Source organism: Plantactinospora sp. KLBMP9567 (assembly GCF_033446045.1).
In the GTDB taxonomy this organism is placed as follows: Bacteria; Actinomycetota; Actinomycetes; order Mycobacteriales; family Micromonosporaceae; genus Plantactinospora.
Window position 1 is genome coordinate 344,008 of the sequence record NZ_JAWQRR010000016.1, and the last position, 43,041, is coordinate 387,048.

Genomic DNA, 43,041 nt, shown 5'->3' on the forward strand with positions numbered 1-43,041 from the left:
AGGGTGGCGGACCCGGCGTCGTCGGGTACGTGCAGCAGCCCGTCCCGCTCGGCGGCCGTCCAGCCGGAGAACCAGCCGGCGTCGACCCAGAGCCTCGCCAGCCACTCGCGCAGCGCGGTGAACCAGGGTGCGCCGACGCCGTGCGCGAAGCCGCCGACCACCACCACGCAGCAGAGCCCGAGCTGGGCACAGACCTGCAACAGCGCCACCGCGAGGTGCCGGGTCGCCGCGTGCAGCAGCTCGGTGACGAACGCGTCGCCGGTGCGGGCGGCGTCGGCGAGCGCCCGCTCGTCGATCCGGCCCGGATCGCCGCCGACCAGCCGGTGCAGCACCGAACCGGCGAAGTCGGCCGGGTCCCGCCGGGCCCGCCGGACCGCCGCCCGCACCACCGCCGGCCCTGAGCTGTACGCGCAGAGGTCGGCCACCGCGCCGCAGTCGCACCACGGCAGGTCCAGCCCGGCCAGTTGCTCCCGGGCGGCCCGGTCCCCGCCGGCGGCGGCCCGGCCGAGCCGGGTGGCGCCGGCCGGCCCACCGGGTACCGCGTTGAGCCGGCTCGGCTCCACCGGCACGTGCCCGATCTCCCCGCCCAGCCCGGCCGGGTCGGCGAGCACCTTGGCGGTGCCGGGAAGTCGGTCGTCGAAGACCTTGACCGCCACGCCGGTGCTGACGGTAAGCAGGGCGAACCGGCCGAGCCGCCGGTAGTGCCAGGCCGCTGCCGCCACGTCGTTGAGTACGGTCACCCGGGCCCACGGCAGCCGTGCCCGCAGCGCCGCCCGTACGTCGTAGCCGGCCGACTGCGCCTGCCAGAGCACGCTGGCGTCCCGGACCACCCCCTCGGCGGTGACCACCGCACCGAAGGCGACTCCGACCTGCCGCCGGCCGGCGGGCTCGGCGGCCCGGTGCAGCCGGTCGGCCTCCTCGGCGATCCGGTCCAGCAGCTCGTCGCGGACGGCGGCCAGCGGAACGCCCGGCCGGCCGCGCCGGTTCGGGGTGGCGAACCGGACCACCTCGCCGACCAGCCGTCCCGCCTCGGCCAGCGCCAACCGGGTCCAGGTGCCGCCGACGTCGACCACCACGCCCCGCTCCGCCGTCGCGGCAGCATCCGGCCACCCATCCTGCTCCGTCCCCGCCGTCCCACCCGGCCACCGCCGCTGCACCGTCCCCACCGTGCCACCCGGCCGCCGCCGCTGCTCCGTCCCCACCGTCCCGCCCGGCCACCCGTCCTGCTCCGGCACGTGCGCCTGCCCGTCCTGCTCCGTGCGTCCGGTCACGAGCCGCTCCACGCCCGGGCCGGCGCCGCCGGCTCGCCGGCTCCGGTGGTCGGGGTCGGCGTACCGGCCCGGGTTCGCAGCGCCGACCAGGCCCGGTGCAGGTCCGCCGCGCCGATCTCGTCGATCGAGTCGACGAACCCGCCGACCCCGATCCCGACCGGTACGGCCAGGTGCAGTTCACCGCCCTTGTGCGGCAGTACGTGGGTGCGCAGCGCCCGCCACAGCTCGGCGGCGTCGCAGCAGTCGTCGTACGTCGGCAGCCCGATCCGGCGCAGCAGCGTCTCGGCGCGGTCGGCGACGCGGTACGGCAGCCGCCCGGCGGTCACGCCCAGCCGGCAGGAGAGGGCCATCCCGACCGCCACCGCCTCGCCGTGCCGGAGCCGGTAGCCGGACCGCTCCTCCAGCACGTGCCCGAACTCGTGGCCGAAGTCAGCCAGCCGGCGCAGCCGCCGCTCCCAGGGGTTCTCCTCCAGCTCGACCAGCATCGCGGCGACCGCACGCCGGAGCACCTCGTCGAGTACCGGGGCGGCGCGGGGGTCGCGCAGCACGGCGTGGTGCTCCTCGACCAGGGTGAAGAGGCGGGCGTCCCGGACCAGTGCGATCTTGACGATCTCGGCCAGCCCGCACCGGAACTCGGCCTCCGGCAGGGTCGCCAGGAACCCGGCGTCGCAGAGGCAGGCCAGCGGCGGGTGGTACGCCCCGAGCAGGTTCTTCCGGCCGTCCAGGTCGACGCCGACCTTCAGCCCGACCCCCGCGTCGACCAGCCCGACCAGGGTGGTCGGGACGCGCAGGTACGGCGTACCGCCGGGATGGCAGGCCGCGACGTAGCCGACCAGGTCGAGCACGGTCCCGCCGCCGACCGCCAGGATCCGGTCGGCGGGGCCCAGGCCGAGCCGGCGGACCTGCCGCAGCAGCCGGCCGGCGGCGTCGTAGGTCTTGCCCCGGGGCGAGCTGCGCACCGGCAGCACCGTGCAGCCGGCGAGCCGACCCTGCCGGTACCGCCGGGCGAGCGCGTCCCGGACAGCGGCGGTGACGGTCGGCGAGTAGTCGTCCACCACCGCCAGCACCCGGGCACCGGCCGGCAGGTAGCCGGAGAGCACCGGGTTGTCCGGGGCGAGGACCCCGGCGGTGAAGGCGACCCGGTAGCCCAGCTCCCGGATCCGGTGCGCCCGGATCGGTGCCGGCGCCGGCGGCCACCCCGTTCCCGACTCCGACACCGGCACCTCCGACGTCCGCGCGCCCGACACCGGCACCCCCGACGTCCGCGCGCCCGACACCGAAGGCGCCACCGGCACGCCCGACACCGAAGGCTGCACCGGCACTGCGGATGCCGAGGGCACCGGCGGTGCGCCGGATACCGGTGGGGGTGGTGGCCAGATCCGGCCGTCGGCGGGGCCGTGCCGGTGCAGCAGCCGGGCCACCGCGGCCAGCGCCGCCTGCCGGATCAGGGCCGGCTCCGCGACCCGGTCGAGCTGGTCGGCGAGTACGTCGTCGTGGCCGGCGAGGTGGCGGATCGCCGACTCCTCGTCCGGGCGTACCGGGGTGGGATCGGCGAGCAGGGTGTCCATGTCGACCAGCAGTACGGGATCCCGCGTCTCGGCGGCGAGCCCCGGTTCGCCGGCTACCACCCGGGCGCTCCAGTGCAGCGAGGCCAGCAGCGACGTCAACTCGTCGTGCATCCGGACCAGGTGGGCGTACCGGCGGTACATCGCGGCGGCCAGTGCGGTGGTGGCGGTTGCCGGCGGCCCGGCGAGGGAGACGAAGGCGTCCCGCCGGCCGAGCCCGGTCGCGACGGCGGCCCGCACCACCCCGGGTACCGGATCGGGGTTGCCCGGCGCGGCGAGGTCGCCGGCGTCGACCGTCCGGTGCCGGTCGAGCGCACCGCGTTCCCGCCAGTAGCCGAGGTAGGCGTCGAGCCGGCGGCCCTGCTCCGGCCGGTCACAGACGGCGAGGATCCGGCGCGCGCCGCCGAGTGCCCGCAGCAGCGTGGCGTCGCCGGGTCGCCACAGGTTCCGCCGCATCCGCAGCTCGAAGGTGTCGATCAGCTCGGCCCGGAGCGTGTCCTTGCGCCCGGACGGGGACGCCGCCGGCCTGGGCAGGTCGCGGGGCCGGGCCAGGGCCGGAGCCCCGGTGGTCGACGACATCGCCTCACACCGGCGCCTGCCGGGCGCAGGCCCGGCGCAGCAGCTCGACCAACGGCTGGCGCGGCCGGCACCGGTCGAACCGGAACGAGGCCATCATCTCGTCGATCGCCGACTCGCCCATGCCCCGGAACAGCTCGCCGAACTCCGGCAGCAGCGCCTCGGCGAAGAGGATCTGCGGCACCAGCCGGCCGATCAGGAACTCGCTGCCGAACGGAAACGGCAGGTAGTCCGGGAACTCCCGGGCGAAGAGTTCCTTGAGCGGGCGCATCACCTGCTGGATCTGGTCGTGCCGGCCGCCCCACAGGTCGACGCCGAGCCGGGCCTTCTTCTCCAGTACCGGCCGGATCCGGCGCATCCACGGACTGTCCGGATCCACTGTCAGCGGCGCCGCCACCCCGATGTCCTTGTACGGCCAGAACGCCCAGTTGGCCCGGTGCCGGGTGTAGATCTCGAACTGGTCGGCGAGCAGGTCGAGCCGCATCCGGTCCCGTTCGGACTCACCGGTGAAGACCGCGTTGAACTCGCCGACGTAGACCGGGGTGCCGGTGCGCAGCATGTACTCGCTGCGTTTGAGGTACGTCCGCTCCAGCACGCCCGCGTCGAAGTACTGGTCGCGGGACTGGTCCGGCAGCAGGATGCCGTGCTCGTACCCGATGCCGTCCGGGGACTCCCAGACGTGGGTCAGGTGCGCCACCCCGGGGTAGCGACCGTCCGGGACGTAGCCGGGCGGCGCGTAGTCGTGGTGCGAGTAGACGACGTTGGGTAGCGGTTCGCCGTACACGTCGAAGTCGTTGGAGTAGCGGTTGCCCTCCAGGATCACGATGTGCTCCGGGTCGACCTCGCGGATCGCCTCGACCAGCCGGCGGGAGTACGGCCCGATCACCTCCCCGCTCGGGTCGGCCGGCTCGTTGACCGGGTTGTACGCGGCCACCCACGGCTCGTCCCGGTAACGGCCGGCGATCTCCCGCCAGAGGTGTACGACCCGGTCCTGGAAGTGCGGGTGCTGCCAGAACTGGGCCACGTGGGTGGGGTTGTCGCTGTGCCAGTCCTGGTTCTGCCAGCCGGGCAGCGCGTGCAGGTCGATGATGGTGCGTACGCCGCACGCGGCGAGCAGTTCGATGGCCCGGTCCAAGTGGTGGAAGCCGGACTCCACGATCTCGAACGGTCGCCGGTCGTCCTCCAGGTGCCGGTAGTTGACCGGGATCCGGACCACGTTGCAGCCGAGCTCGGCGATGAAGCGGGCGTCGTCGGCGGTGAAGAAGTGCTCCAGGAACCGGTCGAAGAAGAACGCCGCCCGCTCCGGGCCGAGCACGTCCCGCACGGCGGTCCGCATGCCCTGCTCGTACGCCGGGAAACCGGTCATCCAGTTCTCGAAGTTGAGCCAACCGGCGAGGCCAATCCCCCGCCAGATAACCGGCTGTCCGTCGCCGTCAACTATTTGATCGCCATTGGTCCGGAGAAATCCTCCGGGGCATGCCAAAGCAAACCGGGACACGGACATGCCACCCCCTGCCTTTCCCGTCGTCGGGTGCATTGCCCGTTCGGATCGATATTGACTCAATACGATGGAACCACAATCGTCAAGAGGTCGAGCATGATCAAATGGACGCGCTCCCACGGCGTACCTGTCGAGCCCGGAGCGTTGCGACGTGAGCCAGAGGAGTCAGCGGGGTCAACCGCTCCAGGGTGTTGCCGGGCGCGATCCGGGACGATATTTTGCGCGGGGATGTTAGCGATCCCACCTACCGGTCCCCGCCGCACACCCCTGGGGGGAAAATGGTTTGGCCGCAAGCGTTGAGGTCAGTCCTATCTGCCGTACGGCGGCTGATGAGGCACCGTCGTCGGCGCAACCGTCGTGACCCGTTTCTCTACAAGTGAGGTACGACGCGAATCGGGAATCACCCGCCCCGGCACGGACGGAGGCGGGCGGCCGGCATCGATCGGGCCCGGGGACATAGCATCGGCCGGATGGCGAGCCCTCCCGACCCGCCGGGGCGTGATCCACGGCTGCGCCGGCCCCGGATCGCCACCCTGGTCGCGCTGGTCAGCACGCTGCTGACCGCCCTGATGATGCCGGGGATCGGACTGGCCCGCGAGCCGGATCCGGTGTGGACGGTGCTCGGCTCGGTCGGCATCGTCGCCGTCGCCACCGCCCAGATCGTGGCGCTGTACGTCCTGCTCACGCCCTGGCTGACCACGTCGGCCCGGCGCCGGGCACTGGCCGGGTACGCCGGAACGGCCGTCGCCTCCGTACCGCTGGTCGGCCCGGTCGCGGGCGGGCACTGGCCGACCTGGGCCTGGCTGGGCGCCTCGATCGTCGGCACCGCTCCGCTGCTGCTCGGCCGCCGGACCGCGACCCTGGTGGTGGCCGCGACCGTCGCCGTGTCGGTCGTGGTAGCCCGGTCGACCGGCGGCGAGGTGGCGGACCACCTGCTGATCACCGGCGGCATCGGGCTCTCCGTCGCGGGGATCGGCTGGTTCCAGGTGTGGTTCTGGGACCTGCTGGTGCAGGCGCAGCAGGGCCGCAGCGCCCAGGCCCGGCTGGCCGCCACCCAGGAGCGGCTCCGGTTCGCCCGGGACGTGCACGACCTGCTCGGCCACCACCTCTCGGTGATCGCGCTGAAGGCCGAACTCGCGGCCCGGCTCGCCTCGGTCGACCCGGAACGGGCCGGGCGGGAGGCGGCCGAGGTGCAGCGGCTGGCCGTCTCGGCCCTGGCCGAGGTACGCGAGGCGGTGCACGGCTACCGCGCGGTCGACCTGCGCGAACAACTGGCGGCAACCGCCGAGGTACTCCGCTCCTCCGGCGTACGCTGCACGGTCGAGCAGCCGACCGGTGAGGTACCGGCGGAGGTCGCGGCCCAACTGGCTCCGGTGTTGCGCGAGGCGAGCACCAACCTGCTGCGGCACAGCCGGGCCACCTGGTGCAGGATCGAGGTCGGATGGTACGCCGACCGGTTCCGGCTGACCGTCGCCAACGACGGGGCGGGGCCGGCCGCGCCCGACCGGCACAGCTCGGGGCTGCGCGGCCTCGCCGACCGGCTGGCCGACGCCGACGGGACGCTCCGGACCGAGCACCGCGACGGCGTCTTCACGGTCGAGGCCGTCGTGCCGGCCCCGGACACACCCGACGCGGCGGAGCGGGGGCGGGCATGATCCGGGTACTGCTCGCCGACGACGAGGAGCTGATCCGGGTGGCGATCGCCGCCCTGCTCGACCTGGAACCCGACGTAGAGGTGGTGGCGCAGGCCGGCGACGGCCGGTCGGCGGTGCAGGCGGCGCTGGCGCACCGGCCGGACGTCGCGGTGGTCGACCTGGAGATGCCGGCACTGGACGGGCTGGGCGTCGCCGCCGAACTGGCCAGGGCGCTGCCGTCCTGCGCGGTGGTCATCCTGACCGGTCGTGGCCGGCCCGCGCACCTGCGCCGGGCACTCACCACCGGCGCCCGGGGCTTCCTGGCCAAGGGCGCCCCGGGCAGCGCACTGGCCGACGTCGTCCGGCGGGTGCACGGCGGCGCACGGTACGTCGACCCGACGCTGGCGGCCGAGGCGCTGATCGCGCCCGAGTGCCCGCTGACCCCGCGCGAGTTGGAGGTACTCCGGCTGGCCGGTACCGACGCGACCGTCTCGGCCATCGCCCGGCGTACCTCCCTGTCGCAGGGCACGGTACGCAACCACCTGGCTGCCGCCGTCGGCAAGCTCGGGGCCGCCAGCCGGACGGAGGCGTACCGGATCGCCGCCGACAGCGGCTGGCTCTGACCGGCCGCGACCGGTGGAACCGTCGTCGGGAGGAAACCGGCGGACGCGGTCACCGCCTCGTACGAGGCGGGCGTACTCCAGGTCCGGGTCGCCGGCGCCTACGCCGACGGCGTCGGCGGGGCCCGCCGGATCGCCGTCACCTCCGGCAGCTCGGCCACCCCGACCCTGGGTTCGGGCGAGGGGCAGCCGACCGCCTGACCCACCGCCACCGACACCGCACCCGCGGACCCGGCCGGATCCCCGGCCGGGCCCGCGCTGTCGGCTCCGGCGAGGAAGCGACCGAACGGGCGACCATGGCGGGGTACGGCTCCCGTACCGTGTTGGCTGTGCGTGGCGCGGGCGCGAGACTCGGCATCGACTTCGGCACCTACAACACGGTCGCGGTGCTGGCCCTGCCGGACCGGGAACCCCGGCCGCTGCTCTTCGACGGGTCGCCGCTGCTGCGCTCGGCGGTCTGCGCCGACACCGGCGAGCGGCTGCTGGTCGGCCAGGACGCGCTGCACACCGCGCTCTCGCTGCCACAGTCCTACGAGCCCTATCCGAAGCGCTGCGTCGACGAGGGCACGGTGCTGCTCGGAGGCCGGGAGATGTCGGTCGAGGAGCTGTTCGCCGCGCCACTGCGCCGGGTGGCCAGCGAGGTACGCCTGATCACCACCGAGCCGGTCACCGAGGCGGTGCTGACCTATCCGGCCGCCTGGGGTACGCACCGTCGCGGCACCCTGCTGGCCGCGGCCAACAAGGTGTTGCCGACCGTACGCCTGGTCGCCGAGCCGGTCGCCGCAGCGAACTTCTTCGTCGAGGTGGCCGGCCGGGACCTGCCGGTCGGGCGGTGCGCGGTGGTCTACGACTTCGGCGCCGGAACCTTCGACGTGACCGTGGTACGCCGCAACCCCGACGGGTTCGAGGTGCTGGCGACCGAGGGGCTCGCCGACTGCGGCGGGCTCGACATCGACGCCGCCATCGTGGCGCGGATCGGTACCGCGATCGGCAGCCGGGACGAACGCCTGTGGGCCCGGCTGACCAGCCCGGACACCACCTCCGACCGGCGGGCCAGCCAGCAGCTCTGGGCGAACGCGCGGTCCGGCAAGGAGATGCTGACCCGGACCACCGCGACGCTGATCCACGTACCACTCTTCGATGTGGACATGCCGCTCGGCCGGGAGGAGCTGGAGGAGCTGGCCGCCCCGGTCGTCGCGCGTACCGTCACGACCACCCGCACCCTGCTCGGCCGGCTGGACGACGGAGAGTCTGCGGTGGCGGCGGTCTTCCTCTCCGGCGGGTCCAGCCGGATGCCGGCGGTCGCCACCGCGCTGCACCGGGCGCTGGACATCGCCCCGAGCGTCGTGGAGCAGCCGGAACTGGTGGTCGCCGAGGGGAGCCTGCGGATCCCGGTCGGCTCCGGCGGTCCCGCCACGGTCGGGGCGACGGCGGAGCTGCCGACCGCCGGGCCCGCGACCGCCGCAGCGGGCGCCGGTACGCCGGGTAGGCGGTTCGGCCGGTGGGCGGCGCTGTCCCGGTCCCGGCGGGTGCAGGTCGCGGGTGCGGCCGTGGCGGTCGCCGCCGTCCTGGTCACGGCCACCGTCGCGGCCGCCGTCGCCGGGGGCGGCGACCCGGTTCGGGGTACGGAGGACTCGGCCGGTGCCGCCCCGGCCAGCGCCTCGGCGACACCCGGCGCCAGCGGGTCGCCGCGCCCGTCCGTCACGCCGACGGTGACCGCCGCCGGGGTGGACGCCTGCATGGTCGGCACCTGGCGCAGTCTCGGCGGCCAGTCGGACAAGAAGATCGACAATCAGAGCATCCAGTTCAGCGGCGGGGCCGGGACCGTACAGACCTACACGGCGGACGGCAAGGTGACGCTGAACTTCAACAAGACCACGGACAAGACCGCGACCTACCGTGGAGTCAAATGGCGGGAGCGGACCCGGGGCACCGCCTCGGCCAACGTCTACCACCGCAACGGCGTCGAGTACGTCAGCGGCGTACGGGCCAAGGGGACCATCGTGCTCTACCGTGGCAGCAGCCGTAACGCCAGTGTGCCGCTGTCGCTGCTGCTGGAGCCGACCGAATACATCTGCACCGGTGACACGATGCGGTTCTTCGGCAACGGCCCCAGCGAGTGGGTCCGGGTCCGCTGACCGCGCCGCCTCGGCAGGCAGGCCGTCGCGCGGATCAGCAGAGGGTCGGCGGCTCGGCCGGGATCGGCTCCGGCAGCGCGTCGAGTTCGGGTGCCCGGGCCCGCCTGGTCATGGAGCGCCACGAGTAGCGGCCGGCGGTGGCGGTGGGTCAGCCGAACTCCTCGACGTACTCCTCCAGTGGTCCCAGCTCGGGGCGGTCCCGCAGCTCCAGGATTCCGCCGAGCCGGTCGAGTTCGAGGACCGTCACGGTGTTCTCTCCCACCTGCAACAGCGGTGCCGGACAGTAGAGCGTCACCTGCGGCCCGATCTCCCAGTAGCGGCCGAGCAGAAAGCCGTTGACCCAGACCAGGCCACGGCCTGATCCGGGCAGGGCGAGGAAGGTGTCCGCAGGTGTGTCGACGTGTACCACCGCCACGGCGAAGCCGGCGCGCGTGGTCGCCGGGCCGGCGGCGACGGCGCGGGCCAACTCCGCGGCGGACCACTCCTGCAGCGCTATCGGCGTGCTGTCCCAGCCCTGCACGATCCGCCGGTCGACGAGGACGGGACCGAGCAGGCCCTTGTGCCGGCCGATGCCCGGACCGTAGTTCACCCGGCCGAGGTTCTCGACCAGGACCTCCAGGCGTACGACGTCACCGGTACCCCGTACCGGCAGTGCCGGGGCGGCGGGTTCGGCGACTCCGAGAACCGTGCCGTCGCCGAAGACCAGGGCCCGGTCGCGTACGTCGGTGAGTACGAGCCCGTGTTCGCCCGCCGGGATACGGGGGTACGCCGTGTGCAGGACCATCCCCGCGTCGAGCCCGAGTTGCTCGAACGAGGCCGGACGAGGGCCGGACGAGGTGGCTGCCGGTACGGCGCGGAGGCCGGCGAGCAGGTCGGCGCGGTGGACGAGCGGTACGCGTGCCGGCGGTAGGGTCGGCATCCGTACGGGCATCCGTACGGGTCCTCGCGCGCCGAGTGCCGCACGCACGGCGAAGAACTTGGCGGTGAGCGTGCCGTCCTCGGCGACCGGCGCGTCCGAGTCGTAGCTGGTCACGGTGGGCTGCAACCGGCCCTGGTCCTCGTTGGCACCGGCCCAGAGCCCGAAGTTGGTCCCACCGTGGGCCATGTAGATACTCACGCCGCCGCCGTCGGCGATGATCCCGTCAAGTGTGGACACGACGCTCTCGACCCCGCGGACGTGGTGTCGCTCGCCCCAGTGGTCGAACCAGCCGTTCCAGAACTCGGCGACGACGAACGGCTCGTCCGGTCGCCGTACCGCGAGGAGTTGCCGGGCTGCGGCGGGCTTCGAGCCCAGGGTGACGGCCGTCAGGGTTCCGGGCAGGGTGCCGCCGTCCAGCATGAGCTCGGTGGGGCCGTCGGCGGTGAACAACAGCTCCCGGATGCCCCGGGTGGTCAGGGCATCGCGGTTCCAGCGCAGGTAGGCGTGGTCGTCGCCGTAGCTGCCGAACTCGTTCTCCACCTGCACCGCCACGACGGGTCCGCCCTCGGCGGTCTGTAGGGCGGCGATGCGCGGGACCAATTCGTCGAACCAGCGGCCGACGGCGGAGGTGAATGCCGGATCGGAACTGCGGATCGCGATGTCGCGGCCGGTGAGCCAGCTCGGCAGGCCGCCGTTCGACCACTCCGCGCAGATGTAGGGGCCGGGCCGGACGACGACGTCGAGGCCCTCCTCGCCCACCGTGCGGATGAACCGTTCGATGTCCCGCCAGCCGTCGAAGCGCGCCGCCTCGTCGGCCCGGGGTTGATGGAAGTTCCACGCGACGTAGGTGTCGACCGTGTTGAGCCCGAGGTCGGCGAGCCGTCGGATCCGGTCCCGCCAGAGTTCGGGGTGGACGCGGAAATAGTGCAGCGCCCCGGACAGGATGCGGTGGGGGACGCCGCGCCGGTACAGGCGGCGTCCGCGCCAGTCGAGTGCGGCGGTCGCGGCGTCGGCCGCCGCCGCGTCGGTCGTGGTCGTCGCCGCCGCGTCGGTCGTGGTCGTCGTCGGGGCCGGAGGGATATCCGGCGCGGGCAGATGGATCACGGCGCGAGCCTATGTTATCGATGCCATATGCAACAAAGACGGATATGATCCAGCGGACGTTTCGCGGTCCGGCCGCGGGAGAGGAGCACCATGACCGAGGGCACCGCGCGGACCACGAGGCAGCCGAGCATGGCCGACGTGGCCCGGACCGCCGGGGTGTCGGCGCAGACGGTTTCCCGCGCGCTCCGCGACTCGCCGAACGTCAACCCCGAGACCAGGCGGCGAGTGCTCGCCGCCGTGGAGCGGCTCGGCTACCGGTTCAACAACGCCGCCCGGGAACTCTCCTCCGGGCGCAGCCACACCATCGGGCTCGTGCTGTTGCAGTCCGGCGGCTACTACTCGCGTTCGGCCGTGACCGCCGGCGTCGAGGCGGCCGCGGGTGAGACCGGGTACGCGGTGAGTATCGCGACCATCGCCAGGCTCGACACCGGCCTGATGGAGCGTTCGCTGTCCAAGCTCGCCGACCAGGGCGTGGACGGCATCGTCATCGCGGTGCCGCTCATCTCCGTGACGCAGAAGATGGAGGACATCACCCGGGACATCCCCACCGTCACGCTCGACGGCTCCCGCACGGCGAGCGCCCGGGTACTCGGGATCGACCAGCGGGAGGCGGGCCGCATCGCCACCCAGCACCTGCTCGACCTCGGACACCGCCAGGTCTGGCACGTTTCCGGCCCGGACGAGTGGATCGAGGCACGCCGGCGGCGACAGGGCTGGCAGGAGTGCCTGGCCGCGGCCGGGATCGAGGCGCCGCCTCCGCTGGAGGGGGACTGGTCGCCCGACTCCGGATACCAGCAGGGGCAGATCCTCGCGATGATCCCGGACGTGACCGCGGTCTTCGCCGCCAGCGACGAGATGGCCTTCGGGGTGATCCGCGCCCTGCGCGAGCGCGGCCGGTCGGTGCCCGGCGACGTCTCCATCGTGAGCGTCGACGACATCGCCCTGGCGGCCTACTGTTCCCCGCCACTGACCACCGTGCGACAGGACTTCTACCGTTCCGGGGTGGCGGCCGTCGCCCTGCTACTGAAGGGCGACGAGGCCGGCGACGACCAGTCCGTCGTCCCTCCGTCACTGTCGGTACGCGCCTCGACCGCGCCGCCGCGCTCCTGCTGAGCTGCCTCTTGCGCTGGCATGTTATCGGTGCCACCGTAACAAGGTCCGGATCGGCCGAATGCTTCAGAACGCCACCCAGCGGCGTGGCGTCAGCGCGGCCCGACCCCCGATCCGGACGGCCGGAACTCGTTCCTCCGCTCGCACCCAGGTGGGCAGACGTCCACGGGAAGGACCCGATAAACATGAGGAGATCAATCGTCCTGGCGGGCGCCGCGGTCACGGTGCTCGGACTGCTCGCCGGCTGCTCGGCAGACGGCGACGGCCCGGACTCCGGCACGGCGACGCTCAGCGTCGCCGCCCTCGAAGGCGGCTACGGCCGGGACATGTACACCGAGGTCATCGAGGCGTACAAGACCGCGCACCCGGACGTCGACGTGCAACTACAGATCTCGAAGAGCATCGAGGACGAGATCTCCCCGAACATGAAGGCGGGGCGGTTCCCGGACGTCGTGGTGCTCGGCCAGGGCCGTAAGGCCGCCCTCACCGAGACCCTCATCAAGGACAAGGCCATCGAGGACCTCACGCCGATCCTGAAGACGAAGGTCCCCGGCGAGGACAGGACCGTCGGGGACAAGCTCACCGAGGGCATTATCGGCAACCTCAACACCAACCCCTACGGTACGGACCAGACATACCTGCTGCCGATGTACTACGCGCCGACCGGGCTCTTCTACAACAAGGGCCTGTTCACGCAGCGGGGCTGGCAGGTCCCGACGACCTGGGACGCGATGTTCGCGCTCGGCGACACGGCCAGGGCGCAGGGGATCCCGCTGTTCACCTACCCGACCGCCGGGTACCTCGACTCGTTCTTCTTCGCGCTGCTCGCCGACGTCGGCGGGGAGCAGTTCTACACCGACGTCATGACGTACAAGCAGGGCGTCTGGCAGACCCCGCAGGCCCGGCAGGTTCTCGACATCACCACCCGGCTGCTGAGCTATGCCGCGCCGACCACCGTCGGGTACGCCAACGAGCAGGACTTCACCAAGAACCAGCAGTCGATCCTCGACAACAAGGCCCTGTTCATGCCGAACGGCACCTGGATCGTCGGTGAGATGAAGGACGCCCCGCGCGCCGACGGCTTCCAGTGGGGTCTGACGCCGCTGCCGGCGGTCACCCCGGGCGGCAAGCGTTACATCACGACGTCGGTCGAGTCGGTCTGGATCCCCAGCGCAGCCAAACACAAGGACGCGGCGAAGGACTTCATCGCCTACCTCTACTCCGACGAGGCGGCGAAGATCTTCGCCAAGTCGAACGCGATCCAGCCGATCGAGGGCATCGCGAGCAGCCTGTCCGGGGAGAACGCCGAGTTCTACAAGGTCTACGAGGACCCGGCGGTCGCCGCACTCGTCGGCGGGTTCGCCAGCACCGCGCCGGTCCCGGGTGTCGACATCAAGGGCACGCTCTTCGACACGGCCAACAGCATCATCAGCGGAGACAAGACCGAGGACCAGTGGCAGGCCGCGCTGAACGAGGCCAGCGAGAAGCTGCGCCAGGCGGGCGGCTGACGTGCCCGGCGGCGGCGGAGTTCCGACCGAGCCGCCGCCGGCGCCGCTCCGAACCGGCAGAGGCGCCGCTGTTCATCCCCGACCTCCCCGAGCGATCCAAGGACCGGCACGGTGACGACCATCTCCACCCCACCTTCAGGCTCGACGGACCGCACATCCGTACCAGCGCCGTCCGTCGGACGCGCCCGACGCGGTGTCCGGAGCCCGGCCCGCCGACGCGGCGACGTCGGTTTCGTACTCGCCTGCCTGCTGCCGGCGCTGGTGCTCTTCGCGGTGTTCATGGTCGTGCCGACCGTGAACGTGTTCCGGATGTCCCTCTACACCTGGAGCGGGTTCTCCCCGGACATGCGCTTCGTGGGGCTCGACAACTTCGGCCGGCTCCTCGACGACGAGCAGTTCGTGCGCGCGTTCCAGAACACGGTCGCGCTGCTGGTCGTCGTGACCATCGTGACGATGGGCATGGGCCTGTTCCTCGCCGCGATCATGACCCGGCAGCGGCTGCGCGGGCGGAACCTCTACCGGTTCGTCCTCTACATCCCGAACGTGCTCTCGGTGGTCGTGATCGCGGCGATCTTCTCCGCCGTCTACGACCAGGAGAACGGTCTACTCAACGGCACGCTCCGGCTGCTGGCGCTCGACGGCCTGCAGCAGGTCTGGCTCGGCAACCAGGGGATCGTGCTCTGGTCCGTCGCGATCGCGATGGTCTGGCAGTCACTCGGCTACTACATGGTCCTCTACATGTCGAGCATGGCGGGCATCCCGGAGGAGCTCTACGAGGCGTCCGGGCTCGACGGCGCCTCCGCCGGCCGGCAGTTCTTCGCCGTCACGCTGCCGCTCATCTGGCAGAACCTCCGCACGACGCTGACGTTCTTCGTCATGAGCGCCGTCAACCTCAGCTTCGTCCTCGTGCACGCGATGACCGGCGGCGGGCCCGACGGCTCCTCCGAGGTGCTGCTGAGTTACATGTACCAGCAGGCGTACACGAACTCGTCGTACGGGTACGGCATGGCCATCGGGGTCGTCATCTTCGCCTTCTCGTTCCTCGTGTCGCTCCTGGTGAGCCGCGCGACCCGACGCGAGCCCCTCCAGTTCTGAGGACAGCCACCATGACCACAGTCAACGTGCCCCGGACCCGCGACAGGCGGCCCGGTAGCGGCCGGGTCCTGACCTACGTCCTCGTCATCGCGATCGCCCTCGCCATCGCGGTGCCGATCGCCTGGGTGCTGTTCGCCTCGTTCAAACGCAAGAGCGAGTTCTACGGCAGCCCCTGGGCGTTGCCGTCGGGCCTGCACGTCCAGAACTACGTGGACGCGTTCGTCACCGCGCGGATGGGGCAGTACTTCCTCACCTCGGTCCTCGTCACACTGCTCGGACTGGCGTTCGTCCTCGCGGTCTCCGTCCCGGCGGCCTACGTCATCGCCCGGTACGAGTTCCGTGGCCGTGGCGTCGTGGAGGTCGCGCTGCTGGCCGGGTTGTTCGTCAACGTCAACTACATCGTCGTGCCGATCTTCCTCATGCTCGTCGGCTGGGACCGCGCGCTGGCCGACGCACTCCCCGGCGGCTTCTTCATCGACAACCCCGGGGTCCTCTCGCTCGTCTACGCGGCCACGTCGATCCCGTTCACCATCTACCTGCTCGCCGCGTACTTCCGGTCGATCCCGACCGACTACGAGGAGGCCGCCGCCCTGGACGGGGCGTCCCGCTTCCGGATCATGACCAGGGTGATGCTGCCGATGGCCCGCCCGGCGGTCACCACCGTGGTCCTGTTCAACTTCCTGGCCTACTGGAACGACTTCATCATCGCGCTCACGCTGCTCCCCGGCGACGGCAAGACGCTCCAGGTCGGCCTGCTCAACCTGATGACCGCGCAGAAGGCGGCGGCCGACTACGGGCGCCTCTACGCCGGCATGGTCCTGGTCATCGTCCCCGTACTCGTCGTCTACGCGCTGATCCAGCGTCGGCTCATCGAGGGAATGGCATCCGGCGGCGTGAAGGGCTGACCGGCCCCGTGTGGCAACCTCCCGGGAAGGAAACGTGATGAAGGAATCGACGCGCGGCACGCTGCTCGTCGTCGCCCGGACGCTCGTCGTGGTCGTCTGCGTCGCGGTCGTCGTCACCGCACGGCCGACGGTCGGCTGGGGCAGTCTCGCGATCATGCTCCTGGCGTTGGCCGGGCTGCTGGCCGTGCTCGGCTCGTACAACCGGCGGTTCCGGTGACCGCGGCCCCGCCGTCCGGGCCGGAGTTGGCCGCGATCCGGCCGAGCGAGCGCCAGCTCGGGTGGCAGGCGATGGAGTTCTACGGGTTCATCCACTTCGGCATGAACACGATGACGAACCGGGAGTGGGGCGAGGGGCACGACGACCCGGCCGCCTTCGACCCGGCCGGGCTCGACGCCGACCAGTGGGTCACGGCGCTCAAGAGCGCCGGGATGACCGGCGTGATCCTCACCTGCAAGCACCACGACGGCTTCTGCCTGTGGCCGAGCGACGTCACGACGTACACGGTCGCCTCGTCACCCTGGCGCGACGGCCGGGGCGACGTGGTCGCGGAGGTCGCCGACGCGGCCCGCCGGCACGGCCTGCGGTTCGGGATCTACCTGTCGCCCTGGGACCGCACCGAGGCGTCCTACGGCTCCGGCACCGCGTACGACGACTTCTACGTCGCCCAGCTCACCGAGCTGCTCACCCGGTACGGGCCGGTGTTCTCGGTGTGGCTGGACGGCGCGAACGGCGAGGGCCCGAACGGCAAGCGCCAGGTGTACGACTGGGAGCGGTACTACGCGGTGGTCCGGGAACTGCAGCCGGACGCGGTCATCACCGTGTGCGGCCCCGACGTCCGCTGGTGCGGTAACGAGGCCGGAGACACCCGACCCGACGAGTGGAGCGTCGTACCGCGGGCGCTGCGGGACGCCGAACGGATCGCGGACCGCTCGCAGCAGGCGGACGACGGCACCTTCGCCCAGCTCGTCCGCAGCGACGACCGCGACCTCGGCAGCCGCGCCGCCCTGGCGGGGCACTCCGACGATCTGGTCTGGTACCCGGCCGAGGTGAACACCTCGATCCGTCCCGGCTGGTTCCACCACCCGGCCGAGGACGCGGCGGTCCGCTCCGTGGACGAGCTGTTCACCATCTACCTGCGCGCCGTCGGCGGCAACTCCTGCTTCCTGCTCAACGTCCCGCCGGCCCGGGACGGGCGGATCCGGGACACCGACGTGGCGGTGCTGGCGCGGCTCGGGCGGCGCATCGAGAACTTCCGGGCGCGGCGCGTCGAGACGACCGCGACGGTGTCGTCCGGGACCCCGGGCGACGTCGCGACGGCGTGGCCCGGCCGGGGGCGTACGCCGTGGCGACCGGACGATCGGGATCCCCTGCCCCGGGTGACACTCGCGTTCGGCGGGCTCCGCCCGGTCGAGGCGGTCGTGGTGGGCGAGGACATCACGCAGGGGCAGCGCATCGAGCATGTCGTCGTCCGGGGCCGCCGGCATGGCCGGTGGACCACACTCGCCGAGGCGAACGCGGTGGGCTACCAGCGCATCCTGACGTTCCCGCCGGCCGAGGTCGACACCGTCGTGGTCGAGATACCCCAAACCCGGGACACACCCGTCGTCGCCCACGCCGCCGTGATCGGGGCGGACTCGTGAAGGGCACCGCGAGCAGGCCGTCGCGCCGGGCCGTCGTCCTGTTCGTCGGCATCTGGGGCGTCGTCGCCGCGCTGGTGGTCACCGGTGTGGCGCTCGCCCACCGCACCGACGGGGTCGCCGCGATCGACGGGCACACCGTGACCCGCGACGAGCTGCTCTTCCACATGCGGCGGCTCGCGCCGACGGTGCAGAACGAGCTACGCAACGAGTACCACCTGCGGGGCGCGATCGACTGGACCGCGAAGGCCGGCGACAGAACGGCGCTCCAGCAGCTCGCGACCCGGGCACTCGACGAGATCTGGCGAGACAAGACCACGCTCATCCTGGCGAAGGAGCAGGGCCTGGTCGACTCCGTCGACCATGCGGACTTCCTCGCCGAGCTGGCCGACGAGAACGAACGGCGTGCCAAGGCCGTCACCGCCGGCGAGACGGTCTACGGCGTCGCGGAGTTCTCGGCCGAGGAGTACTACTCGCACCGGCTCACCGAACTCAGGACGAGCCTGACGAAACGACTCAGCGCGGCTCCGGGCGACCCGCTCCGGGTCACCGACGCCGACGTGCGGCGCGCGTTCGACGCCGACCGGGACGCCTGGAGCGCCAACGCGACCACGTACACGTACTCGAAGCTCGTCGTGCCGGTACCCGACGGCGCCGCGCCGGACTACGCGGCCGGCCTCCAGCGGCGGGTGGACGCCGCGGACCGGCTGGCGGAAGTCGCGAGGCGGGAGCCCGGTGCCAGGCTGACGACCGCCACCTTCGGCGGTGCCGCCCCGACCGGACCGAACGCCCACGACCAGGACCTCGTGGCGGTGCTCGGCAAGCTCGCACCGGGCCAGATCTCCGCCCCGGTTCCGGCGCCGGGCCAGGTCACCTACTACGAGCTCGACGGCAGGACCGTCGACGAGGCCGGGGCGTTCGCCGAGTACTCCCGGCGGATCCGGCAGTCCCTCGTCGAGCAGAAGTTCGACCAGTTCCTCCAGCGGCAGGTCGACGACAGCGACATCGAGGTCGACACCGCGGCGATCGGCTCCATCAACCCAGAGGATGTGAAGCAATGAAACCTGACGGTACCGCACCACCCCCGGCCGACGCGGTGGCGTCGACCTGCCAGCGGCCCGCCGCGCGGACGCTCCGTCGCGGCCTCACCGTCCTGCTCGCGGCGCTGCTCACCGGATCGCTCGTTCCTGCCGGGCCCGCCGCCGCGGCCCCGGACCGCACCCCCGCCACACCGAACTGGCCGGGAAACACGCCGAACCGGACCGGCGGCACGGACTACTTCGTCGACGCCACCCACGGTCGCGACGACGCAGCCGGAACGTCGCCGAAGACCGCCTGGCGCAGCCTGGCCAAGGCGAACGCGACGACGTTCCGGCCCGGCGACCGCATCCTGCTCAAGGCCGGCGAGCAGTGGCATGACGAGCAACTGTGGCCGAAGGGCTCGGGCAGCGCGGGCCGGCCGATCACGATCTCGGCGTACGGCGACCGACGTGCCGGCCGGCCGTACATCGCGACGAACGGCAACGTGCCGAGCCCGTTCCGGGCCGACGGCACGAAGAACCCGGCGACGGTCGGACTGACCGGTGCCATCGTGCTGCGCAACCAGCAGTACTTCGAAATCAACAACGTCGAGCTGTCCAACGACGACGACTTCGCGACCGACATCACCACCGGGTCGTACGTCCGCGACGGCATCATGGTCTCGATCAACGCCGACCTCCTGCCAACCGGCGCGGACAGCATCATGGACCACTTCCGCATTTCCGACGTGTACGTCCACCACCTCGACGGCCCGAGCACCTGGCAGAGGATCCACTACGGCGGCGTCAACTTCCAGGTCTTCGGCGACCGCGGTTACCGGGAGTACGGCACCGGCGGCTACTACTTCAAGGGCGTACGGATCGAGGACAACACCTTTTCCAACGTCGAACTGCACGCCGTACAGTTCGCGTTCAACTGGTTCAACGCCGACGGTGCCGACGCCGGCCAGTACGACGAGAGCGGGAAGTTCCACGAGGGCTGGGAGCAGCTCTGGGTGCGTACCCGCGACCTGTACAGTCGGGACGTCTACATCGGACACAACTACGCCGAGAGCGTCGGCCAGGGCGCGATCCAGCTCGCCAACACCAAGGCCATGACGGTCGAGTACAACGAGGTCAACGGATACCTCCAGCGCTACGACGCGGTTTCCTGCGGGCTCTACCTGTGGGCCGGCGCCGACTCGGTCATGCAGTTCAACGAGGTCTACGGCGGCCCGAACAACGAGTTCGACGGCACCCCCTGGGACCTGGAGTACACGAACTTCAACGTCACTTACCAGTTCAACTACTCGCATGACAACGCGGCGGGCTGGATGGCGTACATGGGCAACAGTTCCAACTCGGTCGCCCGCTACAACCTGAGCGTCAACGACAATGGCGTACTCGTGAAGAACATGCTGTCGACGAACTACTCGCCGACCTACTTCACGAACAACACCTTCGTGTACGACGGCGCGGACCTCGACTACGTCCACGACGAGACGTTCCTGAGCACCGTCTACTTCCTGAACAACATCTTCTACAACACCTCGACGACGGAGTCGACGCCGTGGTACCGCCGGACCGGCGCGCTACGCCACGCGGTCTTCTCGAACAACGCCTACTACGAGGCGAGCGGCACCCACTCCGGCCAGGAGCCGGCCGACCCGGCCGGGCCACGGGTCGATCCGAGGTTCGTGGGTGACCCGGCGGAGTACGTCACCGGGGTGGGCGTGGGTCGGATCCGGGCGGCCGCGGCACACTTCGCGCTCCGCAAGGACTCGCCGCTCATCGACGCCGGTCGGTACAACCCGCACCTGGGTACCGAGGACTTCCTCGGCACGCACATCTACTACGGCGACGCGCCGGAGATCGGAATCGCGGAGAACCGGATCGGTAGGAAGGTCACCAACCCGGTCGACGACAACCCGATCGAGGACGAGCCGGGCGACGACCGGACCAACCTCGCCCTCGACAGGCCGGCCACCGCGAGCTCCACCCACCCCGGCGCGAACGGCACGCTGGGTGCGGTGAACCTGACCGACGGGGACCCGGCAACCCGCTGGGCGGCAGCCGACGATGCCACGTACCCGATCACGCTCGACATCGACTTCGGCGCGGACACCACCTTTGACGAGGTGTACCTGGACGAGTACACCGACTCCGGCACCAATCCGAGGGTCCAGACGTTCGAACTCCAACGCTGGGACGTCGGGACCGGCGGCTGGGTGACATTCGCCAGCCGTACCGACGGTATCGGGCACGACCTGGCCGTGACCGGCTTCGGCAGCGTCACGACCTCCCGGCTCCGGGTGGCGCTCACCGGGCAGATCGCGACGGAGCAGTACACCCCGACGCTGACCGAGATCGCCGCGTACCACACCGGCGGATAGGCCAGGCCCGGACGGGGACGACAGCGTACGGACTCGTTCACAGGTCTCCGCGCCGTCGACCGGCAGGGTCACGCCCGCCGGCCGGCTCGCCGCTGCCGTCGGGCAGCGGGATGGGGTCGCGCATCAGCGCCCACTGCCCGTGCCTGAGCAGCCGTCCGGCGGTGAGGCCGGCGGGGAACCGGTTGACCCCTGCGGCTCCCGCGCCGCGTCGCGCGGATCAGAAGAGGGTCAGCGGCTCGGCCGGGATCGGCTCCGGCAGCGCATCGAGTCCGGGTACCCGGGCCCGGACCTCGTCGTGGAAGCGGCGGGCGAGCATCGGCGCGTCGGCGTTGTCCGGAGTGTGCACGAAGACCGTCGGCGAGCGGCCCTCGCGCAGCCAGCCGACGGTGACGTCGACCCAGTGCCGCCAGCCCTCGACGGTCCGGGCGGGATCGTCGCGACCGAGGTACCGGACGATCGGCCGGTCGGTCAGCGCGACCGTCCGGAGCGGCATCCGGGGCTTCTTGGTCCAGGCGTCCCGTTCCGCGTCACTGCTCGGCGGAGCCTGGAAGAACGCGGTGGTGTCAAACGGAATCCACTCGGCGGCCGCGTCGGCGAGTACCCCTTCCAGCAGCCGCGTCGCGCGCGGGTCGGCGAAGAACGCGGGGTCGCGGACCTCGACGGCATACCGGTGGGAGGCGGGCAGCCGGCGCAGGAAGCGGGCGAGCACGGCGACGTCGTCGGGGGCGAACGACCCCGGCAACTGGATCCAGAGGGTGTGCGCCCGGGGGCCGAGCGGCTCGATCGCGTCCAGGAAGATCCGGAGCGGCTCGTCGACGTCGGTGAGCCGGTGTTCGTGCGTGATGAGCTTGGGTATCTTGATCACGAAGCGGAAGCCCGGGTCGGTCTGCTGCGCCCAGGACGCCACGGTCTCCCGGGTCGGAGTCGCGTAGAAGGTGGTGTTCCCCTCCACCGCGTCGCACCAGCTCGCGTAGGAGCGCAGCCGCTCGGAGGCCGGCAGCGGATGCGCCAGGAACCGCCCCTGCCAGGACTTGTGCGTCCACATCGCGCACCCCACGGACAGCCGCATCCCGGACCCCTCCCGCCGAACCATCCCGGATCCCTACCGCATCCCGGATCCGTCCACCGGCCGGATCCGTCCCGCCGGACCGTCCCGAATCCGTCCCGCCGGTCGGATCCCTCCCGCCGGAGGGTGTGCGTCCGGACCGGCCTTTTCCGGAATCCCGGCCCCCGGGATCACGTCAGATCGTCCGTCGCTCAGCGGCAACGGTATACGGGTGCCGTCGACCTACCGGCGCGCGGTCCGGGCCGTGGCGACACTCGGCCGGATCCGCTTCGCTCGCGAGCAGACCGGAGACTGCGGCTTGACCTCGCCCCAGAGACTTCAGGGCGTGCAGCGGAAGTACCTACGGGCCGGCGAGTTCGGCGCGGCCGGGCGGTTGTCGCCGAAGGCCCTGCGCCGCTACGCCGAACAGGATCTGCTCCGGCCAGCGAGCGTCGACCCGGCCACCGGCTACCGCTACTACAGCCCGGACCAGTTGCCTCGGGCCCGGCTGATCGCCCGGTTGTGCCGGCCCGGGCTGCCACTGGCCCGGATCGGCCAGCTCGCCGGCCTCACTCCGGAGGCTCGGGCGATCGAGCTGCGCGGGCGGTTGCGCACCCAGCGCACGCTGCTCGACGAACGGACGGCAACGGTGGAGGCGATGCAGTGGTACGGCGAGGACGACGTACTCGTCGACGCCGTCGCGCTGCGGAACGTACCGGCGACGAAGGTCCTCTGCCGGAGCCGCCACGTCGACATCACCGCGCTGGACGATCTGATCCGGACGGCCGGGCACGGCATCCGCGCGCACCTGCGGGCCTCGGGATCGGGCAACGGCGGCGCGACCCTGGTCTCCTTCCAGGACCTCGTCACCCCGGACAGCGAAGGGCTCGTCGAGGTGGCGGTCCAGTACGACGGAAGCATCGAACCGGTCGACGACCTGCACATCCGCGTGGTGCCCGCGCACACCGAGGCGTACCTGCCGGTGCCGGCGGGCTGCGAGGACTTTCCGCTGATCCTGCGGGTGTACGACGCGGTGGAGGCGTGGACCGACGCGCGTCGGCAGCCGCACTCCGCGGACTGGCCCCGAGCTACGACCGGCTGCACGCCGCCCTCGTCCAGCGGCGACAGGGCACGCCGTAGCAATTTGGTCTCGGCCGATCGCACCGGCTCCGGCTCGTGCAGCCTGATCAGCAGTTCGCGCCGGTACGTACCGGGCTGGTCGACATCATCGGCACCGCCTGTCACGGATCGAAGGACGAGCCTGACCTGCGGCGCTGACCCGGTGTGACCTCGTCCCAGCTCGCGCTGATCGTTTGGCCGTCTCACCCGCCAGACGCCGTTCGGCCGATGTTCCGGGTGCCAAGGGTGCGGGTCTGTGAATCGAGGGTTCGTTTCGACGGCCGACATGGGCATGCCCCGGTATATTACCCGCCGGTAGCATATCGTCGGCATATCGGAAAGCGCATACGTGTTCGCAACGCCGCGCCGCCTTGACTGGAGGCGTGACCTACAGCGAACCAGCGCGAGCAGCGGCCCGCCGCACCCGATCGCCGGCGCCCTCGTCCTCCTCGACCGTCCCAACAGTGGGAATCACGATTTATGGATGCGGGCAGGACGAGGCAGTTTTGTTCCGAGAGATGGCACCTCGCTTTGGCATAATGCCGACCCTCACGGAGGCGGCCGTATCCGAAGCCAATATCGAACTGGCATTCGGAAACCGATGCATCAGCGTCGGCCATAAAACGCAGATCACAAACGCCACTATTCTGGCACTTAGGCGTGTCGGCGTAGCGTATATCTCCACCAGGAGCATTGGATACGATCATATCGATGCAAGATATGCGGAGAGCGTCGGCATCTCCGTTGGAAATGTCGCCTATTCGCCCGACAGCGTGGCTGACTACACACTGATGCTGATCCTGATGGCGGTGCGGAATGCAAAATCCATCATCCGCCGCGCAGACATCCATGATTACAGGCTCAATGATGTACGCGGGAAAGAGCTCCGCGACCTCACCATCGGGGTGATTGGAACCGGGCGCATTGGCGCAGCGGTCATGGACAGGCTGCGGGGCTTTGGCAGCCGAATATTTGCCTATGACAGCCACCCCAAGACCTCTGCCGATTACCTTCCCCTCGATGAATTGCTGCAGCGGAGCGACATCGTAACGCTCCATACACCGCTCAACGCGGACACACATCATCTCCTTAATCGTCAACGTCTCGCGCATCTGAAGCACGGCGCCTTCATTATCAATACTGGACGCGGGTCACTTGTTGACACCGAGGCTCTTATTTCGGCGCTGGAGAGCGGCGGATTGGGCGGTGCGGCGTTGGATGTCCTCGAAGGGGAGGAAGGAATTTTCTACGCCGACTGCAGAAACAAGGCCATTGAGAGCAAATCGTTGTTGCGACTGCAAGAGCTGTCGAACGTACTTATTACCCCGCACACCGCCTACTACACAGAGCACGCCCTGAGCGACACTGTTGAAAACTCCATCATAAATTGCCTGAAATTCGAGAGCGGGAATCAGCATGGATAGGTTGAAAATCGGGATCATATTCGGGGGCTGTTCCGAGGAGCACCCCATCTCCGTCAAATCCGCGCGGGAGGTCGCAAGGAACCTCGACACCGAAAAGTACGAACCGTTCTACATTGGGATTACGAAGAGCGGTGCCTGGAAGCTTTGTGACGACCCTGACGCAGATTGGGAAAACGGCAGTTGCCGTCCGGCCGTGCTGTCACCGGACAGAAGCGTACACGGGTTGCTTGTTCTGGGGCACGGGCAATACGAGACGATCAGTCTGGACCTGGTGCTGCCCGTTCTGCACGGCAAACTCGGCGAGGACGGTGCGATGCAGGGTTTGTTGGAACTCTCCGGCATCCCCTACGCCGGCTGCGATGTCCAAAGTTCTGCTCTGTGTATGGACAAATCCCTCGCCTACATCGTCGCCAGAAGTGCGGGAATTGCTACACCGGATTTTTGGACTGTCACGGCGAACGAGAATGCCGACCCCGACCGGCTAACCTATCCCGTCTTTGTGAAGCCGGCCCGTTCGGGTTCATCTTTCGGCGTCAGCAAGGTGTCTCGAAAGGAAGAATTACTGAGTGCGGTGGAAGCCGCAAGACAGTACGACTCGAAGGTGTTGATCGAGGAGGCTGTCGTCGGCAGCGAGGTCGGATGTGCGGTATTGGGGAACGATCTGGATTTGATCGCAGGCGAGGTAGATCGAATTGCTCTGTCTCATGGCTTCTTCAGAATCCATCAGGAAAGTGAGCCTGAAGGCGGTTCCGAAAACTCAACGGCAATCGTTCCTGCGGATATTTCGGCAGAGTCACGCTCACTCGTTCAAGAGACAGCCATGGCCGTATACCGCGCCCTGGGATGCAGGGGACTGTCGCGGGTGGACATGTTCCTCAAGGAAGATGGAAGGGTAGTCCTCAACGAGGTTAACACTTTGCCTGGCATGACCTCCTACAGTCGTTATCCGAGAATGATGGCAGCCGCAGGGTTGCCGCTTGCCGAAGTGATCGACCGGGTGGTGTCGTTGACATTGACAGGAAAAGTCCGATGAAGGATGACTTTGTCTATGTGGACGAGCTGGTACCCGGAATACGTTGGGATGCCAAGTACGCCACGTGGGATAACTTTACCGGCAAACCGGTGGACGGTTACCTGGCAAATCGAATTGTCGGCACAAGGGCTTTGTGCTCGGCCCTGGAAAAAGCGAGAGAAAAGGCCGAATCCCTCGGCCTCGGCTTGCTTCTTTGGGATGGTTACCGGCCGCAACGGGCCGTAGATTGTTTCCTGCGGTGGTCAAGACAGCCGGAGGATGGCCGGACGAAGCCGCGGCACTATCCGAACATCGACAGAGTCGAGATGTTCGAGAAAGGATATGTGGCGACCAAGTCGGGCCACAGCCGGGGCAGTACGGTTGACTTGACGCTCTATTACCTGGCTACCGGTGAGCTTGCTCCAATGGGCGGTGGACACGATCTGATGGATTCAATCTCACATCATGGAGCAGAAGGAATCACGCAAGCCGAGGCGAGAAACCGTCAAACTCTTTGTTCCATCATGGAAGCCTGCGGCTTCAGCTCATACAATTGCGAGTGGTGGCATTACACACTGAAAGACGAACCTTATCCGGACACCTATTTTGATTTTCCGATAGCCGAGCCGGCAAAAGAGATCGGCAAGGCACTGAAGGTACTGATAGCAGCTTATACAACGACCCGACCGATCAGCACACAGTGACACTCACCCCGCATGACACGCTGATCCACAGGACTTGACTATCCCGTGCGGCAATTCCGCTGATCGTCATCTGCCGATGTGCGGTGGCGCTGCGGGTAGTCGCACCGTGACGCAGAGCCCCCCATCACGACGGGGGGTGAGGGTGAGGGTTCCGTCGTGGGCAAGGGTGATGCTCTTGACGATCGCCAGGCCGAGGCCGACACCTAGGTGGCCGTCGCGTATCCGTCCAGTGCCACGCTGAAACGGCTCGACAATCGTGGAAACCAGCTGTGGGGAGAGCCTCTCGCCGGTGTTCTCGACGGTGAGCACCACGGTCCTGGGGTGAACGCTGGTCGTGACCCACACGGTGCCGTGTTCAGGCAGGTTGTGGACAATCGCGTTGTGCACGAGGTTCGTGGTCACCTGCAGCAGGAGCGCATGGGAGCCGATGGTGGGGGCGAAGTCGCCGGAGGTCTCGATGGTGAGACCGCGTTTTTCTGCGAGCGGGAGAAGCGTTTCAGTGGCCTCTTCCGCTACGAGAGACAGGTCGACGTGTTCTCGTGTGAAGGACCGCTGGTCGGCGCGGCTGAGTAGGAGCAATGCCTCAATGAGGTGGATCGCTCGGGTGTTGACGAAGTGGAGTCGGTCGACAAGTTCGCCGGTGTCGCGGTCCAGGTCGTTGCGGGCCACGTCGAGAAGTGTCTGCGTGATCGCCAGCGGGGTGCGCAGCTCATGCGAGGCGTTGGCTGCGAACCTCTGCTGCTCGGCGACGTGTGCTTCGAGCCGCGCGAGCATGGTATCGAAGGCGTCGGCGAGTTCGCGGAACTCGTCTTTGCGGCCTTCCAACTGGATCCGGTGGGAGAGTGATCCGTTGGCGGCCTGACGTGTGGCATTTGTGATGCGAGTCAGGGGGGCGAGCATCCGGCCGGCGAGGATCCATCCTCCCAGAAGGCCGAACATCAGCAGGAAGGCCAGCACTGCGGCAGCCTTCGGGAAGAAGGCGTGCACCAGGTCGAGCTTGAGGGTTCGAATCCCGCCGCGGGTGTAGATCGCCTCGGGTACGTAACGCAGCAGGAACACCCACACCGCGGCGAGCAGCAAGGCCCCTGCAAGCATGAGGAACCCCGCGTAGCTGAGGGTGAGTTTGAGTCGAACGCTCAAACCAGGCGCCCTATCCACGGTCCCCTCCGTCACGCTCGACGCCGGATGCTGTGTCGATGCGGTAGCCGACGCCGGCCACGGTGGCGATGATCCCGGGTTCGCCGAGACGTTTACGCAATGCCGAGACAGTAATGCGCACGGCATTGGTGAAGGGGTCGGCATTCTCGTCCCACGCTCGCTCTAAGAGTTCTTCGGCGCTGACGACACCGCCTTCGGCCGCGACGAGGACCTCGAGTACGGCGAACTGCTTCCTGGTCAGCGCGACGTACCGACCGTCGCGGTAGACCTCTCGGCGGAACGGATCCAGACGCAGACCTGCGAGCTCCCGCACAGGCGGCCTGTTGTGCGGGCGCCTGCGGTCGAGCGCTCTGAGCCTGAGCACGAGTTCTCGGAGCTCGAACGGCTTCGTGAGGTAGTCGTCGGCGCCGAGCTCGAACCCGGAGGCCTTGTCATCGAGACGGTCGGCAGCGGTAAGCATCAGAATCGGCATGCCGCTGCCGGAAGCGACGATGCGTTCGGCGATCTCGTCACCGGAGGGCCTGGGAATGTCGCGGTCGAGAACGGCGATGTCGTAGGCGTTGATGCTCAACAACTCCAGAGCGGTGTCACCGTCACCGGCGATGTCCGCCGCGATCGCTTCCAGGCGCAGCCCATCACGGATTGCCTCTGCCAGATAGGGCTCATCCTCGACGACCAACACACGCATACAGTCGATGCTACGAGCCGTAGCATATCGTCGGCATATCAAAATCCACGTACGTGCTGACAACATCAGGCTGCCTTGACTGCAGGCATGACCTACAGCGAACCGGCACGAGCAGCAGCCCGCCGCACCAGATCGCTCGCGTCCTCGTCCCACTCGGCCGCATCCGACCGCCTCGATGCACTCGGCGAGGCACACGGCGCCGTCCCTGATGGCGTGACGGTCTTCGATGACGAAATTCCGGCCGTGACCAACCTCGACCCCGATCTGCTCGGTGCCCTGCGCCAGGCTGCGACTGATGCCGCAGACGACGGGGTCCAGTTCTACGTCAACGGCGGCTGGCGCTCACCGGAGTACCAAGAACACCTACTCCATGGGGCGGTCGCGAAGTACGGCTCAGAAAAGGAAGCCGCCCGATGGGTCGCCACCCCCGACACGTCTCCTCACGTGTCGGGGCACGCGATCGACATCGGACACTCCGACGCCACGGCGTGGCTGTCCAAGCACGGCGCCGAGTACGGGCTCTGCCAGATCTACAGCAACGAACCCTGGCACTACGAACTGCGCCCCGAAGCCATCGATCACGGCTGCCCGCCCATGTACGCCGACCCTACCCACGATCCAAGGATGCAGCAGTGACCAGCACCGTCGGCATATCCCCAGCCCGGACCCGTCCACCTCCTACCGCCGGGCTGCAGATGATCCCCGAGGCGATCGCCTGTGTGGTGATGTCTTGAGTCAAATTTCTGGCAGGAGTAGATCTTGCTTGTTGTTGGAGGCGGGTAGGTCCGCAGGAAGCGGAACGATTTCCTGCTTGGTCGGCATACCCCCGGCGCTGGTAGAACTTGTGCGCGTCTGGCCGTCGGTCTCCGCTGGTGACTTCCATCCGGAGGCATCCGTGGCTGGCGGCGAAGTATTCGGCGGCCGCAACAACTCGGGAGCCGACACCTCGTCCGCGTACTCGGTCGGAGACGACCAGGGCTACGATTCGGCCCCAGGCACCGTCGCGTTCGAAGAACGGACAGATATGGACGGCGATGACACCGTGGAGATCGCCCTGGGCGTCAGCCACGTAGGCCGCGCTGCCGGATCGTCGACCCAGGTCTGGATCCGGGCCACCGTCGTCGCCTGACCATCCTGGGGATAGCCCAACTGGTCGAGCAACTCGTAGATGGCTTCGGCGTCGGCGCTGCGCGCTGGTCGTATCTGCATGCCTTACCCTACGAACCGGACCATATCGTCGGCGTACCGAAAACGGCATACGCGCTGGCAACACCACGCCGCCTCGACTGGCAGCATGGGGTCAAACGGCATCAGCACGAGCAAGACCCGCAGGGCTATCCTGACCACCTCCGTCGGCCCGGTCGTCGTCACCCCTGCGGTCATCGGAAACCTCGTCTACCAGTCAGCATCGTCCTCGGCGCGCTCGTTCAGCGAAGTCCTTGTTCCGCCCGATTGGCCTGACGGCACTTCCACAGCAAGTCCATCTCGACCTCTACGTCGATGACTTCGACGCCGCGCACGAGCAGGCGAACGCGCTGGGGCCGCGCTTGTCGAAGGCGGCCGACGATCGCGCTGCGGGTCGGGGCGTCCAGGTCCACGGCGATCCCGCTGGTCACCCGTTCTGCCTTTGCTGGCTGCCGCCCACAACGAACCAGCGGAGGGTCGGCGCCCCGTCGGTTCCGTGACGATCGGTGGCGTCGCCTTCTCGCGGTCCTTCGGGTGGTCAGCGTCCCGGCGTGAGCGTCACCGTTTCGCCTGGCCGTAGCGTGATGCGGCGCCGCCAGGTACCCGCGCGGACCTCGGTCGTGGTGCCGCCAATGCTGTGGATCACTGCCCGGGTCGCCTTCCCGTCGCGCCAGGTGAGGTCGACCTCGAAGCCGCCGCGTGCGCCGACGCCGGTGACCGAGCCGCGGGCGGCCCAGGCGAGGGGCAGCGCGGGCAGCAATTCGATCACGCCGGGCCGGGAGTAGAGCAGCATTTCCAGGGCTGCGGCGGCACCGCCGAGGTTGGCGTCGATCTGGAAGATCGTGTAGCTGCCCTGGCTGTACATGTCGAAGAGGTTCGCCGCGGTGCCGTTGCCGTTGTTCATCGACGGCCGCAGCACCGTGAGGTAGAGCTGGTACGCCCGCTCCGCGTCCTTGAGCCGCGACCAGCACAGCGACCGCCACGCGCACGCCCACCCGTAACTGTCCATTCCCCGAGCCAGCAGCAGATTGCGTACGCCGTCGAGCAGCTCAGCCGAACTCGTGTCGGCGGCGATCCGGTCGCCGGGGTAGAAGCCGATCAGCGGCGACAAGTGCCGGTGCGTGGTCTCACCGAGATTTTCGGGGCTCATCCACTCCTCGAGCCAACCGGTCTTGGGGCTGACCCGCGGCAGGTAGAGCCGGGACTGCAGGTCCTTGAGCACGGCCGCGAACTCCGCGTCCCGGCCGAGCACGGCGGTCGCGACCTGCGTCTGTTGGAACAGGTCCCAGGCCAGTTCCTGGGCGTACGTCGTGCCCTTGGCGTCCGGTCCGTGCTCCGGCGACCAGGCCGTGTCATCGATCAGCACCTCGTGCCCGTCGACCGTGGCCGTGATCAGCCGCGCCTGCCAGAACTCGGCGGCGCCCTTGAGCACCGGATAGATCTTCTCCAGGTACGCCCGGTCCTGGCTGTACTCGTAGTGCCGCCACAGCGAGTTGCACAGCCACGCGTTGCCGGACGGGTGCCAGACCCAGCCGCTGCCTCCGTAGATGTTGGTGGAAAACGCTACCGCCCAGCCGGCCACCTTCCCGCTGCTGTTGCGGAAGCGGTTGCTCGGGTGGTTGAACAGCCGCCCGGTCACGTCGGTCCACACCGGCAGCTGGGACACGCAGTAGTCGGCCAGCGCATCCGCGCACTCGCCGAGCCCTGCCGGGTCGGCCAGCCAGTAGTTCATCTGCACGTTGATGTCGGTGTGGTAGTCGGCGAACCAGTCCGGGGTGTTGTTGTGGATCCACAGCCCTTGGAGGTTCATCGGCAGCCCGTCGCGCGAACCGGTGATCGTCAGGTAGCGGCCGTACTGCACGTACGCCGCCTCGAGTTCCGGGTCCACCGTGGTCGGGTCGGTGTGCCGGACGGCAATCCGCGACCAGGAGTCGAGCGCGCGCTGCACCGCCGACGAGGTGCCGAGGTCGATCGTCATCCGGTCATACAGCCGGCGGTAGTCGGCTACGTGCGTGGCGAGAAGCCGTGCGCCGGAAACCCGGGCGGCGGCGGCGACTTTTGTACGAGCGAGCGCGAGCGGATCGATCGCCGGGTCGCGGAAGTCCTTCGCCGCATCGGGCGAGTAGTTCGTGCCCGCGCAGACGACCACCAGCACTTCCCGGCAGCCGTCGAAGGCGACCTTGCCGCCGTCGGCGCGGACCCGTCCCCCGGTACCGACCACGGTGACGGCCGCCCCGTACGTCAGCCCGTTGACGAGCGTGCCGGCGAAGCCGGCCTGGCCGCCGCTCGCGGTCGTGGTCTCGCCGTGCGTGCCCACGAGCGACACCGCGCCGGAGTGGCGGCCCCCGCCGGTCTGGGTGAGCCGCAGCACGACCACGTCGTCCGGGTGGCTGGCGTAGACCTCCCGCCGGTAGCGCGCCCCGCCGACCTGGTAGCTCGCCGACACCACTCCGTTGCTGAGGTCCAGCCGGCGGCGATAGTCCGTGTACGCCTCCTGCCCGGTCAGCGCGACCCGCACCTGCCCGAGCACCCCGAAGCTGCCGAACCCGTTCGCGTCGTACGGCAGCTGCCCGTCACTGGTCAGCGTGTCGTTGCGTCCGCCGGTCCAGAACGAGCCGTCGGTGAGATAGAGGGCGTCGTCGATCGGATCCCCGGAGACCAGCGCGCCGAGGCGGCCGTTGCCGATCGGCAGGCCCTCCCGGATGATCTGGTCCTCCCGAGCCGGCGTGCGCCACCAGAGCGCGGTCGCGTCGGCCTCGGACACCAGGGCGGGCTCGGCGGGCCGGGCCGAAGCGGCGTGCGCCGCAGGGCTGGCCCCGGCCAGGGCGAGACCGGCTCCGGTCGCGCCGGTGAGGCGGAGGAAGTCACGGCGGGATGATGCGAACATGATCGTTCCCTTCCTGCCAGATTCATCGGGCCTTTCACGGGCCTTCCGGATCCGGACATGCGGCGGCCGGTACTTTGACCATCGAGAGACCCGATGTTTTCATAAAATATGGTCAGTGTTTCGGGGATGTCAACAGCGCCGTCGATGCCGGCGCGACCACCGTGGATGGTGGGCCGGGTCGACCCGGCCCACCATCCACGGTGGCACTACAGGTCGTAGTCGCCCGACGCCTCGATGTTCTCGCCGGTGGCCCAGCCGAACTCAGTCAGCCATTTTCATCGTGCGTAGCGGTTGGCTTCGACGTGGTGCAGGACGAGGATGGCTTGGACGATAGCGGTGGCTCGGTGTGGGCAGCAGCGCAGCTTGATCAAGATCTTCCAGGTCTTGAGGGTGGCGATCGCGCGTTCGCCGCGGGCGCGGATCTTCGCGTGAGCCCGGTTCACGGCCTTCTGCCTGCGTGACAGCTTTGGCCGGAAGCGGCGTCGCTTGAACGGGGTGCGCACGCTGCCGTGGGCGCCCTGGTAGCCCTTGTCGGCGAAGGTCATCGCGTTCGCGTTGCTCAGCGCGTCGATGATGCCGTGGGTTCGGGCTGCGGTCAGGTCATGGACTGAGCCGGGTAGCGCCGGCGAAGCCCAGATGAGGCGGCCGGCGGCATCGGCGATGACCTGCACGTTCATGCCGTGGTGCTTGTGTTTCCCGGAGTAGTACGGCTTCTGGTCGGCGACCCGGTCAATCGGGATCAGGGTGCCGTCCAGGATCGCGTACGCCAGTCGGCGGATCCGGTCCATGGCGGTGGCCAGGTCATCGGCGGCCGCCGCGAGAAGGGCTATCGCTTCCTGCACGTATCGCCATGCGGTGCTCACGCCCATGGCGAACCCGGCAGCGAGGCGGGTGTAGGTGTCACCGTTACGCAGGTGAGCCAGGGCGAGCAGTGCCTGCCGTCCCGCGTCGAGGCGCCGCCACCTGGATCGGCGCTGGTTGCGGTGGCTACGGATGCGGTCGGCCAAGTGGTTCAAGGTCCGGCTGGACAACGAGATCGTGGACGGGTAAGACAGCACAGGCGAGGCTCCCGGTCGGGGCATCGGGTCACAGATTTGCTGTCTTACCTGGAGCCTCGCCCTCATCGATCACCGGGCTACGCACACCGCCCCTGTGCTGCCAGATCAGGTTGGAAAAGGCTCAGTGAGAAGCGGATCAACCTCACTGGAACCAACAGGAGGCACCGGCCTCTGCATCACTGAAGCGCGTGGAGCGCCGACGCGATCGGTGACCGGTTTACAGGATCCTCGACCAAGTTGAACAAGATCCTCATCCGCTTGAACCCGGCCGGGCCGACCCCCGGGTTGAACAAGATCGCCACGGGCGTGAGCGCGGCCCCTGCCGCGCCAAAACTCGTTCGATGGCCGTGACCTGGTGCTTTGGAGATCGGATGAGGGTGCTCGGTGGTACTCGTTGATCATCCCTGTGACTGAGCGCGACAGATGGCCAAGCTGAGCGCGAAAGACGGCCATGGAGGAAGCGGGTCGCGAGGTGATCGGCCATCCTGATCTGCCGAGGATGTGGGTCACGTCCATGGTCGTGGTGTAGAAGACGACCGTCGGAAGATCCGGTGTTGATCTTAAGCGGCGATGGGCATGGGTTGGTTGTGGGCGTCGTCGGGTTGGTCGGCGTCGATGCTGGCCAGGCGGGCGCGGTTGAGTAGTTCCAAGCCCATGTAGCGGCGGGTCTCGGTCCACTCGTCGGTCTGTTCGGCCAGTACGGCGCCGACGAGGCGGATGATCGCGGCCCGGTTGGGGAAGATCCCGACAACGTCTGTGCGGCGGCGGATCTCCTTGTTCAGCCGCTCTTGGGGGTTGTTCGACCAGATCTGCCGCCAGATCTGGCGTGGGTAGGCGGTGAAGGCGAGGAGGTCGTCCCGGGCGGTGTCGAGGTGCTCGGCGGCAGCGGGGAACCGCTGCTCGATCGTCTCGACCACCCTCGTGTACTGGTCCCGGACCGAGGCCGCGTCGGGCTGGTCGAAGATGGTGCGGACCAGGGTGGCCACCCACGGCTGTGCTGTCTTGGGGACCTTGGTCAGCAGGTTGCGCAGGTAGTGGGTGCGGCAGCGTTGCCATCCGGCGCCGGGTAGCGCGGCGCCGATCGCGGCGACGAGGCCGCGGTGGGCATCGGAGATGACGAGTTTGACCCCGGACAGGCCCCGAGCCGTCAACGAGCGTAGGAACGCCAGCCAGCCGGCGCCGTCCTCGTCGGATGCGATGTCCAGGCCGAGGACCTCCCGGCCGCCGTCGGCGTTGACACCGACCGCGACCAGGGCGTGGACGTTCACTGTCCGGCCGGCTTCGCGGACCTTGACCGTCAGGGCGTCGGCCCAGACGAACGTGTAGTGGGCGGCGTCGAGGGGACGATTCCGGAATGCCTCGACCTGGGCGTCCAGGTGCGCGGCCATCTCCGAGACCTGCGATTTCGACAGTTGCTTGACGCCGAGTTGTTCGACCAGCTTCTCCACTCGTCGGGTCGAGACGCCGAGCAGGTAGGAGGTGGCGACGACCGAGACGAGGGCCTGTTCGGCCCGCCGCCGGTGGGTCAGCAGCCAGTCGGGGAAGTACGAGCCCTGTCGTAGCTTCGGGATCGCGAGTTCCATGGTGCCGGCGCGGGTGTCCCACTCCCGGGTCCGGTAGCCGTTGCGGGAGTTGACGCGCTCAACGCTGCGCTGCCCGTACGGGGCGCCGCAGATCGCATCCGCCTCGGCGGACATCAACGCCTCCGCGAACGTCTTCACCATGTCACGCAGCAGGTCCGGCGACCCGGACGCGAGGTGCTCACGGAGGAAGCCAGCGGGGTCGGTAGGCTCGGGTACGGCCATCGTGGTGCTCTCCTTTGATCTTGACTTAGCCGTCTCAAAGGATCTTCACGATGGCCGTCTTCTACTCCACGACACGCCCGCTACCAGGCATGTCGTACACCACTCCCATGGACGCAACCGCCAGAAAACGCAGCGCGTGGCGCTGAATCTCGAGGACTGGCGCGGTGACCTCCGCGCCCTGCAGAAGCAGTTCGACGACTGGCCTGTCGACGGGTTGAAGGAACTGGTGGCGGTTACTCGGAGCGGTGCGGTCGTGCAGATCGTCAAACCCAACTGAGAGAAGGATTCGCATATGTCTATCGACTACCGATTGACCTTGGCGGGTGACATCCCCCTGGAACAGATAGCGGAACTCGTCGCCCCGGATGCCACCGAAACGTCGACTATGTCCGGCAAGCGAATGCTCACCGGGCCTCTCTCCGATGAGTACGGATACGTTGTCGACATCATCTCCGGCAGCCACGGCTACTACGACGCCGAAGACGACGACGGCTCTCAGTGGATATGGGAACCGGACATTTATGCCGACATCGACTTCCACATGAGCAAAGATGATCTAACCGACAAGGGAACCCCGAACATGTTGACAGCCGTGGCCCGGGTGCTGACTGAACGGGCGGAGGATGCTGCGCTCGTTCTGAACGGCAACTGGCTCTTGTTGACGCGCGTCGGAGGGGTGCTGCGCAAACACCGGCCGACGTGGTGGAGCCACCATGACGTCGACAACGACATCATTCGCCAATGAGCTCACCACCTGGAGCAACACACGCCAGGTGTTGCGGGAACGGACAAAACCGGTAGGACCACACGGGGGTTGATCGTGCGGCGGTCGCCAGGCGCACAGCGACGAACCTGGCAGTCTTCCCGGCTCCTCGCTGAGAAAGTCCAGCAGGTCCGGCCCACCCCTTGCCGCATGGGCAGCGCGGACCCGGCGCGGCTCGAACCAGCCCGGCCCGCACACCTGCCCGCAGGCCATATGCGGTCCGGCGCAGGGCGGACACAACGGCGGCAGCGGCGAGTTGCCCTACCGTGTCGTTCGCCAGGCTGTTGTGACCCTCCCAAACTCACTCGCTGCTTGCGGTCGAAGGATGGGGTCCACTTCGGTTGACCGATGGTTAGTGTGGTGGACCTGATCGTGTCCACCGTGTGCTCTGCTGCGCGTTGATGAGTAACTCATCATGTTGCTTGAGGGCGATCTGCCGGGGTCGCGCCGACGCCGGACGCTGGACCGCCCGCGTCGGCGAGCTGAACGCCATCCAGGTCTCTGACTCCTGAACCTGCTTCGGCTCGCCACCGATGGATGGCCGGCGCGGAGTTGCCAGGCGTTCCGGCCCGCGATCCGAACCCGCCCGTCTCGGTATCGATGATCTTCGTGCGTGTGCGCGTTGTGTGCTCCGGCGCGGTGATCAACGGTGGGTAACGTTGAGCGGTCATGCTCGTCGGTGACGGTCGGCCGGCGAAGGCCTGGTCGCGTGCGGTCGGTGTGTGATCCGCTGGTGGCGATGCGAGCGCTGACCACCCCTGCGGCTCCCTGCGGTACGCTGACAGCCGCCGCCAGCTAGCCTGGATCATGACGCCCTCGTAGCTCAGGGGATAGAGCAACGGTTTCCTAAACCGTGTGTCGCAGGTTCGAATCCTGCCGGGGGCACGCAGAGCATCCGCGACAACTTCAACGGGGTCTGAGGCGTCTGCCTCGGACCCCGTTTTCTGCGTTTGTGGGTGCTCGCTCATGATCGTCTCGATGGTGGCAGCAAGGACGGGTGCCGTCTCGCCGGTGATGCTGACCCGGATTGTCACGTCGTGCCGGTGGGCGTTATAGCGCAGTTCGAGGTGGAAGGCGTCGTAGATCCGACGTTGTTGGTCTTCAGGTAGGCGGTCCAGGTTGATGTGGCCTTGGGGTAGCAGGTCGAGTAGGTCTAGGTCCGCCGGAGCGTTGGCCCGCTCTTCGCGGGTGAGCTCGGCGAGTAGCTCCTTCTTGACGCGCTGTTCGGTGACGATGTCTTTGAATCGGGTCTGGATGCCCGTCCGCATGGCGTCGTCAACGTCGGGATCGCCGGTGGGTTTGACCATCCGACGCGCGGCATCTCTCGGTCACCGCCGGCCGAGGCGTAACGCGGGTTCGCCAGGGGCACCGGGATGACGGCGGTGTCGCGGTGGGCACAGAATGTCGGGATGGGGAACAGGGAATCGGTGAGCAGGAGGGGCACAGGGCTGATCGTCGCGGTGTTGGGGCTTTGGAGTTTGTTCGTGATTTGCATGGGGCTTGGGTTCGTGGCGTCGTACACGTCGGAGAACTCGTCTGCCGACTTGACCAACACCGAACTGCGCTCTGCGGCGATCGAGTGGACGATCGTGGCCACGATTGTCGCGGCAGTGTTGCTCGCCCCGGTCGCCGTATCGAGAAGGCGTGCCCGCGGCTGCGCCGCGTGTGTCGGCAGCAAGGCGGAGCGTTCGACGCCTTCAAGTGACCGTTAACGCCTGCTGCCTGCTTAGGGACCGGGCGCCAGGCCGCTGTAGATGATCGAGGACAGGCGCCTGTCGATCGACTGTGGGCTCCACACACTGACCTCTGAGAGTCCGCCAACTCTGCTGGGGCCGAACGAGACACGCCGCCCATTCGCAAGGTAGGTCCGGATAACGCAAGATCACTCACAAGGTAAGTCTGACATTCGCAACCTTCGCCGATATTGGACAGGACTGTCCCGTCCAGGTGATGGTGACGAGTGGGGTAGGCGTTGAGATGGGCTCCGCCATGTAGTTTCGGACGCTCGACCGCTGAGGTGTCCAGGTTTGGTTGGCGGATTCGGTGGATCTTGGCGGCGGAGGTGCGCGCCGACCTTCTGAACTTGGTATGGGCTCGCTCCAGAAGAAGCCGATCTCTAGCTTGGGTAACCAAGAGCGGCCACCGACAATCGACGTGCCCCTTTAATCGGTTCGATGTCCGCTCATGGCCGAATAGAGACGTTTGGTGTGTCGGTAGCGTCCGGCCGATTTGAAGAACGTCGCCCCACGCTTTGTTCGTGCTTCCATCACCACCGCGACGGATGAACACCGTTCGTCGCGGGAGGACTGCTTCAGACGTTCCCTGACTGCGTTGCAGCTTCATCCTGCGATGCCCTACGCTGCTCCGTAGTTACGGAGCAGCGTAGGAGGACGGGATGAACGGCAACAGACTCGATGAACTTGAGCGACGGATCGCCCGCTTGGAGAGCCGGGCCGAGAGCGGAGCTGCGCCGGAGCGCCCCGCGCGAGGTGCGAACCAGCTGACGGGAGTGCTGCATGCCTGGCGCCGCGACGCTGAGGAGCAGTCCCTGCCCGGGACGGTGGGTTATGCGGGGTATGTGGCTGGCAGGGAACTGCTCTGGGCCAGGCAGATGCCGCTCGCCGAGCTGTTGTCGGCCGACTGGGGTCCTGCGGCCGGCATCCTGGAGTCCCTCGGCAGCTTGCCGCGGCTGGCGTTGCTCAGGGCACTGCTGCGCGAGGGGTGCCGCACCAACGTCGACCTCCAGGAGGCACTCGGCGCGAACCAGGGGGACGCGACCAGCGGCCAGCTCTACCATCACCTGCGGGAGCTGCAAGGGGCGGGGCTGATTACGCAGAGGCGGCGTGGCGAGTACGACCTCGCACCCCAAGCGGTGATCCCGATCCTGACCATCCTCGCCGCGGCGATGAACGTTGCCACCGACCCTCCGGTCGGCCCGCCGATCGCAGCCCCACAATCGAACTGATGTCGATACCGACTTTCGTCGCGCACCGAGCGTGCGTCTCGGCGTCGAGTCGCCGACACTGTGACCGGTGACCACTCCGACAACACCACAAGCAGGCCACAAGATCTCTCGGGTAGCGGGATCGGAGACCCATCGACGCCCATGACACGCCAACTAAATCTGGACGCCGCCAGATCATCCGCCACGTTGACCTGGACTCCGCCATCTTCACCTGGACAGGACAAGGACAGTGTCCGATCCATTTGAAGGCTGCGAACGGTCGGCCGCCTGATCAGCGTCTCGAGGAGTGGTTCTGACCTATCCGCCTCGGAGTTGGTCAGACTTACCATGCGGATTCGGTGGATCTTGTAGTTCGAGCTGTCCTGAATACCCGCTGACCCTTGGGTGGGAATGTGAGACTTCGATGGTTGTCATACTGTGGCGGCCTCTGTCGCCATGACCGGCATTTTGCGTGTGCTCCTCAGTGGTGAGAGCAGCGCGGGCAGGAACGCGGCGGTCATTCCCGCCGCGCCGATCCACAGCACGACGGACGCGCCGAGTAGGCCGCCGAGTGCGCCGCCGAGTAGGCCCGCGATCGGCATGCTGCCCCACTGGACGAAGCGGACGGTGGCGCTCATTCTGCCGAGCAGTCGGTCCGGCGTCGCGGTCTGTTGCAGGCCGGCCTGCGCGATCAGGCGGACCACGCCTCCTGCGGAGACTAGGGCCAGTCCGGCCCCGGCAAGCCCGAGTGGCCAGCCGGGCCCGGCGGCCGGCATCAGCGCGGCGGCCGGCGCCGTGCACAGCGGAGCCAGCCAGACGACCGGGCCAGGGCCGATCCGGGCGATCACGCGGCGGGCCAGCAACGCGCCGCCGAGCCCACCGCACGCCATCACGGACAGCACAAGGCCGATATCGAACGCGCTCAGGCCGAGGTGCCTGGCCAGGTATACCAGCAGCATCGTCTGGTAGGTGACGAGGAAGAGGCTGAACAGGCCGTCCGTGAGCAGTATTGGCCGCAGCAGGGGGTGGCCGAGCACGAACCGTAGTCCTTCCCCGACCTCACGACCCAGGTGCTGGGGGGCGCCTGCCGGTGGCCGTTTCTCCGGCGTGCGGATTCGCAGCACGCCCAGCGCGGACAGCAGCATCCCGGCGGCGCTGACGACCAGCGTCAGCGGCGCGCCCAGCCAGGCGACCAGCGGCCCGGCCACGCCCGGGCCGCTGATGCTGGCGGCGGAGCGCACTGCGGCGATCTTCGCGTTGCCCTCGACCAGGTGATCGCGGCCGACCAGTGCCGGCAGGTAGCTGGTGTAGCCGACGTCGAACAGCACGGTCAGCAGGCCGTGAGCGAGCGCGACCGCGAACAGCACCCAGATCGTCAGCGCGTCCACCCACCACGCCAGCGGCACTAGCAGCAGCAACCCCGCCCGGAGCAGATCGCTGTTGACCATGACCCGTTGCTTGCGCCAGCGGTCGACCCATGCGCCCGCCGGGAGCCCGATCAGCAGCGACCCGGCCGTCGTCATCGCGGTCAGGACGCCGACATCAAACTCGTCTGCGTCCAGCCAGACGATCGCCACCAGAGGGAGCGCGAGGAACACGACCCGGTCGGCGAGCTGCCCGGCCACCGTCGCACCGAAGAACCGCCGGAAGTCGGGCTCACGAAGCAGGCCGAGGCGAGGTGATCGCAACATGTTATCCCGGATCCTCTGAGGCATCGATGCCGGCTGTGATGGCGTACGCCTCCTCGGACATCTTGCCGCCGCGGTGGTTGTTCTCGCCGGGGCCGAACAGGTAGCGCAGTAGCGGGCCGAGCCCGTGGATGGGGCCGCGTTCATGGACTTTCGGGATCAGGTCGGCCTCCCGGTGGCGGCTGGTGCTGGCCGGTGGGCGTAGGGCAGCGGCGCTACTGGGCTGAAGGCGCGGGGTGCGCGTCGGTCCCGGGCGAAGCGGTGCGCGATGCGTTCCTCGGCTAAGACCTGCTTCTCGGTGACGCGAGGGCTGCCGTCGTGGTGGTGGATTGTGTCGGGGTAGATCGCGGCCGGCTCCATCCGGGAACGCGCCGTCCGCGTGTTTGCCCAGTTCATAATCGTGTCTGTGAGGGCGTCGGCCTCATCTCGGGAGTTCAGTGCGTGCGCGCAGGCGTCGAGGAAGGGCCGGTATTCCACCGACCGTTGTTGCGCGGTCACGGTTCGTCTGGTGGGTGAGGCGATCACTGCGGCGAGCGCGGTGACTTCCGGGAAGATCGCGGCCATGAACAGCGACCGCCGGTAGCCGTCTGGCATGAGCAGGTCGAGACGCTGCTCCCATCGTCGCCAGAGGGGGTGGTGTGGTGCGCTGAACCGCAGGTCCAGGCAGATACGGGTTGCCGAGACGGTGGCGTCGAAGGTGATCGTCCAACCGTGCCGGCGGGTGGTGCGCCGCAGTCGGTGTTGTGCGGCGCCCAACTCCGGCAGCCGCGCGCCGAGCAGGAGGGGCGGCTCGTCGTGGATCCCGTCCGGCGGGCCGACCCGGTAGCCGTGCCGGGTGCACAGGTACTCGTCGTGGGCGAACAGCCGCCGCACCTGGCCGCCCTCATGCCGAGCGGTGCAGCGGGGACAGGCACGTTGGGCCAGGTGACGCAGGCTGCGCCACGCCGGCGGCGGAACCCGCAGCTCGGGCAGCGCCCAGGCCAGTCCAACGGGCTGGTAGCCGGTGATGGCCGCAAGCCGGCGCAGCGCGGCAGCGGCGGCGTCGACGTGCCTGAGGCGCCGTTGGATGCCGACGTGCTGGGCCAGCGTGCTGCTGGACAGTCCGTGCACTAGATCGAGACGACGCAGCCAGGAGGTGAGGGTTTCGTTCCGCGCAGGCGCCAGCGGGATCGGCAACCGCCGCCAGTCGCTCACTTCTTCGCCTTGCCGCGCCGTCCCGGTCTCTGGACGTGGGCGCGTTGCGCGGCGTGGTCGACGGGTATCAGGTCGAGCAGGTCTTTCGTGATCTGTTCGGTGCCGTCCTGGATGGCCAGGACCGCCGCGCCGCGCACCAGGTGCGACAGGCTGCCGATCATGCCGCTGGTGCGGGCGAACAGGTATTCGTCCAGCCCGGTCAAAGTGCCGGGCTGGTGGCGGTGTAACCGCAGGCTGGCCTCCATGGTCGAGACCAGACCGCGCCAGGTCTCACGCTGCTCGGTGGTGCCGTAGTCGAACGGCCGCGCGGGGATGAGGGTGAACCGGCCGGCGATCTGCCGGCCCCGGGTGCCGGCGAACAGGCCGATCTCGTCGACGTCCAGGCCGGCGTAGACGAACGTGGCCGGCAGCCGCTCCGCGAAGTACTTCAGCGTGTCCGACACCTCCGCGCCGGCCCGGGTGGCGAGGCTGATGTTGTGTATCTCGTCGACCAGCACCAGATCGACGTGGGTGCGGGCGGCGGTGGCGCAGACCGCGTTGGTCACGTCGGTGAGGTTCGCCGAACGAGGTGCCGGCAGGCCGAAGAACCGGGAAAACTCCACCGCCACCATTCGTGGTGTCGCCGCCGGAGGGACCGTGATGTAGACGACCGGCAACCGGTGCCGATCCTGCGGGTGCCGCCGGCGGGCGGCGAGGTCATGCGCCCGGCCGAGCTGGCTCAGCGCCGTGGTCTTCCCGGTGCCCGACGCTCCGCTGATGATCACGCCCCGGCGGGCGGAGATCTGGTTGCGGTTGAGCTGGATCAGCAACCGGCTCGTCGCGATGACCTGCCGGATGACCGGCGTGTTCACCAACGGCAAATCGGCGTGGTACTCCATTCGCGCCTCGTCATACCCGACCCGCCGGCCCGCGCTCAGCCCCGCCAACGCCGCCTCGGCCAGCAGGGCCGGTGGGTTCGGTTCGGCGTCCACGAACCGCCGCCATCCCTCCTTGGTGGTCAACGGATTCTCCGTCGACGGCTCAGCGTCGTCGGGGTCCCCGGCGCGCGGGCGGGGCAGGATGGCGGTCAATACGGCCACCTCTCGGCCTCGACGCGGGCGTCGAAGATCCCCATCGGGACCACGGTCGTACTGGTCTGCCCGTCCAACTCGTCGTCCTCGTCAGCCTGTGCCTCGGATTCCTCGACGGGCGGGGGCCGGTGCGCGGCGGCGGCCACCCGGGTCCGCGCCGCGACCCGGGCACTCGCCTTGTCCAGCACCGGGCCGGCCTGCGCCCGGGTGAGCAGCTCGTCGAGGACCCGGGCCACCGCGGTCTCGTTGGTATCGTCCCGGCCGGCCTGCGCCGCCAGCCGGCGGGCATGGCGCCAGGTGA

35 protein-coding genes, 1 tRNA gene and 1 pseudogene (1 of these 37 only partly in view) are annotated in these 43,041 nt (G+C 68.8%); 22 read left to right on the forward strand and 15 right to left on the reverse strand.

The features are described from left to right. The 3 genes in view from R6Y94_RS13060 to R6Y94_RS13070 are tightly spaced (at most 4 nt apart) and all read right to left on the reverse strand, a layout consistent with a single transcriptional unit that may run on beyond the window. Nucleotides 1–1,271, reverse strand: partial view of an ROK family protein gene (locus R6Y94_RS13060; protein WP_318396059.1) — the 5' portion only. The gene continues 1,195 nt to the left of window position 1, outside the view; only the first 1,271 of its 2,466 coding nucleotides appear in the window; it begins with the start codon at nucleotides 1,269–1,271; its stop codon lies beyond the left edge, outside the window. Continuing rightward, nucleotides 1,268–3,415 (reverse strand): sedoheptulose 7-phosphate cyclase, encoded by a 2,148-nt coding sequence (locus tag R6Y94_RS13065; RefSeq protein WP_318396060.1) that lies wholly within the window; start codon nucleotides 3,413–3,415, stop codon nucleotides 1,268–1,270. Before R6Y94_RS13065 ends, R6Y94_RS13060 begins: the two co-directional genes overlap by 4 nt. A gap of 4 nt (nucleotides 3,416–3,419) precedes the next feature. After that, a complete protein-coding gene (locus R6Y94_RS13070) occupies nucleotides 3,420–4,778 on the reverse strand; it encodes a glycoside hydrolase family 5 protein (RefSeq protein ID WP_318396061.1) in 1,359 nt (452 codons plus the stop codon). 605 nt (nucleotides 4,779–5,383) lie between these two features. Between R6Y94_RS13070 and R6Y94_RS13075 the strand changes: the two genes are divergently transcribed. From R6Y94_RS13075 to R6Y94_RS13085, 3 genes are all read left to right on the forward strand, one after another. Continuing rightward, the gene (locus R6Y94_RS13075; protein ID WP_318396062.1) at nucleotides 5,384–6,568 is read left to right on the forward strand and encodes a sensor histidine kinase; all 1,185 of its coding nucleotides are present in this window, start codon (nucleotides 5,384–5,386) and stop codon (nucleotides 6,566–6,568) included. Next, nucleotides 6,565–7,170 carry a response regulator transcription factor gene (locus R6Y94_RS13080; protein WP_318396063.1) on the forward strand — a complete coding sequence of 202 codons (606 nt, stop codon included), beginning with the start codon at nucleotides 6,565–6,567 and terminating at the stop codon, nucleotides 7,168–7,170. The genes R6Y94_RS13075 and R6Y94_RS13080 overlap by 4 nt, the downstream gene beginning before the upstream one ends. Nucleotides 7,171–7,496: 326 nt before the next feature. Continuing rightward, on the forward strand, nucleotides 7,497–9,305 hold the full coding sequence (locus tag R6Y94_RS13085) for an Hsp70 family protein (protein ID WP_318396064.1): 1,809 nt from the start codon (nucleotides 7,497–7,499) through the stop codon (nucleotides 9,303–9,305). 148 nt (nucleotides 9,306–9,453) lie between these two features. Here R6Y94_RS13085 and R6Y94_RS13090 read toward each other — a convergent pair whose 3' ends face one another. Further along, nucleotides 9,454–11,328 carry a glycoside hydrolase family 35 protein gene (locus R6Y94_RS13090; RefSeq protein ID WP_318396065.1) on the reverse strand — a complete coding sequence of 625 codons (1,875 nt, stop codon included), beginning with the start codon at nucleotides 11,326–11,328 and terminating at the stop codon, nucleotides 9,454–9,456. A gap of 90 nt (nucleotides 11,329–11,418) precedes the next feature. Here R6Y94_RS13090 and R6Y94_RS13095 point away from each other — a divergent pair, with 90 nt between their 5' ends. From R6Y94_RS13095 to R6Y94_RS13130, 8 genes are all read left to right on the forward strand, one after another. Then, nucleotides 11,419–12,441, forward strand: coding sequence for a LacI family DNA-binding transcriptional regulator (locus R6Y94_RS13095; RefSeq protein WP_318396066.1), 1,023 nt, complete (start codon nucleotides 11,419–11,421; stop codon nucleotides 12,439–12,441). A 182-nt stretch (nucleotides 12,442–12,623) separates the two neighbouring features. Continuing rightward, entirely contained in the window at nucleotides 12,624–13,946 is a 1,323-nt protein-coding gene (locus R6Y94_RS13100; RefSeq protein WP_318396067.1) for a carbohydrate ABC transporter substrate-binding protein, read from the forward strand. Nucleotides 13,947–14,057: 111 nt separating this feature from the next. Further along, a complete protein-coding gene (locus R6Y94_RS13105; RefSeq protein ID WP_318396068.1) occupies nucleotides 14,058–15,041 on the forward strand; it encodes a sugar ABC transporter permease in 984 nt (327 codons plus the stop codon). A gap of 11 nt (nucleotides 15,042–15,052) precedes the next feature. Then, nucleotides 15,053–15,946 (forward strand): carbohydrate ABC transporter permease, encoded by an 894-nt coding sequence (locus R6Y94_RS13110; RefSeq protein WP_318396069.1) that lies wholly within the window; start codon nucleotides 15,053–15,055, stop codon nucleotides 15,944–15,946. 37 nt (nucleotides 15,947–15,983) lie between these two features. Then, nucleotides 15,984–16,163, forward strand: coding sequence for a DUF6903 family protein (locus R6Y94_RS13115; RefSeq protein ID WP_318396070.1), 180 nt, complete (start codon nucleotides 15,984–15,986; stop codon nucleotides 16,161–16,163). After that, nucleotides 16,160–17,587: an alpha-L-fucosidase gene (locus R6Y94_RS13120; protein WP_318396071.1), complete on the forward strand. Its 1,428-nt coding sequence runs from the start codon at nucleotides 16,160–16,162 to the stop codon at nucleotides 17,585–17,587. The genes R6Y94_RS13115 and R6Y94_RS13120 overlap by 4 nt, the downstream gene beginning before the upstream one ends. Then, nucleotides 17,584–18,645 (forward strand): hypothetical protein, encoded by a 1,062-nt coding sequence (locus R6Y94_RS13125; RefSeq protein WP_318396072.1) that lies wholly within the window; start codon nucleotides 17,584–17,586, stop codon nucleotides 18,643–18,645. The genes R6Y94_RS13120 and R6Y94_RS13125 overlap by 4 nt, the downstream gene beginning before the upstream one ends. Further along, nucleotides 18,642–20,996: a discoidin domain-containing protein gene (locus tag R6Y94_RS13130; protein ID WP_318396073.1), complete on the forward strand. Its 2,355-nt coding sequence runs from the start codon at nucleotides 18,642–18,644 to the stop codon at nucleotides 20,994–20,996. Before R6Y94_RS13125 ends, R6Y94_RS13130 begins: the two co-directional genes overlap by 4 nt. A 217-nt stretch (nucleotides 20,997–21,213) precedes the next feature. Here the strand turns inward: R6Y94_RS13130 and R6Y94_RS13135 are convergent, their stop codons facing one another. After that, on the reverse strand, nucleotides 21,214–22,041 hold the full coding sequence (locus tag R6Y94_RS13135) for a DUF72 domain-containing protein (RefSeq protein WP_318396111.1): 828 nt from the start codon (nucleotides 22,039–22,041) through the stop codon (nucleotides 21,214–21,216). A gap of 346 nt (nucleotides 22,042–22,387) precedes the next feature. Between R6Y94_RS13135 and R6Y94_RS13140 the strand changes: the two genes are divergently transcribed. From R6Y94_RS13140 to vanX, 4 genes are all read left to right on the forward strand, one after another. After that, nucleotides 22,388–23,329: a MerR family transcriptional regulator gene (locus R6Y94_RS13140; protein WP_318396074.1), complete on the forward strand. Its 942-nt coding sequence runs from the start codon at nucleotides 22,388–22,390 to the stop codon at nucleotides 23,327–23,329. 295 nt (nucleotides 23,330–23,624) lie between these two features. Continuing rightward, entirely contained in the window at nucleotides 23,625–24,584 is a 960-nt protein-coding gene (gene vanH / locus R6Y94_RS13145; protein WP_318396075.1) for a D-lactate dehydrogenase VanH, read from the forward strand. Continuing rightward, on the forward strand, nucleotides 24,577–25,617 hold the full coding sequence (gene vanA-Sc / locus R6Y94_RS13150) for a D-alanine--(R)-lactate ligase VanA-Sc (RefSeq protein ID WP_318396076.1): 1,041 nt from the start codon (nucleotides 24,577–24,579) through the stop codon (nucleotides 25,615–25,617). Before vanH ends, vanA-Sc begins: the two co-directional genes overlap by 8 nt. Then, entirely contained in the window at nucleotides 25,614–26,300 is a 687-nt protein-coding gene (gene vanX, locus R6Y94_RS13155) for a D-Ala-D-Ala dipeptidase VanX (RefSeq protein ID WP_412102750.1), read from the forward strand. Before vanA-Sc ends, vanX begins: the two co-directional genes overlap by 4 nt. A gap of 66 nt (nucleotides 26,301–26,366) precedes the next feature. Here the strand turns inward: vanX and R6Y94_RS13160 are convergent, their stop codons facing one another. Both R6Y94_RS13160 and R6Y94_RS13165 read right to left on the reverse strand, forming a co-directional pair. Next, nucleotides 26,367–27,440, reverse strand: coding sequence for a HAMP domain-containing sensor histidine kinase (locus R6Y94_RS13160; protein ID WP_318396077.1), 1,074 nt, complete (start codon nucleotides 27,438–27,440; stop codon nucleotides 26,367–26,369). 10 nt (nucleotides 27,441–27,450) lie between these two features. Further along, entirely contained in the window at nucleotides 27,451–28,146 is a 696-nt protein-coding gene (locus tag R6Y94_RS13165; RefSeq protein ID WP_318396078.1) for a response regulator transcription factor, read from the reverse strand. Between the two features lie 87 nt (nucleotides 28,147–28,233). On the opposite strand from R6Y94_RS13165, the gene R6Y94_RS13170 reads away from it, so the two are divergent. Continuing rightward, complete coding sequence (locus R6Y94_RS13170) at nucleotides 28,234–28,782, forward strand: M15 family metallopeptidase (protein ID WP_318396079.1); 549 nt, start codon at nucleotides 28,234–28,236, stop codon at nucleotides 28,780–28,782. On the opposite strand, the gene R6Y94_RS45115 is transcribed toward R6Y94_RS13170, so the two are convergent. Beyond that, nucleotides 28,754–29,404 carry a GNAT family N-acetyltransferase gene (locus R6Y94_RS45115; protein WP_412102751.1) on the reverse strand — a complete coding sequence of 217 codons (651 nt, stop codon included), beginning with the start codon at nucleotides 29,402–29,404 and terminating at the stop codon, nucleotides 28,754–28,756. The two genes, R6Y94_RS13170 and R6Y94_RS45115, sit on opposite strands and share 29 nt — an antisense overlap. Before the next feature lie 181 nt (nucleotides 29,405–29,585). Here R6Y94_RS45115 and R6Y94_RS13180 point away from each other — a divergent pair, with 181 nt between their 5' ends. After that, complete coding sequence (locus R6Y94_RS13180; RefSeq protein ID WP_318396081.1) at nucleotides 29,586–29,831, forward strand: VOC family protein; 246 nt, start codon at nucleotides 29,586–29,588, stop codon at nucleotides 29,829–29,831. Nucleotides 29,832–29,869: 38 nt separating this feature from the next. On the opposite strand, the gene R6Y94_RS13185 is transcribed toward R6Y94_RS13180, so the two are convergent. The 3 genes from R6Y94_RS13185 to R6Y94_RS13195 all read right to left on the reverse strand — a co-directional run bounded on the left by R6Y94_RS13185 (nucleotide 29,870) and on the right by R6Y94_RS13195 (nucleotide 35,081). Then, nucleotides 29,870–32,218, reverse strand: coding sequence for a glycosyl hydrolase family 95 catalytic domain-containing protein (locus R6Y94_RS13185; RefSeq protein ID WP_318396082.1), 2,349 nt, complete (start codon nucleotides 32,216–32,218; stop codon nucleotides 29,870–29,872). Nucleotides 32,219–32,493: 275 nt separating this feature from the next. Next, nucleotides 32,494–33,276 carry a transposase family protein gene (locus tag R6Y94_RS13190; protein ID WP_318396083.1) on the reverse strand — a complete coding sequence of 261 codons (783 nt, stop codon included), beginning with the start codon at nucleotides 33,274–33,276 and terminating at the stop codon, nucleotides 32,494–32,496. Nucleotides 33,277–33,836: 560 nt separating this feature from the next. Then, nucleotides 33,837–35,081: an IS256 family transposase gene (locus R6Y94_RS13195; RefSeq protein ID WP_318396084.1), complete on the reverse strand. Its 1,245-nt coding sequence runs from the start codon at nucleotides 35,079–35,081 to the stop codon at nucleotides 33,837–33,839. 136 nt (nucleotides 35,082–35,217) lie between these two features. Here R6Y94_RS13195 and R6Y94_RS13200 point away from each other — a divergent pair, with 136 nt between their 5' ends. The 5 genes from R6Y94_RS13200 to R6Y94_RS13220 all read left to right on the forward strand — a co-directional run bounded on the left by R6Y94_RS13200 (nucleotide 35,218) and on the right by R6Y94_RS13220 (nucleotide 38,809). Then, the gene (locus R6Y94_RS13200) at nucleotides 35,218–35,358 is read left to right on the forward strand and encodes a hypothetical protein (protein ID WP_318396113.1); all 141 of its coding nucleotides are present in this window, start codon (nucleotides 35,218–35,220) and stop codon (nucleotides 35,356–35,358) included. Between the two features lie 15 nt (nucleotides 35,359–35,373). Beyond that, nucleotides 35,374–35,826 carry a SitI3 family protein gene (locus tag R6Y94_RS13205; protein WP_318396085.1) on the forward strand — a complete coding sequence of 151 codons (453 nt, stop codon included), beginning with the start codon at nucleotides 35,374–35,376 and terminating at the stop codon, nucleotides 35,824–35,826. An 830-nt stretch (nucleotides 35,827–36,656) separates the two neighbouring features. Next, a tRNA-Arg gene (locus R6Y94_RS13210) sits at nucleotides 36,657–36,729 on the forward strand. A gap of 524 nt (nucleotides 36,730–37,253) precedes the next feature. Beyond that, nucleotides 37,254–37,556 carry a hypothetical protein gene (locus tag R6Y94_RS13215; protein ID WP_318396086.1) on the forward strand — a complete coding sequence of 101 codons (303 nt, stop codon included), beginning with the start codon at nucleotides 37,254–37,256 and terminating at the stop codon, nucleotides 37,554–37,556. Nucleotides 37,557–38,239: 683 nt separating this feature from the next. Then, nucleotides 38,240–38,809: a helix-turn-helix domain-containing protein gene (locus R6Y94_RS13220; protein WP_318396087.1), complete on the forward strand. Its 570-nt coding sequence runs from the start codon at nucleotides 38,240–38,242 to the stop codon at nucleotides 38,807–38,809. A gap of 410 nt (nucleotides 38,810–39,219) precedes the next feature. Here R6Y94_RS13220 and R6Y94_RS13225 read toward each other — a convergent pair whose 3' ends face one another. The 4 genes and pseudogenes from R6Y94_RS13225 to R6Y94_RS13240 form a co-directional block, all read right to left on the reverse strand. Next, nucleotides 39,220–40,503: an MFS transporter gene (locus R6Y94_RS13225; RefSeq protein ID WP_318396112.1), complete on the reverse strand. Its 1,284-nt coding sequence runs from the start codon at nucleotides 40,501–40,503 to the stop codon at nucleotides 39,220–39,222. Between the two features lie 132 nt (nucleotides 40,504–40,635). Further along, complete coding sequence (locus R6Y94_RS13230; protein WP_318396088.1) at nucleotides 40,636–41,670, reverse strand: TniQ family protein; 1,035 nt, start codon at nucleotides 41,668–41,670, stop codon at nucleotides 40,636–40,638. Next, nucleotides 41,667–42,740, reverse strand: coding sequence for an ATP-binding protein (locus R6Y94_RS13235; protein WP_318394626.1), 1,074 nt, complete (start codon nucleotides 42,738–42,740; stop codon nucleotides 41,667–41,669). Before R6Y94_RS13235 ends, R6Y94_RS13230 begins: the two co-directional genes overlap by 4 nt. Further along, nucleotides 42,737–43,041 (reverse strand): annotated as a pseudogene (locus tag R6Y94_RS13240) (integrase); the annotation flags it as partial. The gene R6Y94_RS13235 and the pseudogene R6Y94_RS13240, both read right to left, overlap by 4 nt.

Excerpts from the sequence above, each read along its gene's own strand:
- R6Y94_RS13215 (WP_318396086.1), top strand. The coding sequence starts at position 37,254 with ATGGGGAACAGGGAATCGGTGAGCAGGAGGGGCACAGGGCTGATCGTC.
- R6Y94_RS13095 (WP_318396066.1), top strand. The coding sequence starts at position 11,419 with ATGACCGAGGGCACCGCGCGGACCACGAGGCAGCCGAGCATGGCCGAC.
- R6Y94_RS13110 (WP_318396069.1), top strand. The coding sequence starts at position 15,053 with ATGACCACAGTCAACGTGCCCCGGACCCGCGACAGGCGGCCCGGTAGC.
- R6Y94_RS13070 (WP_318396061.1), bottom strand. The coding sequence starts at position 4,778 with ATGACCGGTTTCCCGGCGTACGAGCAGGGCATGCGGACCGCCGTGCGG.
- R6Y94_RS13135 (WP_318396111.1), bottom strand. The coding sequence starts at position 22,041 with ATGTGGACGCACAAGTCCTGGCAGGGGCGGTTCCTGGCGCATCCGCTG.
- R6Y94_RS13080 (WP_318396063.1), top strand. The coding sequence starts at position 6,565 with ATGATCCGGGTACTGCTCGCCGACGACGAGGAGCTGATCCGGGTGGCG.
- R6Y94_RS13170 (WP_318396079.1), top strand. The coding sequence starts at position 28,234 with ATGACCTACAGCGAACCGGCACGAGCAGCAGCCCGCCGCACCAGATCG.
- R6Y94_RS13185 (WP_318396082.1), bottom strand. The coding sequence starts at position 32,218 with ATGTTCGCATCATCCCGCCGTGACTTCCTCCGCCTCACCGGCGCGACC.
- R6Y94_RS13100 (WP_318396067.1), top strand. The coding sequence starts at position 12,624 with ATGAGGAGATCAATCGTCCTGGCGGGCGCCGCGGTCACGGTGCTCGGA.
- R6Y94_RS13165 (WP_318396078.1), bottom strand. The coding sequence starts at position 28,146 with ATGCGTGTGTTGGTCGTCGAGGATGAGCCCTATCTGGCAGAGGCAATC.
- R6Y94_RS13220 (WP_318396087.1), top strand. The coding sequence starts at position 38,240 with ATGAACGGCAACAGACTCGATGAACTTGAGCGACGGATCGCCCGCTTG.
- R6Y94_RS13065 (WP_318396060.1), bottom strand. The coding sequence starts at position 3,415 with ATGTCGTCGACCACCGGGGCTCCGGCCCTGGCCCGGCCCCGCGACCTG.
- R6Y94_RS45115 (WP_412102751.1), bottom strand. The coding sequence starts at position 29,404 with ATGCCGTTTTCGGTACGCCGACGATATGGTCCGGTTCGTAGGGTAAGG.
- R6Y94_RS13205 (WP_318396085.1), top strand. The coding sequence starts at position 35,374 with ATGTCTATCGACTACCGATTGACCTTGGCGGGTGACATCCCCCTGGAA.
- R6Y94_RS13195 (WP_318396084.1), bottom strand. The coding sequence starts at position 35,081 with ATGGCCGTACCCGAGCCTACCGACCCCGCTGGCTTCCTCCGTGAGCAC.
- vanX (WP_412102750.1), top strand. The coding sequence starts at position 25,614 with ATGAAGGATGACTTTGTCTATGTGGACGAGCTGGTACCCGGAATACGT.
- R6Y94_RS13225 (WP_318396112.1), bottom strand. The coding sequence starts at position 40,503 with ATGCCTCAGAGGATCCGGGATAACATGTTGCGATCACCTCGCCTCGGC.
- R6Y94_RS13075 (WP_318396062.1), top strand. The coding sequence starts at position 5,384 with ATGGCGAGCCCTCCCGACCCGCCGGGGCGTGATCCACGGCTGCGCCGG.
- R6Y94_RS13115 (WP_318396070.1), top strand. The coding sequence starts at position 15,984 with ATGAAGGAATCGACGCGCGGCACGCTGCTCGTCGTCGCCCGGACGCTC.
- R6Y94_RS13130 (WP_318396073.1), top strand. The coding sequence starts at position 18,642 with ATGAAACCTGACGGTACCGCACCACCCCCGGCCGACGCGGTGGCGTCG.
- vanA-Sc (WP_318396076.1), top strand. The coding sequence starts at position 24,577 with ATGGATAGGTTGAAAATCGGGATCATATTCGGGGGCTGTTCCGAGGAG.